This is a genomic window from Streptomyces speibonae, assembly GCF_984686075.1.
On record NZ_OZ480260.1, the window covers coordinates 7,486,047 to 7,543,717 of the forward strand.

A 57,671-nucleotide genomic window follows, 5' to 3' on the forward strand; every position below is an offset into this window, starting at 1 on the left:
TGCCGGTGTGCGTCACCTGAACCGTGCCCTGTGCCATGGCGTAGCTGTGCCCCCACCTCGTTGTACTGATGGCTCGTTCCCGCCCGTGTCGCGCCGATCGGTTCGGCCGGACCACCGTAGCGTGCGCGCGGGCACCCAGTTGACCGGAGCGGGAACGCCGTCAGCTGTCGGCCCCGGTCCTGCCCCAGTCCGGGCCCGCTCTCTCCCACGCCTTGTCCAGGCGGGCGTACCGGCGACGGACCATCCCCCGGACGATCAGCCGTCTGCACCCCTCGGCCATACCCGCGGCCACCAGGGCGGCGCTCACGCCGGCGAGCACGGCGTGCGTCGTCGCGGTCGCGGTGTCCAGGGGGCGTGCCACCATCTGTCCCCGGCGGTCGGTCCATATCCCGGTGCGGTCGCCCGGCCGCGGGTCCTCCAGGCGGGACGTCACCGTGCCCTCCCGCGCGGTGCCGTCCGGCGCGGTCCAGCGGGCCACGACACGGCGGTGCGGCTCCCCGCCCACGGCCGGCTCCGGGGCGGCGACCGGGGACGCGTCGAGCGGGCGCACCACCGTGGCCGTCACCAGGTGCCGCGCCCTGTGCTGCGCGCGGACGGACTCCTGCAGGGCGTCCTGCGCGGCGCCCCCGACGAGGCAGCCGATCACCGGGGCGGCGAGGACGGCGAACAGCAGGGCCGCGAGCGCCGTCCAGGCCTCGGCCAGGTCGGTGCGCCGGCACAGCGGATTGCGCCGCCAGCGCCAGAGTCCGCTGATCGCCCGCACCGCCGCACCCCCTCGCCGGATCTCTCATCGAGCTCCCTTCAAGGGCCAACGGACGAATGGGGCGACCGGTTCCCGCCCTCGCGCGGGAACCGCTATCCGGCCTCGACCCGGTCCCCGACCCTGATGGTGGTGCCGGGGGTCAGGGGCACCAGATTCTGTCCGAAGAGCAGTGCCCCGCGGGGCCGCTGACGGGCCGCCAGCGCGTGCAGCGGCTCCTTGCCGCGCCGGCTCGTCTCCTGGTCGGTGGTGGTCACCACGCAACGGGCGCAGGGCTTGGCGACACGGAAGACGGCCTCACCGATGGTGACACGCGTCCACGTCTCCTCCTCCCAGGCGGCGGTGCCCGCCACCACCACGTTCGGCCGGAACCGGTTCATCGGCAGCGGCCCCTCGTCCGCGTACCGTCCGCCGGCGATCAGGGAGTTCAGGGCGTCCAGGGAGGCGGTCGTGGTGAGCAGCAGCGGAAATCCGTCCGCGAAGGACACCGTCTCGCCGGGCAGCGCGAACCGGGGGTCCACCGGCCGCCGCGTGGCCGGGTCGTCCAGGTGCACCAGGCGTACCGCGGTGCCGAGCAGGGCGGTGCACCAGGCGTGCACGGCGTCGTCCTCGGCCGGGACCGCCGCCACCTTGGTGCCGAAGAGGTCCACCACGATCGTCCGGCCGGACGACGGAACACCGGCCGTCACCGGCTGCCGGCCGGGCGCGGACAGCCGTACGCCGCCGCCGGGCAGCAACTCGGCGGCGGTCGGGGCCAGGCGCGGATGACGCCGTTGGGTGACGACCACACCCCTGTCGTCGACCAGCATCCAGCGTCGGTCCCCGGCCGGACCCCAGGGCTCCACGACGACCTCCCGGAGCGGCAGGCTCCGGAAAGCCTTGACCGGATGGATGTGGATCGAGTGCAGACTGGCCTTCCCCATGGGGCCATCGTGCCACCCGGCACACGTCCCCGGGTGGGCTCAGTACCCGCGGTACTGCTGGTTGTTCTGGTACGGATCCTGGTACGGCGCGGGGGCCGGCCGCGGAGCCGCGGGCCGCATCGCCTCGTACCCGGCGGGCGGCACCGGACGCGGCGGCTGCGGCTGGGGGCCGGGGTAGCCGCGCGGCGCGGTGGCCTGCTGCGGGATGTACGCGGTGTGCGCCTGCTGCAGCGGGGCGGGCTGCTGCGCCTGCGGATAGCCGTAGGCGGGCTGGGACGGAGCCGCCGGGAGGGCGGGCAACGCCGAGGGAAGCGCGGGCAGGTGACTGGCCGGCGCCTCGTACGCGGCGGGGACCCGGATCGGGGCGATCTGCGGGGTGCCCCGCTCGGCCACGAGCGAGTCGTAGATCGGAGTGTCCGGGAAGGAGGCGGAGTAGTAGCCGCCGCCATAAGTGGAGCGGGGGGAGGTCATGGCACATAAGTTAAGCCCACGATGTGCTTTTGGGGAGACCGATAAGAGGGTTGTTTTCTGCGCCCCCCGTGACCGGGGATCCCCAATGCGAGCGAACATGGGGAAAACGGGCAATCCGCTGAGTGTGTTTCGTGTAAAGGCCGAGTTCCAGGGGCGTTACCGGCGGTTGGCCACCGGCGGCCGCCTCCGCCCCGTGGGCGTTCCCGCCGCGGGGGAATAGGTTGGGCGGACGAAAACCGACGGAAGCCGGGACCTGGCCGGCGCGGGCGACCCGTGATGGGGGCGGACATGTCAATGCCGAAAGGATCGAACACACCGGTGCCGACGACGGCACTGCGAGTGGACGTGGGCTGGCGCTCCGGCCCCGGCGTGCCCGACGCGGACGCCTCGGCCCTGCTGCTGGCCGGCGGGAAGGTCCGCTCCGACAGCGACTTCGTCTTCTACAACCAGCCCGCCCACTCCTCCGGCGCCGTCCGCCACGAGGGCAAGCGGGACGCCGGCGGCCGGGTCACCGACACCCTGCTCGTCGACCTCACCCGCGTGGAGCCCGGCATCGAAACGGTGATCCTCGCTGCCTCCTGCGACGGCGGTTCCTTCGGCCAGGTCCCGGACCTGTTCATCGAGGTCAAGGACTCCGCCGCCGGCACCGTGGCGGCGCGCTTCGACAGCACCGGCGCCACCACGGAGACGGCGTTCGTGCTGGGCGAGTTCTACCGGCGTCAGGGCGCCTGGAAGTTCCGTGCCGTCGGCCAGGGCTACAGCAGCGGACTCGAGGGCCTCGCCACCGACTACGGCATCACCGTGGACGAACCCCAGCACGCGCCCCCGGCGCCCGCCGCCGCGGCACCCCTCACCCCGGCACCCCCCGTCGCGGCCCCGGTGACCGCGCCGCCGCCCCCGCCGGCCGCCCCGCCGGCGCCGGCCGCGCCCCCCGCACCGGTCCGGCTCTCCAAGGTGACGCTCACCAAGTCGGCCCCGTCGGTCTCACTCACCAAACAGGGCGGCACCTCGGGCGCCCTGCACGTGAACCTCAACTGGCAGGTGCGCAAACAGTTCTCCGGATGGGCCGGAAAACTCGGCAGGCCGGTCGCCATGCACGCCGACCTCGACCTCGACCTGTGCGCCCTGTACGAACTCACCGACGGCAGGAAAGGCGTCGTCCAGGCGCTCGGCAATGCCTTCGGGGCCCTGCACCAGCCCCCGTTCATCCACCTCGACGGCGACGACCGCACCGGCGCCGTCTCCACCGGCGAGAACCTCACCGTCAACCTCGACCACAAGCATCACTTCCGTCGCATCCTGGTCTTCGTCACCATCTACGAGGGCGCCCGCTCCTTCGCCGACCTGCACGCCACGGTCACCCTCCAGCCGCAGCACGGCGCGGCCATCGACTTCTCCCTCGACGAGTGCACCGTCCCCTCCACGGTCTGCGCGCTCGCCCTGATCACCAACACCGGGGGCGGCGAACTCGTCGTCCAGCGCGAGGCCCGCTACCTGGTCCCCGAGCGCGGGGTGAGCCCGCAGCGCACCGTGGACTACGCCTACGGGTGGGGCATGAACTGGACCCCGGGCCGCAAGTGAGGGCCCGTCAGCCCTCGTCCGGCACGGCGTCCGGGCGGGCGTAGGTGCGGCCCTTCCAGGCCGCACCGCGCCCCCGGCGGTGCTGCACCGCCGAGTCCACCGTCATGAGGAGGTACAGCGACGCGGTGAACGGCAGCAGCGGAGCCGGCCACAGCGGCAGCCGGTAGTAGCGCAGCATGGGGACGAACGTCCCCGCCATCACGGCCCAGGCCGCCGCCCCCAGGACCGCGGCGAGCGCGTTCCCCGTCACGGCGCCCGCCAGTACCGCCAGGGGCGGCACCAGGTACACCAGCGTCAGGCCCGCGACCGTACCGGCCAGCAGCAGCGGGCTGTGCCGCAGTTGTGCGTAGGCGCTGCGCGACACCATGCGCCACAGGTCGTGCAGCCGCGGATACGGCCGCACACTGTCCACCCCCTCCGCCAGCCCCAGCCAGATCCGACCACCGGCGGACTTCACCGCGCGGGCGAGGGCCACGTCGTCGATGACGGCGTGCCGGACGGCGTCGGGGATCCGCGCCCGCGCGGCGGCATCGGCGCGCAGCAGCACACAGCCGCCTGCCGCAGCGGCCGTCCGGGACCGTGGCCTTGCGATCCTGCGGAACGGGTACAGCTGCGCGAAGAAATAGACGAAGGCCGGTACGACCAGCCGCTCCCACCCGCTCCGCACCCGCAGCCGGGCCATCTGCGACACCACGTCGAACCCGCCCGCACCGGCGGCCGCCACCAGCCGGCGCAAGCTGTCCGGGGCGTGCGCGATGTCGGCGTCCATCAGCAGCAGATACTCCGGGTCCCGCGCACGGGCCAGCTCCATCCCGTGCCGCACCGCCCACAGTTTCCCGGTCCAGCCGGCGGGCGGCTCCCCCGGGGAACCCACCGTGAGCGGCAGCCCGCCGTGCCGCCGCGCGAGTTCACGCGCGAGCTCCCCGGTGCCGTCCGTGCTGCCGTCGTCGACGAGGAAGACCTCGGCCCGGCCCGGATAGTCCTGGGCGAGCACCGACGGCAGACTCGCGGGCAGCACCTCCGCCTCGTCCCGCGCGGGGACGACGACGCACACGCTCGGCCACGCGTCCGGGTCCCGCTGCGGCGGGAGCCGCACGTCCGTACGCCAGAACCCGCCCTGGCACAGCAGCAGCCACAGCCACGCGGCGAGTGATCCGGCGGCACTCCACACAACGGCGCTCACGTGCGCAGTCTGCCCCACGCCCCGGCCCCGAACCGGCTCATCGACTATCGTGGCCGGGTGAAGATCGCGCTCATGGACTCCGGAATCGGACTGCTGGCGGCCACCGCCGCGGTACGGCGTCTGCGCCCCGACGCCGATCTGGTGCTCTCCCTCGACCCCGACGGCATGCCCTGGGGACCGAGGACGCCCGAGGACCTCACCGAGCGCGCCCTCGCCGTCGCCGAGGCGGCCGCCGCCCACCGCCCCGATGCGCTGATCGTCGGCTGCAACACGGCCACCGTGCACGCCCTCACCGCCCTGCGCGCCCGCCACGAGCCCGCGCTGCCGGTCATCGGCACCGTCCCGGCGATCAAACCGGCCGCGGCCGGCGGCGGACCCCTCGCGATCTGGGCCACGCCCGCCACGACCGGCAGCCCCTACCAGCGCGACCTCATCGAGAACTTCGCCGACGGCGTGAAGGTCACCGAGGTGCCGTGCTGGGGGCTCGCCGAGGCCGTGGAACGGGCGGACGAGAAGGCGATCGACACCGCGGTCGCGGCGGCCGCGGCACTCACCCCGGACGACGTGACGACCGTCGTGCTCGGCTGCACCCACTACGAACTGGTCGCCGAGCGCATCCGGGCCGCCGTGCAGGGTCCCGGCCGCCCACCGCTCGCCCTGCACGGATCCGCGGGCGCGGTGGCCGCCCAGGCCCTGCGCCGCCTCGGCGCACAGGCCGCGCCCGGGGCACCGGCGAGCGGCACGCTGACGGTGCTGCTGAGCGGGCGCGCCGGCGAGGTGCTTCCCGGGGCCGCCCTCACCTACGCCGAGGGCAGGCTGCTCCAGGCGCTCGCTCCCGCCCGGACGGCCCAGTGACGCTGCGCCACGCGGTACCCGCGGAGCGAAACCTGAGTAACCTCAAAGCCATGAAGGACCACCGCCAGGGCGGGCACCGCCCCCATACCGGGGTCTGGACCGGCCGGGCCACCAACCGCTTCCAGTGGCTGCTGGCGCTCATCGGCGCGGCCTGCATGGCGCTCGGCATCGTGCTGGCCGTCGACTCCGCGTGGACGACCGGTGTCGCGCCGCTGGCCATGGCCGTCGTCGGCTGCATCGCCGCCGGCCTGCTCGTCCTGTTCGGCACACTCGCCTTCGTCCATGTCGCGCTGCGCGTCGACGAGGACCACCTCGAGGTGCGCTGCGGCCACATGGGCCTGCCGCGCCGTCGTATCCCCCTGTCCCACGTCGCCGGAGCGGACTTCGTGGCGCACGTCACACCACGCCACTGGGGTGGCTGGGGGTACCGCTGGCGGCCCGAGAAGGGCACGGCGGTCGTCGTACGCCGCGGTGAGGGCGTGATCCTGCGCCTCTGGGACGGCCACACCTTCACGGTCACCGTGGACGACGCGGAAGCGGCGGTCAACGTCATCCGCGACCGCCTCCGCCCCCGCGAACCGGGCACGAACCACTGACGGCCCTTTCGCCGCTGTGGGGTCGTCCTCGACGTCGGCCCCGTCCGGCGGGCGCTGCGGCCGCAGTTACGCGAACCGGAGCACCGGGGCGCGGGCCGGGCGACCACGCCTCGGCGCCGGCCCACAACGTCTCCCCGCGGCGGAGCAATGTCCCGCCCGCGACCGTCCACCAGCGCGCGCCGGTCCCGGGCCGTATGCGGCGTCCGCTCCCCCCAGCGGACCGGCGGGCACGTGTGCGTGCGGGCCGATGCGCCGCTGTGTGGTGATGTCAGGGGGACGATGCTCCGCGCGGTCATCGACCGGGGGACGTATCGACCGGGGAGCGGGGTCGTTCTGCTCCGCGCGGCAGCTCGGTCGGCTGCCAGGGCCGGTCGGGCCGGCGGGCCCCGCCCTTGGCCGTGTGTACCCGCGGCGGCAGCCTCCGCACCGTCGCCGGACGCCCCGCGCTTCGTGTACCGAAGGCCGCGCGCACAACACCGCCGGTCCCGGGTGATCATCCGCGCGCGTGCGACGAGCCCGGCCGGGGGTGTGGGCCCACGCGCCCCGCGCGGTGGCGGGCACGGACGGCCGACGGCGCTCGTGGCGTTGCGGACGGCGTGGTCAGCGGGTGTCGTCCGGAGGTGTGCCCCCGGGGAACGGGCGGGACGTGGCCACGCCCGCCAGGAGGCCGCCGCCCACGGACACCGCGGTGAAGCTCAGGGCGTTGCCCACCGAGGCGATCGCGGCGAGCCCCGTCAGGGCCGTGCCCGCGGTGAGCACCACCGGCGTCGCACGCGGGCTGCGCCACAGGGCGTAGAGCAGCCAGGCGAAGGCCAGCGCCAGCAGCACCACTCCGACCACACCCTGCTCGGCCGCCAACTGGAGCGGCGCGGAGTGGGGCTTGCCGTCGGACGCCGGCGACTGCACCGACGTAGCGCTGAGCTCACCGAAGCGTCCCGGCCCCACGCCCAGGGCCGCGTGCTCGCGCATCATGTCGAGCGCGTCCCGCCACAGCCCCACGCGGTGCGCGGTCAGCCGGCCCTCGAGGGAGGCGGCGAACCCCTCCGGCACGGCATGCGAGGCCACCGCCCAGGCGAGCCCCGCGACCCCGGCGGCGACCGTGCCCAGCACGGCGAGTACGGGGGCCCGGCGCCGTACCCGGCCCACGGCGAGGGAACACAGCAGCACCACCGAGCCCGCGACACATCCGGCGGCAGAGCCCAGCACGGCCGCGGTCACCACGACGCCCGCGGCCAGCAGGCGCAGCGCGAGGCGTACCGCCGGCGCGGTGGCCGCCCAGGCCGCACAGCAGGCGGCGCCCGCCGACAGGGTCACCATCGCCGTCGTGGCACCCACGTGCCCCAGCGGCGCCGTGATCTGCGGGCCCGGTGTCAGATGCGGGACCGCGACCGTCAGGCCGATCCCGGCCAGGGCGGCCGCACAGGGCACGGCCACCGGCAGCAGCGCCCCGCCGATCCGGCCCGCCGCGTAACCGGCCGCCACGGCCAGGACCGCGAGCAGCATGCCTTCCGGGCGGCCCCCCTGGACCGCCGCCGTGATCAGCGGCCAGGCCGCACAGGCACCCAGCACCACGACGGCCGCCGCGTCCGGACCCGTCCGTCTCTCGCCGTCCGCACCCGGACCGGCGGACGCCATCCCTGTGGAACCCACCCCGCACCCCGCACCGCGTCGCCCCCGACCTGTGACGGACCCCGGGCGCCGGCACACGCCGCGCCGCACGACCGGGGGCACCGGCACACCGTAACGGCTGGTGGCCGGTTTGTGGATGTGCCAGGACAAGTCGCGCGGAAACGATACGCTCGCCGGCCGCCCGGAGCCGGGGCAGCGGGGCCCGCCGCCGCCCTCCCACCCGCCCGACCGTGCTGTCCGCCGCCAGGTCACGCGCCGTAGACTCCCGGAGTGACCGTCACCGCAACCTCCGTCGGCGCGTCGGACCCGATGCCGCCGCAGACCGCGCCCCCCGCGTGGCGCAGCCGGCTCGTGCGTCTCCTCCCGGCCGCCGCAGCCGCGCTCTCGGGCCTGCTCCTCTACATCAGCTTCCCGCCGCGCACCCTGTGGTGGCTGGCCCTGCCCGCCTTCGCCGTCCTCGGCTGGGTGCTGCGCGGCCGCAGCTGGAAGGCGGGACTCGGTCTCGGCTACCTCTTCGGCCTCGGCTTCCTGCTGCCGCTCCTGGTGTGGACCGGTGTGGAGGTCGGCCCGGGGCCGTGGATCGCCCTGGTCGTGATCGAGGCGGTGTTCGTGGCGCTGGTCGGCGCCGGCATCACCGCGGTGTCGAAGCTGCCCGGTTGGCCGGTGTGGGCGGCGGCCCTGTGGATCGCCGGCGAGGCGGCACGCGCGCGTGCCCCGTTCAGCGGCTTCCCCTGGGGCAAGATCGCGTTCGGCCAGGCGGACGGGGTCTTCCTGCCGCTCGCGGCGCTCGGCGGCACCCCGGTGCTCGGCTTCGCCGTCGTCCTGTGCGGCTTCGGCCTGTGCGAGGTCGTCCGGCTCACCGTGCGGGCACGCCGCGGCGGGGACCTGCGCAGGGCGGCGGCCGTCGTCGGCGTACTGAGCCTCGCCGTACCGGTCGTCGCGGCGCTCGCGGCCCGGACCCTGGTCAGGGACAAGGCGGAGAACGGCACCGTGACCGTCGCCGCCATCCAGGGCAACGTGCCCCGCATGGGTCTCGACTTCAACGCCCAGCGGCGCGCCGTCCTCGACTACCACGCGCGCGAGACGGAGCGACTGGCCGCCGCGGTGGCGGCCGGCAAGGCCGAACAGCCGGACATCGTGCTGTGGCCGGAGAACTCCTCCGACATCGACCCCTTCGTCAACCCCGACGCCCGCTCCGTCATCGACAAGGCGGCCAAGGCCATCGGCGCGCCGGTCTCGGTCGGCGGCGTGATCACCAGGGACGGCAAGCTGCTCAACGAGCAGATCCTTTGGGACCCGCAGAAGGGCCCCGTCGACACCTACGACAAACGGCAGATCCAGCCGTTCGGCGAGTACCTTCCGCTGCGCTCGCTGGTGGGCGCGATCAACGAGGACTGGACCTCGATGGTCCGCCAGGACTTCAGCCGGGGCAGCGAGCCCGGCGTGTTCCGCATGAACGGTGCCGGGGTCGGCCTGGTGACCTGCTACGAGGCCGCGTTCGACTGGGCGGTGCGCGACACGGTCACCGCGGGCGCCGAGCTGATCTCGGTGCCCAGCAACAACGCCACCTTCGGCCGCAGCGAGATGACCTACCAGCAGCTCGCCATGTCGCGGGTCCGCGCGGTGGAGCACAGCCGCGCCGTCACCGTGCCGGTGACCAGCGGGGTCAGCGCGATCATCATGCCCGACGGGGAGATCACGCGGAAGACGGGCATGTTCGTCGCCGACTCGCTGGTGCAGGAGGTGCCGCTGCGCTCCTCGCAGACGCCCGCCACCCGCCTCGGCGTGCTCCCGGAGATCGCGCTGGTCCTCGTCGCCGCGGGCGGCCTGGGCTGGGCCGTCGCCGCGGGGACGCGCGCACGACGTGCCGGTGACGCGTAGGCGTACGCCCTCAGGCGAGCCGGGGAGTGCCGCGCGGCGCCCGTTAAGGTCGGTCCATGGCTACTCCTGACTTCATCCGCACCCTGCGCGCCTCCGCAGGGCATCAGCTGCTGTGGCTCCCCGGGGTCACCGCGCTCGTCTTCGACGACGAGGGCCGGGTGCTGCTGAACCGGCGGACGGACACCCGCAAGTGGTCGGTGATCGGTGGCATCCCCGAGCCGGGGGAGCAGCCGGCGGCGTGCGCGATGCGGGAGGTCGAGGAGGAGACCGGCGTGCGCTGCGCCGTGGAACGGGTCGTGCTGGTGCAGGCGCTGGACCCCGTGACCTACGGCAACGGCGACAACTGCCAGTACATGGACATCACCTTCCGCTGCCGTGCCGTCGGGGGCGAGGCGCGGGTCAACGACGACGAGTCGCTGGACGTCGGCTGGTTCGACGTGGACGCGCTGCCGGAGCTCAACGAGTTCGGGCGCTTCCGGATCAAGCAGGCACTGTCGAATGCACCCACATGGTTCGACCCCACTGGAAACGGCTGAACTATAGGGTCTGACCACATGGGTCGCCCCGGGGGTCCTGCCTAGGGTCGAGCCATGACCGCGCCCCGTGCCCTCCCGGCCCCCCACGCCACCTCGCTCGACCTCGGCGGCCGCACCGCACTCGTCACCGGCGCCGCCGGCGGCATCGGCCACGCCTGTGCCCTGCGGCTCGCCGCCGCCGGGGCCAAGGTCAGAGCCGTCGACCGGGACGCCACGGGCCTGGAGGCGCTCGCCGAGGCGGCCCGGGGCCTCGGGGGCGCCATCGAGCCGCACGTCCTGGACCTGACCGACCTGGACGCCGCCGAACTCGCCGGCGCCGGCGCCGACGTCCTGGTCAACAACGCGGGAATGCAGCTGGTCCGCCCCATCGAGGACTTCCCGCCCGACGTCTTCCACACCGTGCTCACCGTGATGCTGGAGGCACCCTTCCGCCTCATCCGGGGCGCCCTGCCCCACATGTACGGGCAGGGCTGGGGCCGCATCGTCAATGTGTCCTCGGTCCACGGTCTGCGCGCCTCCGCCTACAAGTCCGCCTACGTGGCCGCCAAGCACGGGCTGGAGGGTCTGTCCAAGACCACCGCCCTCGAGGGCGCGCCCCACGGCGTGACCTCCAACTGTGTGAACCCCGCCTATGTGCGCACCCCGCTCGTCGAGCGGCAGATCGCCGACCAGGCCCGCGCCCACGGCATCCCCGAGGAACGCGTACTCTCCGAGGTGCTGCTGCAGGACAGCGCGGTCAAGCGGCTCATCGAGCCCGAGGACGTCGCCGAGGCCGTGGCCTACCTGTGCGGCCCGCGGGCGGCCTTCGTCACCGGCACCTCCCTGGTCCTGGACGGCGGCTGGACCGCGCACTGAGGCATCCGCCGCGAGCGGCCGACCGTCGGCCGGCAGAGTTTTCCACAGGCCTGACGAGGCGGCCGCGGGATGAGGAATCCTGTGAGCATGTCCCGCGATCACGTGCAGTCCGCCGAGCGTTCCGCCCCCGCCGCCCAGGCACCGGGCCGGGCCCACCCCGAGGCCCGTCCCGCCCCCGGCGGCGCCGAGGCGCCGTTCCTCGAACTGCTCGCCCGCGGCGCCCCCGCCGAGGCCTACGAGCAGCCCGTGCTGCTCGCCCGCGCCGAGGGCCGGCCGGCCGGGCACATCGCCGAGCTCGAACAGGCCAAGCTGCTCGCCCTGCGCGTACGGGCCGAACTGGAGGGGCGGCGCCGCCGCGAGGCCGAGCTGTCCGCCCTCTTCGAGACCGCCCACGATCTCGCCGGACTGCGCGACCTGGACGCCGTGCTCCAGGCCATCGTGCAGCGCGCCCGCTCCCTGCTCGGCACCGACGTCGCCTACCTCAGCCTGAACGACCCGGTCAGGGGCGACACCTATATGCGGGTCACCGAGGGATCGGTCGCCGCCCGCTTCCAGCAGCTGCGCCTCGGCATGGGCGAGGGCCTCGGCGGCCTGGTCGCCCAGACCGCCCGCCCCTATGTCACGGACGACTACTTCCGCGACGAGCGCTTCCAGCACACCGACACCATCGACACCGGCGTGCGGGACGAGGGCCTCGTCGCCATCCTCGGCGTGCCGCTGATGCTGGGGCACCACGTCATCGGTGTCCTGTTCGCCGCGGACCGCCGGGCCAGGGTCTTCGAGCGGGAGCAGATCGCCCTGCTCGGTTCTTTCGCCGCCCTCGCCGCGGCCGCCATCGACACCGCCAACCTGCTGGCGGAGACCCGCTCGGCACTGGCCGGCCTGGAGCGCGCCAACGAGATCATCCAGGACCGCAGCGCGGTCATCGAACGTGCCTCGGACGTCCACGACCGGCTGGCCGAGCTGGTCCTGCGCGGCGGCGGGGTGCACGACGTGGCCGCCGCGGTCTCCCAGGTCCTGGACGGCACGGTGGAGTTCACCGAGGCCAGCGCGGCCCCGCCGCACGCCCTGGAGTCCGCGCAGGCCGAAGGACACGCGGTCCGGCACCGGGACGACTGGATCGCCGCCGTGACCGCGGGCGACGAGCTCCTCGGCGCGCTCGTCCTGTGCGGCCAGCCCGAGCTCGACCCCGTGGACCAGCGCACTTTCGAGCGCGCGGCCATGGTCACCTCACTGCTGCTGCTCGCCCGCCGTTCCGCCGCCGAGGCCGAACAGCGCGTCCGCGGCGAGTTGCTCGACGACCTGCTCGACGCCAGGGACCGGGACCCGCGCCTGCTGCGCGAGCGCGCCGCACGGCTGCACGCCGACCTCGACCTCACCCACGTGGTGCTCGCCGCCCGGCTGGAGGGCTCCGCCGCCGACGCCGATCAGGAGGCGGACGCCCGCCGGCGGCTGTGGGCCGCGGCCTCACACCTCGCGGCGACCCGGCAGGGCCTCGCCGCCGCGCGCGACGGCGGAACCGTCCTGCTGCTGCCCGTCACCTCCGGCGACACCGCCACAGACCTGGCCCGCCGCACCGCCCGCCAGCTGGGCACGGCGGTCCACGAACCGGTCACCGTCGGCGCGTCCGCGCCGGTCGAGCAGCTCACGGCCCGCCCCCACACCGTGGCCGAGGCCTACGCGGAGGCCTGCCGTTGCCTCGACGCCCTGCGTCTCCTCGGCCGCGCCGGCGACGGCTCCGCCGCCGAGGACTTCGGCTTCCTGGGGCTGCTGCTGGCGGGGGAGCGCGACATCAGCGGCTTCGTCGACCGCACCGTCGGCCCGGTCGTCGCCTACGACGAACGACGCGGCACCGAACTGCTGCGCACCCTCGACGCCTACTTCGCCTGCGGAATGAGCCCGGCCCGCACCAAGGACGAGCTCCACGTCCACGTCAACACGGTCGCCCAGCGGCTGGAACGCGTCGGCCGCCTCCTGGGCGAGGACTGGCAGAGCCCGGCCCGGACCCTGGAGATCCAGCTCGCCCTGCGCCTGTACCGCCTGTCGGGGATCACCGGCCCCTCCGCACGGACCTGACCCCCGCATGCGGGAGCGTACGGGGGCCGGGGCGGTACGGGGGCGGGATCAGACCGTGCGGGCGCCCTGCTTGGCAGGTACCTCGGCCGGCCCTGCCGTCTTCTCGGACGGATCCACCTCCGACAGGTCCCGGTTGCGGGTCTCCTTGGCGGCGGCCAGGGCGACGACCGTCAGCAGACTCGCCGCGATCACATACAGCGCGATCGGGGTGGAGCTGCCGTAGTCCGCCAGCAGTGCCGTGGCGATCAGCGGCGCGGGCGCGCCCGCCGCGACCGAGGCGAACTGGGCGCCGATGGAGGCACCCGAGTAACGCATCCGGGTCGCGAACATCTCGGAGAAGAACGCGGCCTGCGGCGCGTACATGGCGCCGTGCAGCACCAGACCCACGGTCACCGCGATCAGCAGGTTGGTGAACCCGCCGGTGTCGATGAGGGCGAAGAAGGGGAACATCCACGCGCCCACTCCGGCTGCGCCGATCAGATACACCGGACGCCGCCCGAGCCGGTCGGACAGCGCGCCCCAGGCCGGGATGACGGCGAAGTGGATCGCCGAGGCGATGAGCACCGCGTTCAGCGCGGTCTGCTTCGACACCCCGGCCGAGGTGGTGGCGTAGACGAGGATGAACGCGGTGATCACGTAGTAGCTGATGTTCTCCGCCATGCGCGCGCCCATCGCGACCAGCACGTCGCGCCAGTGGTGCCGCAGCACCGCCACGACCGGCATCCGCTCGGCGCCGGCGTCCGCCTCACGGGCCTCGGCCCGCCGCAACGCCTGCTTGAACACCGGCGATTCATCGACAGAGAGACGAATCCACAAGCCGACGATCACCAGCACCCCGGACAGCAGGAACGGAATCCGCCAGCCCCAGGCCGTGAACGCCGCGTCCGACAGCACGGCGGTCAGCAGCGACAGCACACCGGTCGCCAGCAGCTGTCCCGCGGGCGCGCCGGTCTGCGGCCACGAGGCCCAGAACCCGCGGCTGCGCGCGTCGCCGTGCTCGGACACCAGCAGCACGGCCCCGCCCCACTCACCGCCCAGCGCGAAGCCCTGGACCAGCCGCAGCACGGTCAGCAGCACCGGCGCGGCACTGCCGATGGCGGCGTGCGTGGGCAGCAGCCCGATGGCGAACGTCGCCCCGCCCATCATCAGCAGACTCAGCACCAGCAGCTTCTTGCGCCCGAGCCGGTCCCCGTAGTGCCCGAACACCAGCGCACCCAGCGGCCGCGCCGCGAACCCGACGGCGTACGTCAGAAACGACAACAGCGTGCCGACCAGCGGATCGGAGTCCGGGAAGAACAGCTTGTTGAAAACCAGCGCGGCGGCCGAGCCGTACAGGAAGAAGTCGTACCACTCGATGGTGGTGCCGATGAGGGACGCGGCGACGATGCGCTTGAGGTTGTTCGGGGCTGGTGGAGCGGCTGCGGGCGACGACATCGGCACCACTTCCTGGGGTATGACGGGGACGTTTGTGTTGCCACACCGTAGGAATCCGCAGGTCAGGCGCACATATGGCAGGGCCACATAGTTCGAGGGTCGCCTATGCGCGCAGCCACCATGCCGGTGCTACTCAGCGGTCGTCACCGGCGTCCTCGATCAGGACGCGGGTGACGCCCTCGAAGTACGGCAGCACGTCCTCCAGGGTGGCCGAACTGAGCGCGGGGGAGCCCAGGGCCGTGCGCATGATGCCCATGCCCAGCAGACAGGCGACCAGCATCTCCGCCCGCAGCGGCGCGTCCTCGCCCTTGACCTGCTCGACGAGTTCCTCGATGTGCGCCGCGTGTGCCTCCTGCTGCAGGCGGGTGCGGGCGGGATCGTGCGAGGGCGAGCGCAACAGCATCACCAGGGGGTGTTCGCCGGCGAACTGCTCCCATTCCTGGAAGACGACGGACCTGAGCATGCCCGCAGGCAGCGTGTCCAACGGGCCCGACATGATCTCCCCGAGGACCTGGTGGTCCACGCACGCCTCCTCGAACAGGGCGCGCTTCGAGCCGAAGTAGCGAAAGACGAGCGCGGGATCGACGTGGGCGTCCTTGGCGACGTCGCGCATGGTCGTCCCGTCGTAGCCCAGCCGGGCGAAGCGCACGCGCGCCGCGTCGAGCAGGGCCGCGCGTGTCGCGGCGCGATCACGTTTGTGCGGCTGTGGGGTGGCTGCCATGGCGTACTCCCTAAGTCATCAAACGTTGACATGATAGCTCAAGGGTCTACGCTGACCTTGTCACCAGTGGATGACTTGTGGTTCGGATTTTCTAACACGGAGGGAAAGAAGTACATGCAGACGGTCGTCGTAACGGGCGGAACCGATGGCCTGGGGAAGGGAATCGCCCTCCACTATCTGAAGGCGGGCGCCAGGGTCCTGGCCATCGGCAGCACGCAGGCCAAAGGTGAGGCGTTAATCGAGGAGGCGCGCGAGATCTCGGCAGCCGGCCGGATCCATTTCCTCTCCGTCGACCTCACCTCCGTCGCGGGTTCCCGGCGACTGGTCGAGGAGATCGAGGACACCTATACGTCCGTGGACAAACTCGTCCTGTGCGCACAGCGCTACCGACTCTTCGGTAAGCGCTCGGTCACACCCGAAGGGTTCGAGTACAGCTTCGCGCTCGCCTATCTGAGCCGATTTGTCCTCAGTTACGGCCTGCTGGACGCGCTCCAGCGCACGAAGCAGCCCGTGATCATGAATGTGGGCACGCCGGGCGTCGGCCTTGGCTCGGTCCACTGGGACGACCTTCAGTTCGAGCGCGGTTACAACGGCAACAGGGCGACCCTTCAGTCCTTCCGCGCCAACGACCTGCTGGGCGTCGGCTTCGCGGCCGCCCACGGCACCGGCCCCGTGACGTACATCGGGTACAACCCCGGGGTGGTCTCCACCGGGATGCCGAATTCCCTGCCGCTCCCTCTCAGGCTGATGACCAGGGCCGCGTTCGCGCTCGCGGCGACCCCCGTGGAAAGAGCGATCAAGCCCATGGTCGAGCTCCTCGACAATCCGCCTTCCGAACCATTTGTGGCGCGCTGGAAGAAAAAGCCGGTGGACCTCGGAAAGAAGGCCTTCGACGCCGAGGACGCGCTGCGCCTGAAATACATCACGGAGCAGCTGGTAGGAGTGCGGTGAACCCTCTCGTACGGGTTGTGTCTCGACGATGCCGTCGAGCGGTTCTTTAGTCGTCGCCGCGTCCGCCCCTTCGGGTACAACTTCCCTCAGGCGCAAGCCTATCGTGACCGTACAGTGGCTGCCCAGAGCCCGCGTCGACGAGGGTGGCGCACGACGAGGGGCGGTGCCGGAGGAATCCGGCACCGCCCCTGGGCAGTTCCTGTGGACCGGGTGTCCGCGATCAGCCGTCCACCCAGCCGTGGCTCTTGCCGAGTTCCACCAATCGCTGGCGGAGCCGTGTGATCTGTTCCCCCGTCAGCGAGGGGACGGCGCTCAGCATGAGCTCCGTGACCTCCGTGGTGTACTCCGGGACGCTCAGCACGTCGCACGTGGGTTCCTCACCGCTCTGGAACCCGGACGCGGGTGCCTGCAACGGCGGAACCATGACCGACCGGCCCGCGGGCGGCGGCGCCATGGCCGTCGCAGGTCCCTCGGCGAGTTCGACGTGCGACGCCTTCGGCCCGCGGTCGCCCTGCTCGACCTCGAACTTGACCCATGTACCGGACCGGAGGGAAGACTCCGGGACCAACAGGTCGTTGGCGTGCAGGAAGACGTCTTCCCCGCCATGCTCGGGAGCGATGAACCCATACCCCCGCACCCCGTCAAAACGAATAACCCTGCCTACCGCCATCTCAACCCCACCAACATCCTCGAGCGCTTTCCCGAACAACCGCACAGAAACCGCGTCCCACCATGAGACGCTCCCGGCGCGGACGGGCGGTCGCGACTGTTCAACTGACGTCGCGCTGCAGTTGAACACCCCACTCGCCCCGGCCGAGTCGCCGGAAGAACCCCGGCGGAGCGTCAGCATACCAGCACGCCGTGCGAACAATACCAATGCCTCATCATCTCGCATTGAAGAGCGGTGAATTCAGCGCAATCAGGAATTCGTGCCCTTATTTCCGCCGCCCGCGCCGACGGTGAATTGTTCAATGAATTCCCTTGCACCGCGGGTCGGCCGCGCTCGAAGATGAGCCGACTGCGTCCGTGCCCAGGGACGTGCCCAGGGAGGGGTTCATGCGGCTTTCGCTCGGCGACTACGCGCGACTGGCACGGGAACGACTGGACCGGCCCGTCTGGGACTTCTTCGAAGGCGGCGCCGGTGACGAGCGCACCCTGCTGGCGAACACCGCCGCCTTCGACCGGGTACGCCTGCGCCCCTCCGTACTGACCGGCGTCACCGCGCCGGAACCGCGCACCGAAGTCCTCGGCCGTACCTGGGGAGCCCCGTTCGCCGTCGCACCCATGGGGTACCAGACCCTGGCCCACCCGCAGGGCGAGTTGGCCACGGTGCGGGCGGCGGGGCCGCGCGGTGTCCCGGTCGTCGTCAGCATGTTCTCCGGACACAGCTGTGAGGATCTCGCCGCGGCCGCCGCGGCGCCCCTCTGGCTGCAGATCTACTGCCTGCGCGACCGTGCGGCGATCCGGCGGCTCGTGGAGCGCGCCGAACGCGCCCGCTTCGAGGCGGTCGTCCTCACGGTCGACACTCCCCGCCTGGGCAGAAGGCTGCGCGACCTGCGCAACGGCTTCCGGTTGCCACCGGATGTCCGGCCTGCCAACCTGCACGGGGACGGCTTCGACAACCCGGCCCGCCATGCCCTGAGCCAGTTCGACCCGGCGATGAACTGGGACGTGGTGGACTGGCTGCGGTCGATCACCCGGCTCCCCGTCGTGCTCAAGGGGATCCTCACCGCGGCGGACGCCGTGCGGGCGGTCTCGGCGGGGGTGGACGCGATCATCGTCTCCAACCACGGAGGACGCCAACTCGACGGCGCACCCGCGTCCTTGGAAGCGCTGCCGGACGTCGTCGCCGCGGTGGGAGGCGCCTGCACGATTCTGCTCGACAGCGGCGTGCGCCGGGGAGCCGACGTCCTGGCGGCCCGGGCCATGGGCGCGGACGCCGTCCTGCTCGGCCGCCCCGTGCTGTACGGACTCGCGGTGGACGGTGAGGACGGTGTCGCGGGGGTGATCGATCTGCTGACCGACGAGCTCACCGACGCGATGGCCCTCACCGGCACCGCTTCCGCGGCTGCGGTACCGCTCGAACTCGTACGTCCCGCACGGCCTCGGGAATCCTCGCCCGAGGCCGTCGAGTACCACACCTGATGACTCACCACCGAGGCGGAAAGGGGAGACGCGTGATGCCCCAGTGGAGCGTCAAACGCATCATCCGCAGTAAGCAGCGCATGTGGGGGTGGACCTTCCGATGACCATCGACAGCGTGCGGCCAGGGGTGCTGCGGGCACCGGTCCGGCCGGAGCCCGCCACGACCGTGCGGGCGCGCATCGTCGGCGTGGGTACGGCGGTTCCGCCGCTCTCGTACTCGCAGCAGGAGGTGCTGGACGTCTTCGGCATCACCGATCCCAAGGCCAGGGGCGTCTTCCTCAACAGCGCCATCGAGCGGCGGCACCTGGTGCTGCCCCCCATCGGCGCCGACGGCCGCCCCGTCCCCGAAGCGCAGGGAGACCTCCTCGACAAGCACAGGACCCACGCCGTGGAGACGGGCATCCGCGCACTGGAGGCCTGCCTCAAGCGCGCCGACGCGAGTCTGTCCGACCTCCGGCACCTGTGCTGTGTCACCTCGACGGGATTTCTCACCCCCGGCCTGAGCGCGCTGATCATCCGCGAGCTGGGCATCGACCGGCACTGCAGCCGGTCGGACATCGTCGGGATGGGCTGCAACGCGGGTCTCAACGCCCTGAACCTGGTCGCCGGCTGGTCGGTGGCCAACCCCGGTGACCTGGGCGTCGTACTGTGCTCCGAAGCCTGCTCGGCCGCCTACGCCGTGGACACCACGATGCGTACCGCCGTGGTGAACAGCCTCTTCGGCGACGGCGCCGCCGCGGTGGCCGTGGCCGCCGACGCCAACACCCCCGGCACCCACGCCGGCGACGGCCCGCGCATCCTGCGGTTCGCCAGCTGCACCATCCCGGAGGCCGTGGACGCCATGCGCTACGACTGGGACCGGGACCTCGACAGGTTCAGCTTCTACCTAGACCCGCAGATCCCCTACGTCGTCGGCGCGCACGCCGAGACCGTCGTCGACCGGCTGCTGGCCGGGACCGGTCTGCTCCGCGGTGACATCGGCCACTGGCTGGTCCACTCGGGCGGCAAGAAGGTCATCGACGCGATCGTCGTCAACCTCGGACTGAGCCGCCATGACGTACGGCACACCACCGGCGTCCTGCGCGACTACGGCAACGTCTCCAGCGGATCGTTCCTGTTCTCCTACGAACGACTGCTGAACGAGCAGGTGACCGACCCCGGCGACTACGGAGTGCTCATGACCATGGGGCCCGGCTCCACTCTGGAGACGGCGCTGGTCCAATGGTGAGCGGCACGAGCTTCGGCCTGGAGATCGACGGCTCTGGGCATCCGACACCTTCCCTGGTCCGCACGGTCGAAGCGGCCTGCGCCGAGGCCGAGCGCGGTGGCTTCCTCGCCGTGTCGGTCACCGCCGTGCCCGACGGCGCGCCCGCCCACGCCGATGTCGCCCTGGTCAGCAAGTGGGAACGGGCGCTGCGACGGCTCGAGCGGCTGCCCGCGACAACGGTCTCGGTCGCCTCCGGGCCGGTCGGCGGTATCGCGCTCGACGCGCTCCTCGCCACCGACTACCGCATCGCGACCCCCGGCACCCGCCTCGAGACCGCCCCCGGCGGTGCGCCCGTATGGCCCGGCATGGCCCTGTACCGGCTCGTCCAGCAGGCCGGCGTCGCACCGGTCCGGCGGACCATCCTGTTCGGGCAGCCGCTGACCGCGGCGACGGCGCTGGCGCTGGGCCTTCTCGACGAGATCACCGACGACCCCCTCGACGCCCTGGCCACCGCTGCGGCCTCGGCCGCGGACCGCTCCGGCCGCGAACTGGCGATCCGACGCCGGCTCATGCACGACGCCGCGACGATCAGCTTCGAGGAGGCGCTCGGCGCCCACCTGGCGGCATGCGACCGGACGCTCCGCCAGAACTCCTCGGGAGCGGCCCGGTGACGCGGGAGGCGCCCGAGGCGCCGACCACGGACCTGCGCCGCGACCTGGCCCGCATCACCGACGCGGCGGCCCGCACCGGGGAGCCCGCGACGACGGACCAGGTCAGGCGCCTGCGGGCCGCGTTCATGGACCGGCACGCCGAAGAGATCTACGACCGGCTCACCGACGGGCGGTCGGCGCGCCCGGGGATCGCGGAACTGGTGGCCGCCGCGGCCGACGCCTTCCCCGCTCTGGTGCCGCCCGCCCGCCCCGCGGAGTCACCGGCCGACCGGGCCGGCCGGGACATCGACCAGGGCATCTTCCTGCGCGGGGTGCTGCGCTCCGCGGCCGCCGGCGGGCACCTGCTGACGTCGATGCTCCAGCCGACCGCACGCGCGCTGCGGCTGCTGCCGGAGTTCCGCAGGACCGGAGTCCTGCGGACCACCTCGGTACTGCTGGAACGCCGTGACGGCGTGGCCCACCTGACCATGTGCCGGGACGACTGCCTCAACGCCGAGGACGGCCGCCAGGTCGACGACATGGAGACGGCCGTCGATCTCGCCCTCCTCGACCCCGCTGTGCACGTCGGCGTGGTGCGCGGCGGGACGATGACCCACCCCCGCTACCGCGGCCGACGGGTCTTCAGCGCCGGCATCAACCTCAAGGCCCTGCACGCCGGGGAGATATCCCTCGTCGGCTTTCTCCTGCGACGCGAGGTCGGATACATCAGCAAACTCGTCCGGGGGCTGCTCGTCGAGCGGGACGACGCATGGCGGTCGGCCACGGTCGAGAAGCCGTGGGTCGCCGCCGTCGACACCTTCGCCATCGGCGGCGGCTGCCAGCTGCTGCTGGTGTTCGACCATGTGATCGCCGGCGCGGACGCCTACGTCAGCCTGCCCGCCGCCAAGGAGGGCATCATCCCGGGCGTGTCCAACCTCAGACTCGGCCGTGTCGCAGGAGCGCGCCTGGCCCGCCAGGTCGTCCTCGGCGGGCGGAAGATCCGGGCGACGGAACCGGATGCGCGCCTCCTGATCGACGAGGTCGTGGAGCCCGACGGGATCGACGCGGCCGTCGACCGGGCCGCCGACGCACTGAGGGCACCGGCGGTGGTGCCGAACCGCCGCATGCTCAATCTCGCGGAGGAACCACTCGACGCGTTCCGCGCCTACATCGCGGAGTTCGCCCTGCAACAGGCCCTGCGCCTGAACGCGGAGGACGTGAGCGACAAAGCCGCCCGGTTCAGCCGGCCGACGCCCGTGACCCCGCCCTGAACCCCGGCCCACAAGGCCACCGCACAACCCCGGACACCATCCGACAACGCGCCAGACAACGGAGGTACGTGGTGAGGAGCCGTCAGCCCGACACGGCAGGAGCCGACGCGGGACCCGCCCCGCACGACCCTGTCCTCGCCGCCGCCCGCAGGCGGCTCGACGAACTGGGCACGGTCCGGACCCCGGTCGGGGAGTTCCGGACCTCGGTCAAGGACCTGGTGGTCATCGCGTCCCCGTTCAGAGGCGGGACGACGCTGCTGACCGAGCTCCTGCGGGGCGCTCCCGACCTCCTGCACTTCCAGGCCGAGATGCAGCCCGTCCTGCGCCTCGCGGGGTGGACCCACCCGGACAACGGGACGGACTGCGAGCGGACCACCGGCCTCACCGGGGACGTCGCGTTCCTCGAGCGGGAGCTGGGCAGCGACATCGGCAACCCCGTCAACGACTGGAACCGCATCGACTGGTCCCGCTACGCCCAGGACGTCCTGTGGCGCTGGATCGTGCAGTGGCCCATGCTGCCGCTGACCCTCGCCGAGGTCGAGGACATGGTGGAAAAGGCCCTCGCCGACCGGGCGGCCGACGGACCGGAACGCGGCGGCGACCCGGCGCGGGCCGTCAGCCTGACCCTGCTCAAGATGCTGGCGACCCGCTACCAGGAGGTGAACCCCCACTACGTCGACGTGTCGCCGGACGAGATCGACAGCATCCTCCCGGACCTGCCGCGGCCGCACGGCCCGCACGGGGACAGCGTCATCGAGTTCGCCCCCCTCGCCGTCCCCCGGCCGTGGCAGCGGGCGAGCCGGCAGGACGTGGAGAGCAGGACGGTCGTCACCAAGACACCGGTCAACGTCTACAAGATGGACTCCCTGCGCGCGTTCTTCCCCGACGCCCGCATCCGGGTCATCCACCTCACACGCAACCCCGGCGCCGCGATCAGCAGCTACCGCGAGGCGTGGCTGTCGCCCTGGTTCTTCAACGCCCGCGTGGACACCCCCCTGGACATCGCCGGATACACCGGTCCGGGACGCCCGTGGAGCCGCGACTGGTGGAAACTCGATTTCCCGCCCGGGTGGCAGGAACTCACGCGGTCCCCGCTCGAGGAGGTCTGCGCCGCCCAGTGGTGCGCCTCGCACACGGCCACCTTCGCATTCCTCGCGGAGCACCAGGACATCGACGTGCTCCGGCTCACCTACGAAGACCTGATCGGCACCCGCGCGGAGCGGACACGGGCCATCGACGACCTCGCGAACTGGCTCGGCACGGACCGCTCGCACTTCATGGAACCCGCGGTCCGCGGGATGGCGCCCATGAACGCCATCACGCCGCCCAAGCGCGCGAAGTGGTACCGCAACTACGAGGTGCTGCGCCGCGTGCTGCACCGCGAGGACGTCAGGGCGCTGGCCTCGCGGATGGGCTACTCGGACGACCTGACGACCTGGCCGTGACCCCCGCTCACCGGCGGTGCAGCCACTCCAGCAGGCCGGGGGGTGCCAGGGCGGCCGCCCTGGCGTGATACCTCTCGAGGTCACCGCCGGTCAGCAGGGCCGTCCCCGACCCGGACCTGCCCCGCCGGAAGAAGGCCGTGTTGTTCCGGGCCGGGCCCAGGGGCTGGATCCGCTCGGCGGCCGCGCGCATCCGGTCGAACGAGGCGCCGGCCACCAGGTCCGCCCAGCCGGGGCCGCCGGTGGGCAGACCGAGGTGCCGCCCCAGGCGTGTCATCTCTCCCGACAGGTCCGCCGACAGATCCTCGTAGTGGAAGAGCAGGACCCTGGGATCGTCACGGCGGGACCACGCGTCCGCCATGTGCCACATCATGCCCCGCAGTGAGGACGGCTGCCCCTCGCGGGGGGAGTCGTCCTCGATCCACCGGGCGAGCCACGCCCGCGGCGACATCCGCTCCTGAGCGGGACGCGCCTCTTCCGGCCCCGTACCGCCGCCGGACGGCTCGACGTTGAGGCTCTGGTGGTACAGCGACAGCGCCGTGTCCAGCGGGTGCCTGCCGACCACGATGCGGGTGACCTCCGGCGGCAGGTCGATGTCGCCCAGCGGCGTATGCGTCTTGATCACCCGCCGGTGCTGCTGTCCGGCCAGCGCGGCGAACACCTCCTCGCCGGAGCAGGCCATGTCGTCCAGCCACGGCGACAGTTGAGGCATCGGTGCCGGGAGGTCCGTGGTCCGCAGGATCAGCAGGACGCACATCATCTGCATCCACGTGGTGCCGCTCTTGGCTGGTGTGCTGATGACGATGTCGTCCGGCCGGAAAGGGAACCGGCGCCACCGCGCGGTCCGCAGGAAGTCCCACAGCGAGAGGGCGACGCCGCGGCCACGGTCGGTCAGTTCGATCCCGATCCGGCGGCGGTCGGCCGGGGCGACCCGCAGGTCCAGGTAGCCGTGCCGCACCAACGCGTCCACGATCTCCCCGGCCTGACGGTCGGTGATCCCCAGTACGCGTTTGAGATCCGTGGGAGTCCCGCCCCGGAAGGCCATGGCCCCCAGGACGAAGGGCCCGTGCGGGGGAAGGCCGTCGTACGCCGCCGCCGAGAGGTGGGCGTCGAGTTCCGCCCGAAGCCCGCTCGCTTCACGGAAGAGGAAGAGGAGTTGCTCATCGCTGGTGGCAACAGGAATCACAGCCGTAGGTTATTGACGGGTTCTTTTTCCGTCAATGCCGGGCCACTTGGACAGGACGCAGCGGGATACGGGATATCAACGGCGAAAGAATATATTGCTGTTTCGCGCACCGTTCTCCGTTCCCACCGGCTGTGATCGTGAGGTAGCGTGCGACGCATCCCTGCCCCGAATGCCGACCGCTGGCGGATGCGATTCTGATACCGGGGGAATCCCATGAACATTGGCGTCATCGATCATCTTGAGTGCTATGTGGCCGATGCAGAGAGCTCGGCCGATTATCTCTGCGAGGCGTTCGGCTTCCGGCGCCGGGGCAGCGGCGGACCGGAGATGGGACTGTCCGGGTGCCGCTCGGTGCTGCTCGGCCAGCGAGGCATCAGCCTGCTCCTGACGTCGCCGCTCGAGGAGGACCATCCGGTCGCCGACTACGTCCGGCGTCACGGTGACGGCGTCGCCGTCATCGCCGTCGTGACCGACGACGCCCGCACGGCGTTCACCGAGGCCGTCGCGCGCGGTGCCGATCCCGTGGAACCCCCCGGCGAAATGGGGCAGGAGGGGGCCCGGGTCACCTTCGCCTCGGTGCGCGCCTTCGGCGACGTCGCCCACCGCTTCGTCGAACGGGAGGGCGCCGGCGGTGCGTTCGCCCCCGGCATCATCACCGAGGAACAAGCGCAGGACACCACCCCGGGGCTGCTGAAGGACATCGACCACATCGCGGTCTGCGTCCCCTCGGGCGAGCTCGACCGCACCGTGGACCACTACCGCTCGATATTCGGTTTCACCCAGATATTCGAGGAACGCATCATCGTCGGTGACCAGGCCATGGACTCCAAAGTCGTGCAGAACGACTCCGGAGGACTGACCCTGACGATCCTCGAGCCGGATATCACGAAGAAGCCGGGACAGATCGACGAGTTCGTGCGCGCCCACGACGGCGCCGGAGTGCAGCACGTGGCGTTCCTCACCGAGGACATCACCGCCGCCGTGCGCGAATTCTCCGAGCTCGGTGTCAGCTTCCTCACGACCCCGCCCAGCTACTACGACGTGCTGCCCGAGCGGCTCGGCCCGCTCGCGGTGCCGGTGGACGAACTGCGCGAGCTCAACATCCTCGCCGACCGCGACCACTGGGGCCTGATGCTGCAGATCTTCACCGAATCACGGCACCCCCGGAAGACGCTCTTCTACGAGCTCATCGACCGCCGCGGCGCACGCACCTTCGGCAGCAACAACATCAAGGCCCTCTACGAAGCGGTGGACCGGCAGCACGCCGCCGGCCAGGAACTGGGCTACTGAAGCACCGGGGCACAGGTGCCCGCGACCCCGTACCGGGCACCTGTGCCCCGGCTGTCGCGCACTGCCACGGAGCGGGAGGAGCAGCATGGACCAGGCGCAGACCGAAGAGGCCGACGTCGTCGTGGTGGGGGGCGGCCCGGCCGGCTCCACCCTCGCCGCCCTCGTCGCCCTCCAGGGACACCGGGTGGTGCTCCTGGAGAAGGAGAGATTCCCGCGGTACCAGATCGGCGAGTCGCTGCTGCCGGCCACCGTGCACGGCGTCTGCCGCCTCACCGGTGTCGCCGACGAACTGGCGGCCGCCGGCTTCACCAGGAAGCTCGGCGGCACGTTCCGCTGGGGAGCCAACCCCGACCCGTGGACCTTCTCCTTCTCGGTGTCACCGAGAATGGCCGGCCCGTCCTCCTACGCCTACCAGGTGGAGCGCTCCAAATTCGACCAGATCCTGCTGGACCACGCCCGCCGCCTCGGCGTGGACGTCCGCGAGGGCACCGCGGTGAGCGAGGTACTGGACGACGGCGAGCGCGTGCGCGGCGTCGCCTACACGGGCGAGGACGGCACCCGGCACGAGATCCTCAGCCGGTACGTGGCCGACGCCTCCGGCAACAGGAGCCAGATCCACGGCAGCGCCGGAGGCACCAGGAAGTACTCGGACTTCTTCAGGAACCTCGCCCTCTTCGGCTACTTCACCGGCGGCAAGCGACTGCCGCAGCCCTACTCCGGGAACATCCTCTCGGCCGCCTTCAGCAGCGGCTGGTTCTGGTACATCCCGCTCAGTCCCGAACTGACCAGCGTAGGGGCCGTCGTACGGCGCGACATGGCCCAGAAGGTCCAGGGAGACCCCGAGAAGGCGCTGCTCGCGCTCATCGACGAATGCCCCCTGGTCAAGGAGTACCTGGCCGACGCGGAACGCGTCACCACCGGCCAGTACGGGCAGTTGCGGGTGCGCAAGGACTACTCCTACCAGGCCACGGCCTACTGGCGTCCCGGCATGGTCCTCATCGGCGACGCCGCCTGCTTCGTGGACCCCGTGTTCTCCTCCGGGGTCCACCTCGCCACGTACAGCGCGCTCCTGGCCGCACGCTCCGTCAACAGCGTCCTCGCGGGCACGGTCGACGAGGAGACCGCCTTCAAGGAGTTCGAAGCCCGGTACCGCCGCGAGTACAGCGTCTTCTATGAATTCCTCGTCTCCTTCTACGACATGAACGCCGACGAGAACTCGTACTTCTGGAAGGCGAAGAAGGTCACCGGCGGCTCCGGGGAGGAGTTCGAGTCCTTCATCGAACTCGTCGGCGGCGTCGCCTCCGGGGAGACGGCCCTCGCCGGCGAGCGGACCACGGCCACCGGCCTGAGGGCGCGGTCGGCCGAGTTCTCGGAAGCGGTGGACCGGATCAGCACCGGCCAGGACGCCACCATGGTCCCCCTCTTCCGCTCCGAGGTGGTGCGCAACGCGATGCGGGAGGGCGGCCAGGTCCAGAACCAGGCGATGCTCGGCGAGGACTCCGAGGCGGAGGCACCGCTCTTCCCCGGCGGGCTGGTCAGTTCACCGGACGGCATGTTCTGGCAGCATCCAGGGAGCGAGGCGACGGCCCGGTAGCGGAGGCCGCCGCTCACGGCTCCGTCGCCGCCTTCTGCGGGGCGAACTGGGTCCGGTACACCTCCGCGTAGAGACCACCGGCCGCGAGCAGCTCCTCGTGCGTTCCCCGCTCGGCGATCCTGCCCTCGTCGATGACCAGGATCTGGCCGGCGTCGCGGACCGTGGAGAGACGGTGCGCGATCACCAGTGACGTCCTGCCCTCCAGCGCCGTCGTCAGCGCCCGCTGGACGGCCGCCTCCGACTCCGAGTCCAGGTGCGCGGTCGCCTCGTCCAGCACGACCACCGGCGGCGACTTCAGCAGCAGCCGCGCCATGGCGATCCGCTGCTTCTCGCCGCCGGAGAGACGGTAGCCGCGTTCACCCACGACGGTGTCGAGCCCGTCGGGCAGCGCGGAGATCACGTCCCAGACCTGCGCGGCACGGCACGCCTCGACGATCTCCCGCTCGTCCGCGTCCGGCCGGGCGTAGGCCAGGTTGGCCCGGATCGTGTCATGGAACAGATGCGCCTCCTGGCTGACCACACCGATCGTCTCCCGCAGCGACTCCAGGGTCACCTCCCGGATGTCGTGGCCGCCGATGCGCACGGTCCCCGAGTCGGGGTCGTACAGCCGCGGCACCAGCCGGGTGATCGTCGTCTTGCCCGACCCGGAACGGCCGACCAGTGCCGTCAGCCGGCCGGCCGGCGCGCGGAAGCTCACCTCGTCCAGGACGTTGGCGCAGTCCGTGCGCTCGGGGACGACGGCCGCGATCGACTCCAGGGACGCCAGGGACACCCCGTCCCCGGACGGATAGCGGAACGACACCTTGTCGAACTCGATCTCCGGCGCGCCGGTGTCCTCGGCGGTCATGACCGGGCGGGCGTCGGGACGCTCCGTGATCAGCGGCTTCAGATCCAGCACCTCGAAGACCCGGTCGAAGCTCACCAGGGCGGTGAGCACGTTCACCTGCATGCTCGACAACTGGTTGATCGGGCCGAACAGCCGGGTCAGCAGGGTGATGAGCGCGACCAGGCTGCCGAGCTGGAACGTCCCGTCGATGACGAGGCTGCCGCCGAACCCGTACATCAGCGCCGTGATCAAAGAGGTGAGCAGCCCCATGAGAAGGAACAGGGAGCGTGCGTACACCGCGGTGACCGTCGAGATGTCGCGGACCCGGCCCGCCCGGCTCTCGAAGAGCCTGGACTCCTCCTCCGGCCGCCCGTAGAGCTTGACCAGCAGCGCACCGGCGACGTTGAACCGCTCGTTCATCATGGAGGCGATGTCGGCGTCCAGCTGCATCTGCTCCCGGGTGAGCCGCTGCAGCCGCTTGCCGATGACCTTGCTCGGCAGCAGGAACAGCGGGATCACCAGCAGCGTCACCACCGTCATCTGCCAGGACAGATAGAACATGGCGGCGAACACGAGCAGCAGGGTGAGGAAGGCGGACACCGCCGTCGACAGCAAGGACGTCACCGCTGTCTGCGCGCCGACGACATCGGTGTTGAGCCTGCTGACCAGGGAGCCGGTCTGCGCGCGGGTGAAGAACGCCAGCGGCTGGCGCTGCACATGCCGGAAGACCTGGGTGCGCAGGTCGTAGATGAGGGACTGGCTGATCTGGGCCGAGCATCTGATCTGGACGTGCAGGATCAGCGCGTCGAGCAGGGCCAGCACGCCGATCGTCACGGACAGCGCGACGACGACCGCGAGCCGGCGCGGTATGACACCGTCGTCGATGATCGACTTGAGGATCAGCGGAATCGTCGCGGTGATGACCGCGTCGGACGCCGTCACGAGCATCAGCAGGCCGAGGCGCCACCGGTACGGCCTCGCGTAGGGAATGATCCTCTTGAGTGTCCCGGGCCTGACCTGCTGACGGGTGACCGAGTCGTCGAGGCGCAGCCGAGCCGGCCCGGTGCCTCCAAGCATGGGGGCGCGGACCTCCTTCGTCGTCGTGCTCGCGTCCGGCGGAAGCCCGGGAACGGGCACACCGGGAAGGCGAAATGTATCCGCCCCTTCGGGAATTGTCAGCCGAGTATCCCCTTTCCGACTACGACTGACAACACGCCCGTGTCTCCGCCCAATTGTGCAGTTGCGGTCCCTGGTGGGCCCGGTGACGCTCTGTTAGCATCCCGGCTGCGGTACATGTCCCGGAATTGTCGTTGGTGCAGGAGGACGATCGTTGCCGACACACAAACTCCCCGGAACGGTGGCCCGTCCGCCCTCTCAGGAAACGGAGACGGACGGAGCCGTCCTGCACAGGGCCGATCTCCATGGCAGCGTGTCCGATCCCACCCTGGACACCATGAATTTCCTCAACGAGATTACCCTGCGATATCCGCAGGCCATCTCATTCGCCCCGGGCCGCCCCTACGACGGCTTCTTCGAAACCGGCCAGATTTTCCAGCACATTCAACGCTACCTGGACCACCTCGCGGACACCGGGAATTCTCCCGAAGAGATCCGTGACGCGATGTTCCAATACGGTCCCACCGCGGGACGCATCCGCGAACTCATCGCCGCATCCCTGCGCCAGGACGAGGACATCGACGTCGCCCCGGAATCCATCGTGGTCACCGTCGGCTGCCAGGAGGCGATGCTCCTGGCCGTGCGGGCACTCATCTCCGGCCGGGACGACGTACTCCTCGTCGCCAGCCCCTGCTACGTCGGGATCACCGGCGCCGCCCGCCTGCTGGACGTCGGACTCGTCCCGGTCGAAGAACGCGAGGACGGATTCCGCTGCGCCGATCTCGAACGGGCCATCAAGGACCAGACCGCGCAAGGCCACCGGCCACGCGCGTTCTACGTGGTCCCCGACCACTCGAACCCGTCCGGCGCCACCATGCCGCTGTCCACCCGGCACGAACTGCTGGACCTGGCGGACCGCCACGACATCCTCATCCTGGAGGACAGCCCCTACCGGCTGGTCAGCGGCGGAACACGACTTCCGACGCTCAAGGCCCTCGACCGGCGCCGCCGCGTGGTACACCTCGGCTCCTTCTCCAAGTCCCTGTTCCCCGGCGCCCGCCTGGGCTTCGCCGTCGCCGACCAGCCGGTGACCGACACGGCGGGCCGGACCGGCCTGCTCGCCGACGAACTCGCCAAGATCAAAAGCATGGTGACCGTCAACACCTCACCGCTGAGCCAGGCCGCGGTGGCCGGCATGCTGCTCGCCGGCGGCGGACAGGCAGCCGGACTCAACGACCGGACGTCCGCCTTCTACCAGGAAGCCATGCAGTCCACGCTCCGCCACCTCGAGCTGCGCTTCCCGCCCGCCGCCCGCGACGCCCTGCGCGTCCGGTGGAACGCGCCGAGCGGCGGCTTCTTCCTCACCGTCCGGGTCCCCTTCCGGGCGGACAACGACGCCCTCGCCCGGTCCGCACAGGACTTCGGCGTCATCTGGACCCCCATGTCCTACTTCCACCCCCGGGGCGGCGGAGACTTCAGCATCCGCCTGTCGACGAGCTACCTCACCCCGGACGACATCAGCGAGGGCATCGAGCGGCTCGGCGACTTCATCGAGCACGAGGCCCAGCGGGCGGTCGAGAGCGACCGGACGACGGCCGGATGACCCGCCCCGCCCACCCCACGGGCGGGCGGGGCACCTACCCCTGCCCGGCCCGCAGCTGCTCGAACCGCTCCTCCCAGGCCTCCTGGTTCCGCCGGGCGTTCTTGATGAAGGGAGACTGGGAGATCACCCGGATGACCAGCCGGTTGAGGATGCCGTAGGGGAAGCGCACCGGCCGCACGACGTCCAGGAAGAGCACCACCCGGTCCTCCTCGGTCTCGTTCCACGCCGCGTGCGGGTAGGTGTCGTCGAAGAACATCCCCTCGCCCTCCCGCCAGTGGCGCGTCTCGCCGCCGACCTCGATGCCGCAGGACTCTGCAGGCTCGGGAATCTTCAGCGCCAGGTGATACCGCAGAACACCGTTGTACGGGCCGCGGTGAACCGGCAGCCGCTTCCCGGGGCCGAACACCGAGAAGAACGCGGTCGTCAGACCCGGGATACCGGCGAGGGCCTCGGCCGTCTTCGGGCACCGCTTGAGATTGTCCGCGGATTTGAAACCGTACCCGTAGAAGACGAACGTCTTCCACTGGTCGTCCTGCGTCAGCACGCGCTGCGCCTGCGAGATGTCCTGGAAGTTCGGCAGGTGATCCCGGTAGGACAACACCGCGTCCAGTTCCGCCCGTATGTCCTCCCAGCGCGCCTCGACATGACCGGCCCAGGGGAACTTCTCGTCGGTGATGAAAGGCGTCGTGGGCACGAGGGAGTGCTGACGGTTCTTCTTCTCCGTCCAGTGGACGAGCTTTCTGACGTACTTGCGCAGCATCCGTCTCTCCTCCGCCGGAATATTCGCGTCAGTCTCACGGATTCATCGCCGGCACGCACACACTCCCCACACCATAGGGACTCGGGACACCGACGTCAGTTGTCCGGCCCGGGCGGACGCGAAGCCGCCGGCCCCGCCCCGTTCAACTGAATCCACGCCGCAGTTGAACACCCTCTCCGCATCACCCGCGCGATCCCGGGGCTCCTGTGTCTTTCCGGGACAGCTGAGGCGAGGGGGCACAGGGGCACCGTATTGCGTCCACATGGCCGACAGGACAGTATGCGTCGGGCGGGCTCCGGCTCGTGCCGTATCGCCATGCCCTCAGCAGCAACGAGAAGACGGACACCGAGCACACCGGAACACGGAGAACCGAGGGCCGCGAATCAGCGCCACAGGGGGAGGAATACCGGCTTGGGCCACGTCATGATGATCAGTCACCGCGAAAACCGCCGCCGGTCGGACCGGATCACCGAGTTCCCGGAAGGCTTCTCCGGAAAAGGCTCCACATCCCGCGAGGGGCAGCCGAAATGGCGCTGACCGGTGACGGCGCACGCCGGCTCCTGACCAATGGCGTCCGACTCGCCTACGAACGGCACGGATCGGGTGAGCCGGTCCTCCTCATCATGGGCACCGGCGCCGCCGGCCGGGTGTGGACCATGCACCAGACGCCGGCGCTCGTCCGCGCCGGCTACGAGGCCATCACCTTCGACAACCGCGGCATACCGCCGTCCGACTGCCCCCCGGGCAGATACACACTCGCGGACATGGTCAGCGACACCCGAGGACTGATCGAGGGCCTCGGGCTCGGATCCTGCCGGATCGTCGGCGTCTCCCTGGGCGCCATCATCGTGCAGGAACTCCTCACCACAGCGCCCCACCTCGTCCGCCGCGCCGTGCTGATGGCGACCAAGGCACGCTCCGACACGGCCCGCAGCGCCCTCGGCGCTGCCGATCGCGTGCTCGCCGAATCCGGCGTCCGGCTCCCGCCGCAGTACTCCGCGACCGTGTCCGTCTTCCGGATGCTCTCACCCGCGACACTCAACAACGAGGAAGCGGTCTCCCTCTGGCTCGACGTCTTCGAGCAGGCCGACAGCGGCACCACCGTGGCCGAGGGGCAGAACTGGGCCGGCCTGCCCGGCGGTGCCGACCAGCGCCCCGCACTGCGCGACGCCACGGCCCCCTGCCGGGTCATCGCCTTCTCCGACGATCTCCTCACGCCGCCCGTGCTGGGCGCCGAAGTCGCCGAAGCGATTCCGGACTGCGACTTCGTCGAAATCCCGGACTGCGGCCACCTCGGCTATCTCGAACGACCCGACGAGGTCAACGCGGCCATCATCGAATTTCTGCAGAAGAACGGCGACTGACCGGGCAGAAGCCCCGCACGACCGCCCGCAACGCCAGAACCGGAAAGGAAACGACCATGACGAATCCGTTCGAGGACCCGGATGCCCAATACCTCGTGCTCGTGAACGGTGAGGGCCAGCATTCGTTGTGGCCCACCTTCGTCGACGTGCCCGCGGGATGGCAGGTCGTCTTCGGCGAAAAAAGCCGCCAGGAATGCCTGGACTACATCGAGTCGAACTGGCGCGACCTGAGGCCCAAGAGCCTGATCGAGGCCATGGAGAAAAACCAGTCCTGACACGTCGACGGCCGCAACCCGGCCGGAGGCGGAGTCGGCGACTGTGTCGCACCAAAGGGCGGTCGACAGTCGAGGAGTACAGGTATGTCTCATGCTGCGGGTGACGGTCGGGAGCTGACGGCGGCACAACGTGCCCTCTGGAATGCACAGCAACTCGGGCCGGCCGAACCGATCCACACCATCGGCGAGTACCTGGACATCCAGGGAGATCTGAACGTCGATCTCTTCGCGGCCGCGCTTCGCCGGATGCTGAGCGAGGCCGACACCTTCCAGGCCTGTTTCCGCGATGCCGGAACCGAGGTACGGCAATATCCCGTACCGCCGGACACACTTCCCGTCCTCATCCTGGACCTCAGCTCGTCCGACAACCCGGCGCAGGCCGCCCTCGACTGGATGCGGACCGACATGAAACGGCCGCTCGACCTCGAGCACGGCCCGCTCGTCACCAACGCGGTCATCCGGATAACCGAGCGACGTCACTTCTGGTACCAGAGCTGCCATCACCTCGTGGGCGACGGGTTCACCGGCGCGGTGCTCGTCGCCAGACTGCAACAGATCTACACCGCCCTGCTCGCGGGAGAAGCCCCGCCCAAACCCCCGCTTCCGTCGTCCGCACTCCTCCTCGAAGCCGACCGCGCCTACCGGCAGTCGCCGGACTTCCGGACGGACCAGGAATTCTGGCGCGGCTCCCTCGCCGACATGCCGGAGACGGTAACGCTGAGCGGCTCCCCCGTCCGCCGCGCGGAGTCCCTGCCTCACCGGCACCTGGTGGACATCGACGCGGACCGGGTCGCCCACTTCCGAGCGGCAGCCCGGAACCGCGGAACGAGTCTGGCCGGACTCACGCTCACGGCGGGCGCCGCCCTCCTCCACCGGTTCACCGGAGCCGACGACATCACCCTCGGCGTCCCCGTGCTGGGCCGCACCGGCAGCCGGATGCGCGCGATCCCCGGCATGAGCAGCAACGCCGTCCCCGTACGGTCCCGGCTGGACCCGCACGCGACCGTGGCGGACCTGGTGCGGGCGACCTCCCGGAACGTCCGCACCGCCCTCAGACACCAGCGCTACCAGCAGACCGACATGCTCCGGGACCTCCACCGCGTGGGGTCGGGCCCCCTCTTCGGCACGACGGTCAACGTCATGTCGTTCGACTACGGGGTGAGGTTCGGCAACTGCACGGCGACGGCCCACAACCTCGGGAACGGCCCCGTCGACGACGTCGAGATCTCCCTGTACCAGCGATCACCCGACGCGGGGCTGCAACTCGCCGTCGACGTGAACCCCGACACCTACAGCCCCGACGACGCCGAGGACATCGCCCGGCGCTTCGTGCACGTCCTCTCCCGGATGTCCCGGACCGCTCCCACCGAGCGGGCCGGGCGCCTGCACGTGCTCTCGGACGCCGAGCTGCGTCAGGTGGTGGAGGACTGGAACGACACGGAAGCGGACGCCGCCGACGTGCCGTGGCCGGCTCTGTTCGCGGAGCGGGTGGCGACGACGCCGCACGCGGTGGCAGTGGTCGCCGGCGACGAGGAGGTGACGTACGAGGAACTGGACCAGCGGGCCTCACGCCTGGCCGCTGTGCTGGCCGCGCGCGGAGTCGGGCCCGAGTCGATCGCCGCGGTGATGATGGAGCGGTCGGCCGGTCTGGTGGTGGCGCTGCTGGCGGTGTGGAAGGCGGGCGGCGCGTACCTGCCGCTCGACCCCACCTACCCCGCCGACCGGATCGGGTTCATGCTCGCGGACGCCGCCCCCGTGTGTGTGGTGACGACCGGTGAGATGGCGCGGACGGTGCCGTCGGGTGGCACGGTCCCGGTGCTGTGCGTGGACGACCCGGCCGTGGTGACAGAGCTGACGGCCGCGGATGTGGCGACGGTCGCGCCGCGGACGGTGGGCCCGGACGCGGCGGCATACGTGATGTACACCTCGGGGTCGACGGGACGGCCCAAGGGCGTGGTCGTGACCCAGCGGGACCTGACCGAACTGGCGTCGGACCGGAGCTGGAGCCGGCCCGCGCGGATGCTGGGCCACGCGCCGTTCGCGTTCGACGCCTCCGTACTGGAACTGTGGGTGACGCTGGCCGGCGGCGGCACGGTGGTGCTGGCCCCGGCAGGCGAACTGGACGGCGAGCGGATCCGTTCGCTGATCGGTACGCGGGCGCTCAGCCACATCTTCGTGACCGCCGGATTGCTGCGGGTGCTGGCGGAGGAGGACCCGGGGTGCTTCGCCGGCCTGTCCGAGGTGCTGACGGGCGGCGACGTGGTGCCGTCGTCCGCGGTGACGGCGGTCCTGGCGGCATGCCCGGGCGTGGTGGTGCGCAACCTGTACGGGCCGACGGAGATCACGTTGAGCGCCACGCAGTACGCGGCTGCGGACGGAGGGACGGTGCCGGACGTCGTGCCGATCGGCCGGCCGATGGACAACACACGGATCTACCTCCTCGACCGCTACCTGCACCCGGTTCCACCCGGAGTCGCGGGTGAGGTGTATGTGGCGGGGGCAGGTCTGGCGCGGGGATATCTGGGCCGTGCCGGACTGACGGCGGAGCGGTTCGTGGCCTGTCCGTTCGGTGCGCCCGGGGAGCGGATGTACCGGACCGGCGACCTGGCCCGGTGGACCACCGGGGGCGAACTGGTATTCGCCGGTCGCGTGGACGACCAGGTGAAGATCCGGGGATTCCGGGTCGAGCCGGGCGAGGTCGAGACGGTGCTGGCCGCCCACCCACAGGTGGGCCAGGCGGTCGTGACCGTCCGGCAAGACGCCTACGGCGACCCACGCCTCATCGCCTACGTCGTCCCGGCCGACGACGACACCGGCACCCGGCCGGACGAGAGCCTGGCCGAGAACCTGCGCGACTACGCCGTCGGACGCCTGCCCGGCTACATGGTCCCCGCGGTGTTCATGCCCCTGCCCGCGCTGCCGCTCACCGCCAACGGCAAACTCGACCGCCACACCCTGCCCGTCCCGGACATCGCGGCAACGCGCGACGGACGTGAGCCCGCCAACCACGAGGAGCGCCTGCTGTGCCAGGCGTTCGCCGACGTACTCGGCCTGGAGAGGACCGGACCGGACGACGACTTCTTCGCTCTGGGCGGCCACTCCCTGCTGGCCACCCGCCTGGTCTCCCGCGCCCGGACACTGCTCGGTGTCGAGTTGGGCATGCGGGACGTGTTCGAGGCACCGACCCCGGCCCGTCTGGCGGCGCGGATCGGCAGCGCGAGCCCCTCGCGCGCCGGACTGGTACGCCGGGAGAAGCGGCCCGAACGGGTGCCGCTGTCGTTCGCCCAGCGGCGGTTGTGGTTCCTGGCCCAGTTGGAGGGCCCGAACCCCACGTACAACCTCCCGACCGCTTTGCGACTCGAGGGTGAGGTCGACGCCGATGCGCTGAGGGCGGCGCTGTCGGATGTGGTGGAGCGTCATGAAGCGCTGCGCACGGTGTTTCCGGTGCGGGACGGTGAGCCGTTCCAGCGGGTGCTGGAGCCCGCTGAGGCGGGGGAGGTACTGCGGGTCACGCGGGCCGCCGAGGGACAGGTGGCGGATCTGGTCGCGGCCGAGGCCGCACGCGGCTTCGATCTGTCGGCGCAGGTGCCGGTGCGGGCGCTGCTGATCGAGACCGGTCCTGACGTGCATGTGCTGGTGCTGGTGCTGCACCACATCGCCGGGGACGGCTGGTCCTTGGCACCGTTGGCTCGCGATCTGTCGCGTGCGTATGCGGCGCGGTGCGAGGGGCGTGCGCCGGAGTGGGATCCGTTGCCGGTCCAGTACGCGGACTACACGCTCTGGCAGCGGGAGCTGCTGGGTGAGGAGGGGGACCCCGAGGGCGTTCTGGCGAGCCAGGTCGGCTACTGGCGTGCAGCGTTGGCGGGCGCTCCGGCGGAGCTGGCGCTGCCGGCGGACCGGGTACGGCCGGTGGTCGCGTCGCACCGGGGGCACACGGTCGCCCTCGATGTCCCTGCCGAGGTGCATGCGGAACTGGTGGCGCTGGCGCGTGAGCAGGGTGTCACGCTGTTCATGGTGGTCGAGGCGGCGTTGGCGGTGCTGCTGTCGCGGTTGGGCGCGGGGGAGGACATACCCATCGGGACGGCGGTGGCCGGGCGGACCGATCAGGCCCTGGACGAGCTGGTCGGGTTCTTCGTCAACACGCTGGTCCTGCGGACGGACCTGTCCGGGGACCCCTCGTTCACCGAAGTCCTCGGGCGGGTGAAGGAGTCCGGCGTGGCCGCCCTGGAACACCAGGACGTGCCGTTCGAGCGACTCGTGGAACTGCTCGCACCCGACCGCTCGATGGGCAGACACCCCCTCTTCCAGACCATGCTCACCGTTCAGAACGAGGACGACGTCCACCTGGAGCTGCCCGGCCTGCGCGTGACGCCGCTGCCGGACAGGCCGATGCCGGCCAGGTTCGACCTGGACGTCGCGGTGCGGGAAACGACCGACGGCGACGGTCGCACGGCCGTCCTGCGCGGGTCGGTCACCGGCTCGGCGGATCTCTTCGATCGGGAAACCGTCCAGTCGATCACGGACCGGCTGGTCCGGCTGCTGGCGGCAGTGGCCGCTGAACCGCAGGCACGGGTGAGCCGGGTCCAGGTGCTGTCGGACGGCGAACAGCGGGATGTGGTGGAGGGGTGGAACGGCACCGGGCGGGCGGTGCCCGGGGTGACGTTGCCGGAGTTGTTCGCGGCGCAGGTGGCGCGGACTCCGGGTGCGGTGGCGGTGGTTTCGGGCGATGTGGAGGTGACGTACGGGGAGTTGGACGCACGCGCGTCGCGGTTGGCTGGTGTGCTGGCGGAGCGTGGTGTGGGGGCCGAGTCCGTCGTGGCGGTGGTACTGGAGCGGTCGGTTGATCTGGTGGTGGCGCTGCTGGCGGTGCTGAAGACGGGTGCGGCGTACCTGCCGGTGGATCCGGAGTATCCGGCGGAGCGGGTCCGGTTCATGCTCGGGGATGCGAGCCCGGTGTGTGTGGTGACGGTGAGCGGTCTGACTGAGGGTTTGCCCGAGGACCTCGGTGTGCCGGTGGTGCGTCTGGACGACTCGTCGGTGGCCGAGGGTGGTGCGGGGTGGTCCGGGTCCGGTTCGGGCGGTCCGGGGAGCGCGGCGTATGTGATGTACACGTCGGGGTCGACGGGTGTGCCGAAGGGTGTGGTGGTGCCGCACGCGGGGATCGTGAACCGGTTGTTGTGGATGCAGGACCGGTTCGGTCTGGGTGCGGATGATGCGGTGCTGCAGAAGACGTCGGTGAGTTTCGACGTGTCGGTGTGGGAGTTGTTCTGGCCGTTGGTGTCGGGTGTGCGGCTGGTGCTGGCCCGGCCGGGCGGCCAGGGCGACCCGGCGTACCTGTCGGACGTGATCCGTACGGAGGGTGTTACGACGGTGCATTTCGTGCCGTCGATGCTGGAGGCGTTTCTGGAGGGCGGTGACCCGGGGGCGTGGGGGTCGTTGCGGCGGGTGGTGTGCTCGGGTGAGGCGTTGCCGGGGGTGCTGGCGGAGCGGTTCACTCAGGTGTGCGGTGCGGAGCTGCACAACTTGTACGGGCCGACGGAGACGTCGGTGGACTCCACGGCGTGGCGGTATGCGGGCGGGTCGGGTCCGGTGCTGATCGGTGCTCCGATCTGGAACACGCAGGTGTACGTCCTGGACGGATTCCTGCGGCCGGTGGCGCCGGGTGTGGTGGGCGAGTTGTTCATCGCGGGCGTGGGTCTGGCCCGTGGCTATCACGGCCGCCCGGGCCTGACCGCGGAGCGGTTCGTGGCGTGTCCGTTCGGTGCGTCGGGTGAGCGGATGTACCGCACGGGGGACCTGGTCCGCTGGACCGGCGACGGACAGCTCGACTTCGTGGGCCGTGCGGACGACCAGGTGAAGATCCGCGGCTTCCGGATCGAACTGGGCGAGACGCAAGCGGTGCTGGAGGCCTGCCCAGGAGTGGCCCGCGCGGTGGCGACGGTGCGGGAGGACATACCGGGCGACCGCCGGCTGGTGGCCCATGTCGTTGCCGCTACGGGGTTTGCCGGTACGGATGCGGATCTGTCGGCCGAGGTACGCGGGTTCGCGGGCCGGCGGCTGCCGGAGTACATGGTGCCGTCGGCGGTGGTGGTGCTGGACGGGCTGCCGTTGTCGGTGAACGGGAAGGTGGACCGGGCGGCCTTGCCCGCGCCGGAGTACGGCTCGGCCGACGGCGGTCGGGGCCCTGCGACGGCGGCCGAGGAGCTCGTGTGCCGGGCTTTCGCCGAGGTGCTGGACCTGGAACGGGTCGGTGCCGACGACAACTTCTTCGCACTGGGCGGGCACTCGCTGCTGGCCGTGTCGCTGGTGCAGCGACTGCGTGACCGTGGGCTCGAGGTGTCGGTGCGGACGCTGTTCGAGGCACCCACGCCGGCGGGACTGGCCGCGGCCGACGCGGGCGCCGGGATCGTGGAGGTTCCCCCGAACGGCATTCCTGAGGGGGCGGAGGTGATCACGCCGGAGATGCTGCCGCTGGTCGATCTGTCTCCGGAGCAGATCGCGTCGGTGTGCGCGACGGTCGACGGCGGGGCGGCGAACGTGGCGGACGTCTATCCGCCGGCGCCGTTGCAGGAGGGCATCTTCTTCCACCACCTCCTCGCCCGGCCGGGTGAGGCGGATGCCTATCTGATGTCGATGCTCCTGGGCTTCGACGGCCGGGAACGGCTGGACAGGTTCCTGTCGGCGTTGCAGCAGGTGGTGGACCGGCACGACATCTACCGCACCGCGCTGGTGTGGGAGGGGTTGCCGGAGCCGGTGCAGGTGGTGTGGCGCCGCGCCGCGGTACCGGTGACCGAGGTGGTCCTGCCCGCGGAAGGGGAACCGGCGGCTGAGCTGTTGGCCGCGGCCGGTGAGTGGATGGACGTACGGCAGACGCCGTTGCTGCGCGTGCACGTGGCGACCGAGCCCGCGACGGGGCGGTGGCTCGCGCTGGTCCAGGTCCATCACCTGTTGCAGGACCACACCGGACTGGACGTGGTGTTGGGCGAGGTCACGGCCTTCATGACGGGGCGTGGTGCTGAGCTTCCCGCCCCGCTGCCGTTCCGTGACTTCGTGGCCCGGGCCCGACTGGGCGCGTCCCGCTCGGCGGAGCACGAGGAGTACTTCGCCCGGCTCCTGGCCGATGTCACAGAGCCGACCTTGCCCTTCGGCCTCTCCGATGCCCGTGGTGACGGCACGGGGGTGCGGACGGCGCGGCTGAGAATGGACGACGGCCTGGCCCAACGGGCGCGGGAGGAGGCACGTCGGCTGGGAATGAGCCCGGCGACGCTGTTCCACGTGGCCTGGGCGCGGGTCCTGGCGAGTGTGGCCGGGCGGCTCGATGTGGTCTTCGGGACGGTACTGCTGGGCCGGATGAACGTGGGGATGGGAGCGGAGCGCATTCCGGGCCCGTTCATCAACACCCTTCCGGTGCGCTTGGACGTCGCGGGCACGGATGTGGTCGGCGCGGTGCGGGCGGTGCAGGCGCAGTTGACCGGACTGCTGGTGCACGAGCACGCCCCGCTGGCCCTCGCACAGAAGGCGAGCGGGGTTCCGGCCGCCACGCCACTGTTCAGCTCGTTGTTCAACTTCCGCCACGGTGACGGGTCCTCGAGCAGCGGAGGCGGTGAGGTCGGCGAGGGCGTCGAGGTGCTGTTCGCGCAGGAGCGGACCAACTACCCGCTGGCCGTCGCGGTTGACGACCTGGGGACCGATTTCCTACTGGGTGTCGATGCCGTGGCTCCCACGGACGCAGGACTGGTCTGCGAGCTGCTGCACACCGCCGTCGAAGAGCTGATCACGGCAGCGGCCACCGCTCCGGGCACCGCGCTGGACGGTCTCGAGGTGTTGCCCCGGCGCGTTCGCGACCGGGTTCTGCGGGGCTGGAACGACACGGGCGCAGAGGTCCCGGCGGCGACGTTCCCGGAGTTGTTCGATGCGCAGGTGGCCCGCACTCCGGACGCGGTCGCCGTGGTGTGCGGGGACGAGTCCCTGACCTACGCGGAACTGGACGACCGGGTCGAGCGGCTGGCGCGTGCGCTGGCCGGCCGGGGGGTGGGACCCGAGTCGGTCGTGGGGGTGATGCTGGAGCGGTCGGTGGACGCGGTGGTGGCGCTGCTGGCCGTGTGGCAGGCGGGCGGCGCGTATGTGTTCGTCGATCCGTCGTATCCGGCGGAGCGCGTGGCGCTGATGCTCGCGGACGCGGAGCCGGTGTGTGTGGTCACCGCCACCGGCAGCCTGGCCCGCGGACTGCCTGCGCTCGGCGCGGTGCCCGTTCTGACGGTGGACGACCCGGCCGTGGCGACCGGTGGATGGAGCCGGCCCGCGCCCATGGGCTCGCGGGCGGCCTACGTGATGTACACGTCGGGGTCGACCGGGGTGCCGAAGGGCGTCGTGGTCTCCCAAGGCGCGCTGGTGAATCTGGTGACGGGATTGACCCCCGTGCTGGGGGCCGGCCCCGGGGTCGGCGTGCTGCAGTTCGCGTCGTTCGGCTTCGACGGTTCCGTACTGGATGTGGCCGTGGCCCTGGCCTCGGGCGCGCGGCTGGTCGTGGCCACGGCGGACGAGCGAGCGGACGCCGGGCTGCTGGCCGAACTGATGGTCCGGACGGGCGTGGACGTGGCCAGCGTGGTTCCGTCGCTGCTCGCTGTGGTCGATCCGGCGTCGGTGCCGGGGCTGTCGCGGGTCCTGGTGGGCGGGGAACTGCTGACCGCCGGCCTGGCACGAGCGTGGGCCGACGGCCGGACGCTGGTCAACACGTATGGGCCGACCGAAGCGACGGTCATGGTCACCACGGACCCGGTGGATGCCGGCACCACTGTCGCGCCGCCGGTGGGCAGGCCGGTGGCGAACACCGGTCTGTATGTGCTGGACCAGCGGTTGCGGCCGGTGCCGCCGGGGGCGGCGGGGGACCTCTATGTGGCCGGGGCCCAGCTGGCCCGCGGCTACCACGGTCGGTCCGCGCTGACGGCGGAGCGGTTCGTGGCGTGTCCGTTCGGCGCGCCGGGTGAGCGGATGTACCGCACCGGTGACCTTGCCCGCTGGACTGCGGACGGACAGTTGGTGTTCGTCGGCCGGGCGGACGATCAGATGAAGATCCGTGGCTTCCGGATCGAGCCGGGTGAGGTCGAGGCCGTTTTGGTGGCGCATGCGGGCGTGGCGCAGGCGGTGGTGGTCGCCCGGGAGGACATACCGGGTGACAAGCGTCTGGTGGCCTACGTCGTGCCGGACGGCGACGGCGGGGAGGCTGGTGACCTGAGGGCCTTTGCCGCTGAGCGGCTGCCGGAGTACATGGTCCCGTCGGCGGTGGTGGTGCTGGGTGAACTGCCGTTGTCGGTCAACGGCAAGGTGGACCGGGCGGCCTTGCCCGCCCCGGAGTATGCGACGTCCGGCGGCGGACGGGGCCCCGCCACGGTGGCCGAGGAGCTCGTGTGTCAGGCGTTCGCCGAGGTGCTGGGCCTGGAGCGGGTGGGGGTCGAGGACAACTTCTTCGAGCTGGGCGGCCATTCGCTGCTGGCCGTGTCCTTGGTGGAGCGGTTGCGTGCGGGTGGGCTGGGGGTGTCGGTGCGGGCGCTGTTCGAGTCGCCCACGCCGGCGGCGCTGGCTGTTGCCGCAGTCGTCGCGGACGTGGAGGTGCCGCCGAACCGTATCCCTGTGGGTGCGGAGGTGATCACGCCGGAGATGCTTCCGCTGGTGGATCTGTCCGCGGCGCAGGTGGAGTCGGTGTGCGCGGTGGTGGACGGCGGGGCGGGGAACGTGGCGGACGTGTATCCGCTGGCGCCGTTGCAGGAGGGCATCTTCTTCCATCACCTCCTTGCCGAGCCGGGCGAGGCGGATGTGTATCTCGTGCCGACGGTGATGGCCTTTGACACGCGTGAGCGGCTGGACGCGTTTGCGGCGGCGTTGCAACGGGTGGTGGACCGGCATGACATCTACCGCACCGGGGTGGTGTGGGAAGGGCTGCCGGAGCCGGTGCAGGTGGTGTGGCGTCGGGCGATGGTTCCTGTCACTGAGGTGACGCTGCCTGTGAATGCGGCTGATCCGGCGGCGGAGCTGCTGGCGGCGGCGGGCGAGTGGATGGATCTGCGGCGGCCGCCGTTGCTGCGGGTGCATGTGGCGGCGGAACCGGGAAGCGACCGGTGGCTGGCGTTGGTGCAGGCACACCATCTGCTCCAGGACCACACGGGGCTCGAAGTGGTGTTGGACGAGGTTGCGGCGGTCATGGCGGGGCGTGGTGACGAGTTGCCCGTGCCGCTGCCGTTCCGGGACTTCGTGGCTCAGGCCCGCCTTGGTGTCTCGCGTGAGGAGCACAAGGAGTACTTCGCCGGGTTGTTGGGCGACGTGACGGAGCCGACCCTGCCGTTCGGTCTGTCCGACGCCCGTGGCGATGGCTCCGGTGTACAGCGGACGCGTTCGATGGTGGACGACAGTCTGGCGGAGCGTGTGCGGGAACAGGCCCGTGGGCTGGGAGTGAGTCCGGCGACGCTGTTCCACGTCGCCTGGGCGCAGGCGCTGGCGACCGTGTCGGGGCGCACGGATGTGGTGTTCGGGACGGTGCTGCTGGGTCGAATGAACGCCGGACCGAACGCGTTGCGCATCCCGGGCCCGTTCATGAACACCCTTCCGGTGCGGTTGGACGTCGCGGGTGTGGATGTCGCCGGCGCGGTGCGGGCCGTGCAGTCGCAGTTGACCGGTCTGCTGGTGCACGAGCACGCCCCGCTGGTCCTCGCACAGCAGGCCAGCGGAGTTCCGGCCTCGGCGCCCTTGTTCACCTCGCTTCTGAACTACCGCCACAGCCGACAGCTGGACGGAGGGCGCGACGACGGCGACGAACTCGCGTGGGACGGCGTGACAACGACGTACGCGAGGGGCGGTACCAACTATCCGCTGAACGTCGCGGTGGACGACATGGGGGTGGGGTTCCGGCTGACGGTTGACGCTGTCCAGCCTGCCGACACCGATTTGGTGTCAGGGCTGCTGCACACGGCGGTCGAAAAGCTCGTCGGGACGCTGGAGGAGAGCCCGACCACCCTGCTCCAGGCCCTCGATGTGCTGTCTGAGGGTGAGCGGCAGCGGGTGTTGGAGGGGTGGAACGACACGGGTGTGGTGGATGCGCGGGCTGTTGTGCCGGAGTTGTTTGCGGCGCAGGTGGTGCGGACTCCGGGTGCGGTGGCGGTGGTGGATGCGCGGGAGGAGGTGTCGTATGCGGAGTTGGATGAGCGGGCGTCGCGGTTGGCGGGGGTGTTGGTGGCGCGTGGGGTGGGGCCTGAGTGTGTGGTGGGGGTGATGTTGGAGCCTTCGGTGGATGTGGTGGTGGCGTTGTTGGCGGTGTGGAAGGCGGGTGGGGCTTATCTGCCGGTGGATCCGTCGTATCCGGGTGAGCGGATCGCGTTCATGTTTGAGGATGCGAGTCCGGTGTGTGTGGTGGTCAGTGGTGGGTTGGTGGAACGGGTGCCGGATGGGCTTGCGGTGGTGGTGGATGGTGCGGGGGTGGCGGACGGGTCTGCGGGGGTGGTGGCGAACGTGGTGCCTGGGCCGGAGCAGTCGGCGTATGTGATGTATACGTCGGGGTCGACGGGGGTGCCGAAGGGTGTGGTGGTGTCGCATGGGGCGTTGGGGGGTTATGTGGGGTGGTGTGTGGGGGCGTATGGGGGTGTGGGGGAGAGCAGTGTGTTGCATGCGCCGGTGTCGTTCGATCTGGGTGTGACGGGGTTGTATCCGGTTCTGGTCAGTGGTGGGTGTGTGTTTGTGGGGGCGTTGGATGAGGGGTTGGCGGGTGTGTTGCGGGGGCGGAGGCCAGCGTTTGTGAAGGTGACGCCGAGTCATCTGCCGTTGTTGGAGGAGCTGGGTGAGGAGTGTGTGCCGTCGCGGTTGTTGATGGTGGGTGGGGAGGCTTTGGGGTGGGAGTTGGTGGGGCGGTGGCGGGAGCGGTATCCGGATGTGGCGGTGGTGAATCACTATGGGCCGACGGAGGGGACGGTTGGGAGTGCGCATTATCGGGTGGGTGCGGTGGAGCGGGGTGGGGGTGTGGTTCCGATCGGTCGGTCGTTCGCGACGACGCGGACGTATGTGGTGGACCGGTGGTTGCGGCCGGTGCCGCCGGGTGTGGTGGGGGAGTTGTATGTGGCGGGGGTGCAGTTGGCTCGTGGTTACCACGGTCGGCCGGGGTTGACGGCGGAGCGGTTTGTGGCGTGTCCGTTCGGTGTGGCGGGTGAGCGGATGTACCGGACGGGGGATCTGGCCCGCTGGACGGCCGGCGGGCAGTTGGTGTTCGTGGGCCGGGCGGATGATCAGGTGAAGGTGCGGGGTTTCCGGATCGAGCTGGGTGAGGTCGAGGCGGTGTTGGCGGCGCATCCTGGTGTGGTTCGTGCGGTGGTGGTCGTGCGTGAGGACGCGCCCGGTGACCGGCGGCTGGTGGCCTACGTCGTTGCCGATGGTGGGGTGGCGGAGGACTTGCGGGCGTTCGCGGGTGAGCGGTTGCCGGAGTACATGGTGCCGTCGGCGGTGGTGGTGCTGGGTGAGCTGCCGTTGTCGGTGAACGGGAAGGTGGACCGGGCGGCGTTGCCCGCGCCGGAGTACGGCTCGGCCGGCGGTGGTCGGGGTCCGGTCACGGTGTCGGAGGAGATCGTGTGTCAGGCCTTTGCCGATGTGCTGGGCCTGGAGGACGTTGGGGTGGAGGACAACTTCTTCGAGTTGGGTGGGCATTCGCTGCTGGCCGTGTCGTTGGTTCAGCGGTTGCGGGAACGTGGGCTTGCGGTGTCGGTGCGGGCGTTGTTCGAATCACCGACACCGGAGTCTTTGGCGGCTGCCGGCGGGGGTGGCGGTGCTGTGGAGGTGCCGCCGAACGGCATTCCCGATGGTGCGGATGTGATCACACCGGAGATGCTGCCGCTGGTCGATCTGTCTCTGGAGCAGATCGCGTCGGTGTGCGCGACGGTCGACGGCGGGGCGGCGAACGTGGCCGATGTCTATCCGCTGGCCCCGTTGCAGGAGGGCATCTTCTTCCACCACCTGCTCACCGAATCGGGCGACGTCGATCCGTATCTGCTGTCTCTGACCATGGCCTTCGACGACCGTGAGCGGTTGGACGAATTCCTGACGGCGTTGCAGTGGATGGTGGACCGGCACGACGTCTACCGCACCGCGGTGGTGTCCGAAGGCCTGCCCGAGCCGGTGCAGGTGGTCTGGCGCCGTGTCGTACTGCCGGTGACCGAGGTGACTCTGCCTGCGACCGAAGACGCTGCCGCTGAGCTGCTGACGATCGCCGGGCGGTGGTTGGACGTGCGGCGGGCGCCGTTGCTGCGGGTGCATGTGGCGGCGGAACCGGGAAGCGACCGCTGGCTTGCCCTGCTGCAGATACACCACCTGTTGCGGGACCACACGGGGTCGGACGTAGTACTGGGTGAGGTCGCGGCGTTCATGGCCGGACGTGGTGACGAGCTGCCTGGCCCGCTGCCGTTCCGGGACTTCGTGGCACAGGCCCGACTGGGAGTGTCCCGCCAGGAGCACGAGGAGTACTTCGCGTCGCTCCTGAGCGGTGTCACAGAGCCGACGCTGCCCTTCGGTCTGTCCGACGCCTACGGTGACGGAACCGGTGTGCGGCGCGCACGGCAGGCGATCGACGGCGGACTGGCACAGCGTGTCCGGGAGCAGGCACGTCGGCTTGGAGTGAGCCCGGCGACGCTGTTCCACGTGGCCTGGGCGCGGGTGCTGACCAGTCTGTCCGGCCGCGGTGACGTGGTGTTCGGCACGGTACTGCTCGGGCGGATGAACGCCGGGGCCGGTGCCGAGCGGACCCCCGGCCCGTTCATGAACACCTTGCCCGTGCGGGTCGATGTGGCCGGCCTGGACGCACTGAGCGCGGTGCGGGCCATGCAGTCGCAGCTGGCCGGTCTGCTGGTGCACGAGCACACCCCGCTGGCACTCGCGCAGAAGGCGAGCGGTGTCCCGGGCTCGGTCCCCTTGTTCACCTCGCTGTTCAACTACCGTCATGTCAGCACCGAGCACGGTGACGGGACGCGGCAGGGCGAAGCGGCGGGCATGAGCGTGCTGTCCGCCGAGGACCGTACGAACTATCCGCTGGCGGTCTCGGTCGACGATTCCGGGTCCGGGTTCGGGTTGACTGCCGGTGTGGTGGCTCCGGGGGATGCGGAGCTGGTGTGCGGGCTGATGCAGACGGCCGTCGAGGGGCTGCTCCTGGCGTTGGAGGAGTCGCCGCAGCTGCCGTTGAGCGCGGTTGAGGTGATGGCATCGCAGGCACGTGAACAGGTGCTCGCCGGGTGGAACGACACGACGCGGTCGGTGCCCGGGGTGACGGTGCCGGACTTGTTCGCGGCGCAGGTGGCGCGTACGCCGGACGCGGTGGCGGTGATCTGCGGAGACGAGGAGGTCAGTTACGCCCGACTCGACGAGCGGGCGTCCCGGTTGGCCGGGGTGCTGACGAGTCGGGGTGTCGGGCCGGAGTCGGTGGTGGCGGTGGCGATGGACCGCTCGGTCGACCTGGTCGTGGCGCTACTGGCGGTGCTGAAGGCCGGAGGTGCCTACCTGCCGGTCGATCTGGCGTATCCGGCGCAGCGTGTCGCCTTCATGCTGGACGACGCACGGCCGGTGTGCGTGCTCACCGACAGTCCTGTGCCGGAGGCGCTGTCGGGCGAACTCGGCGTACCGCTGCTCACGGTCGACGGGCAGAGCGTCACCGACGCGCCCCGACCTGCCGAAGCAGGTTCGGTCGACAGGTGTGGTCCGCTGCTGCCCGCCCACCCCATGTACGTGATGTACACCTCGGGGTCGACCGGGACCCCGAAGGGAGTGGTGGTCACCCACCAGTCGGTGGTCAACCATCTGCTGGCCCGCGTCGCGGAGTTCGGCTGGGAGGCGTCGGACCGGTTCATGCTCACCGCGCCGATGGGCTTCGACCCCTCGGTGTGGCAGATGTTCTGCCCCCTGGTGACCGGCGGCAGCTTCGTGATCGCGCCGGCCGGCAGTGCGGCCGATCCCGGGTACCTCGTCGAGCTGGCGCGGCGGCACGGTGTGACCGTGCTGCACCTGATCGCCTCCGCCCTGGCCGGGGTCCTCCAGGAGCCGGCGGTGACCGACCTCTCCGGCCACCTGCGGCAACTGGCCAGTGGCGGTGAGGGAGTTCCCGGCCCCCTGAGGGACCGTGCCGCCGCGCTGTTCCCGCACGCCGACCTGGTCCAGGGGTACGGACCGGCGGAGACCTGCATCGCGGTGACCTGGCATCGTTGCGCCCGGGACGAGGACGCGGTTCCGCCGATCGGCGGCCCGATCGCCAACTCCCGTCTGTACGTCCTCGACGACCGTCTGCGGCCGGTGCCGCCGGGAGTCGCCGGCGAACTGTACATCGCGGGACTGCCCCTCGCGCGCGGCTATGCCGGCCGCACGGGACTGACCGCGGAGCGGTTCGTGGCGTGTCCGTTCGGCGGTCCGGGCGAGCGGATGTACCGCACCGGTGACCTGGTGCGGTGGCGGGCCGACGGGGTGCTGGTGTTCCTGGGGCGGGCGGACGAGCAGGTGAAGGTCCGCGGGTTCCGGATCGAGCCCGGTGAGGTCGAGGCCGCCTTGGCACTCCACCCCGGTGTGGCCCGGGCCGCGGTCGTCGCCCGCGAGGACACGTCCGGGCACAAACGCCTCGTCGCCTACGTGGTGCCGGCCGGCGAGCAGGAGAACGGCGCCGGCGGGACGTCGAACCGTACCGGCGGCAAGGCGAACGGAGCGGACGCGGAGAACCTGCCGCTCGACCTGCGGACGCTGACCGCCCAGCGGCTGCCGGATTACATGGTGCCGTCCGCGGTGGTGGTCCTGGACCGGCTGCCGCTGTCGGTCAACGGGAAGCTGGACCGGTCCGCCCTGCCGGCCCCGGACTACGCGTCGGCCGGCACCGGGCGCGGTCCGGCGTCGGTGGCCGAAGAGCTCATGTGCGGTGTGTTCGCCGAGGTGCTGGAGCTGGAGCGGGTCGGGGTCGAGCAGAGCTTCTTCGACCTGGGCGGGCATTCGCTGCTGGCGATGCGGCTGCTGTCCCGGGTGCGGTCGGTGTTCGGGGTCGAGATGGGCGTACGGGCGCTGTTCGAGACGCCCACCCCGGCCGGTCTGGCGGCGAGGATCGCGGGCGCGGGCCCGGCCCGGGTGAGCCTGGTGCGGCAGGAACGCCCCGGCCGGGTGCCGCTGTCGTTCGCTCAGCGGCGGCTGTGGTTCCTGGCCCAGATGGAGGGCCCGAGCCCCACCTACAACATGCCGGCCGCGCTCAGCCTGTCCGGGCCGGTCGACGTGACCGCCCTCAACGCCGCACTGCGCGATGTGCTGGAGCGGCACGAGGTGCTGCGCACGGTGTTCCCCGCCCACGACGGAGAGCCGTATCAGCGCGTGCTGGACAGGAAGGAGGTCGGGGAGGTTCTGCGGTTCGTCCGCGCCGAGGACGAGGAGCGGATCGCGGAACTGGTCGCGACGGAGAGCGGCCACGGGTTCGACCTGTCGCAGGAGATACCGGTACGGGTGCTGCTGATCTCCACCGGCCCGGACACCTCGGTACTGGTGGTGGTGTTCCACCACATCGCGGGGGACGGCTGGTCCATGGGACGGCTCGCCCAGGACATCTCCCGCGCCTACACGGCCCGGCGCGAGGGCCGCCGGCCACAGTGGGAGCCGCTGCCCGTGCAGTACGCCGACTACACACTCTGGCAACGGCAGCTGCTGGGCGACGAAGACGGTCCGGACAGCCTGTCGGCGGCCCAGGTCGGCTACTGGCGGCGGGCACTGGCAGGCGCACCGCAGGAGCTGGCCCTGCCGGCCGACCGGATCCGGCCGGCGCAAGCCTCCTACCGGGGCCACACGGCGCACCTCGACATCCCCGCGGACGTACACGCCGAACTCGCCGCGCTGGCCCGCGGCCAGGGCGTCACCCTGTTCATGGTGGTCCAGTCGGCGCTGGCGGTGCTGCTGTCCCGGCTCGGCGCCGGCGAGGACATCCCGATCGGCACCGCGGTGGCCGGCCGCACCGACCAGGCCCTCGACGAACTCGTCGGCTTCTTCGTCAACACCCTGGTGCTGCGCACCGATCTGCACGGCGACCCCACCTTCACCGGGATTCTCCGCCGGGTACGCGAACGCGACCTGCAGGCACTCGAGAACCAGGACGTGCCCTTCGAACGGCTGGTGGAACTCATGGCGCCGCCACGCTCCATGGCACGCCACCCGCTGTTCCAGGTCATGCTCACCGTGCAGAACAACGACCCCGCGATCCTCGACCTGCCCGGCGTGCGAACCGAAGCGCACCCCGGCGTGTCCCTGCCGTCCAAGTTCGACCTCGACGTCAGCGTGACCGAGGACCTTCTCGACGGCCGGCCGGCGGGACTGCGCGGCTCGGTCGTCGGAGCGGCCGACCTGTTCGACGCGGACACCGTCACGACCCTCACCCAGCGGCTGACCTGCGTACTGGTGGCCGTGGCCGCCGACCCGGACGTGCGGCTCGGCGACATCGACGTGCTGTCCGAGGACGAACACGACCGTTTCCTCGCCGTGCCGCAACCGTCCGCCGACGGCCCCGACGCGTCCGACGCGACGCTGCCGGAGCTGTTCGAACGGCAAGCGGCGCGGACGCCGCAAGCAGTGGCGGTCGTCTCCGGCCACCAGCACCTGACGTACGAGGAGCTGAACGCTCGCGCGAACCGGCTGGCCAGGCTCCTCGTACGGCGCGGAGTGGGGCCGGAGTCGGTGGTGGCGGTGCTGATGGACCGCTCCACGGACCTGGTGGTGGCGCTGCTCGCGGTGCTGAAGGCCGGCGGTGCCTACGTCCCCGTGGACCCCGCCTATCCGCAGGACCGGATCGCCTTCGTACTGCGGGACGCCCGGCCGGTGTGCGTGCTGACCACCGACGCACTCGCGGACGCACTGCCCACCGAGCCGGCCGTTGCGGTACTGGTGTGGGACGGCCCGCAGGCCAGGTCGGAATGCGCGGCGGCGTCGCCCGCCGACCTGCGCACGGACGACCGGCCCGCGACGGCGACGGGCGCACACCCGGCGTATGTGATCTACACGTCCGGGTCCACGGGCACCCCGAAGGGCGTGCTGGTGACGCACCACAACGTGGTGACACTGTTCGGCACACTGCGCGAGCAGCTCGGCTTCGGCACCGACGACGCCTGGTCCTGGTTCCACTCCTTCGCCTTCGACTTCTCGGTGTGGGAGATGTGGGGGGCGCTGCTGCACGGGGGCCGGCTCGTCGTGGTGCCCTTCCACGTGTCACGCTCACCCGACGCGTTCCTCAGGCTGCTGGCAGAGGAACGGGTGACCGTCCTGTGCCAGACTCCGTCCGCCTTCTACGAACTGATCCGCTCCGAGGGCCTCGGCCGCTTGGCAGGACCGCAGTCCGCACTGCGATGGGTCTTCTTCGGCGGTGAGGCCCTGGACAGGGAGCGGCTGGACGAGTGGTGGGCACACCGCCGCGCCGACGGGCCGGTCCTGGTGAACATGTACGGCATCACCGAGACCACGGTTCATGTCACGTTCGACGAGGTGACCCCGCCCGCCGGCGGCGGACAACCACGAGGAAGCCTGGTCGGGCGGGCACTGCCCGGCCTGCGCGTCCACGTCCTGGACCGCCGGCTGCGGCCCGTGCCGCCCGGCGTCACGGGCGAGTTGTACGTGGCGGGCGGCCAGCTGGCCCGGGGCTACGCCGGCCGCGCCGGGCTGACCGCGGAGCGGTTCGTGGCATGCCCCTACGGCGGCCCCGGAGAGCGGATGTACCGTACCGGCGACCTGGGCCGATGGACCGCCGACGGACGGCTCCTGCACATGGGACGGGCCGACGACCAGGTGAAGATCCGGGGTTTCCGGATCGAGCCCGGCGAGGTCGAGGCCGCACTGGCCGCCCACCCGCAGGTCGCCCAGGTGGCGGTGGTCGCCCGCGAGGACACCACCGGCGACAAACGCCTCGTCGCCTACGTCGTCCCCGCGGACGGCTCCCCCGGAGCGATCCGGGACCTGCCGGCCGCGCTGCGCGGCCACGCCGCCCGCCGGCTGCCCGACCACATGGTCCCGTCGGCCGTGCTGCCCCTGCCGGACGGCCTGCCGCTGACGGTGAACGGAAAGGTGGACGGCTCCGCCCTCCCCGCACCGGAATACGCATCGGGCACCGGTGGGCGGGCACCGGCCGGCGCGCTGGAAGAAATCGTGTGCGGTGTGTTCGCGGACGTCCTGGGCGTCGACCACATCGGCGCCGACGAAGGGTTCTTCGAACGCGGTGGCCACTCGCTGCTGGCGATGCGGCTGCTGTCACGACTGCGGTCGGTGTTCGGAGTCGAGATGGGGGTACGGACTTTGTTCGAGACGCCGACTCCGGCGGGCCTGGCAGCGCGGATCCGGGGCGCGGACCCCTCACGCACCGGCCTGGTACGGCGCGAGCAGCGCCCCGACCGGGTGCCGCTGTCGTTCGCGCAACGACGGCTGTGGTTCCTGGCCCAGCTGGAAGGACCGAGCCCGACCTACAACCTGCCCGTCGCCCTGCGCCTGACCGGACGGATCGACGTCCCGGCCCTGGGCACGGCGCTCCACGACCTCGTCACCCGGCACGAAGTGCTGCGCACCGTACTCCCCGTCGCCGACGGCGAGCCCTTCCAGCAGGCACTCGCACCGGACGAGCTCGGACAGGTGCTGCGGGTCGCGACCTCCTCCTCCGACACGCAGACCACCGACCTGGTGACCGCCGAACTCCGGCACGGATTCGACCTCTCCACCGAGATACCCCTGCGGGCACTCCTGATCGAAACCGGCCCGGACACCGCCGTGCTCGTCGTGGTGATCCACCACGTCGCCGGGGACGGCTGGTCGATGGAACTGCTCACCGAAGACCTGTCCCAGGCATACACGGCACGCTGCGAGGGCCGTGAGCCGAACTGGGAGCCCCTGCCGGTGCAGTACGCCGACTACACCCTGTGGCAGCGCGAACTCCTCGGCGCCGACGACACCCCGGGAACCCTCCAGGCCGCCCAGATCGACCACTGGAGGCAGGCACTGGCCGGTGCCCCGCAGGAACTGACCCTGCCGACGGACCGGCCACGGCCCGCCGTACCCACCCACCGGGGCCACACCGTCACCTTCGACATCCCCCGCACCGCCCACGAACAACTGCTCGCGCTGACCCGCGAACACGGCGTCACCTCGTTCATGGTGGTCCAGTCGGCACTGGCGGTCCTGCTGTCCCGGCTCGGCGCCGGCGAGGACATCCCGATCGGCACCGCCGTGGCCGGACGCTCCGACCAGGCGCTGGACCGCCTCGTCGGCTTCTTCGTCAACACCCTCGTCCTGCGCACCGACCTCACCGGCAACCCCGCCTTCACCGACGTACTGGCCCGCGTACGGGAATACGGCCTGGCGGCCCTCGACCACCAGGACGTGCCCTTCGAGCGGCTGGTCGAGGTACTCGCCCCCACCCGGGTGCGAGCCCGCCATCCCCTCTTCCAGGTCATGCTCGCCGTGGAGAAGGACACCGCCACGCCGCCCGAACTGCCCGGCCTGGAAATGGAAACCCTGCCGCCCGACGCGAAGCCGGCCAAGTTCGACATCAGCGTCACCGTGACCGAGACCTTCGAGGACGGACGCCCCGCCGGCCTGCGAGGCTCACTGACGGCCGCGGCCGACATGTTCGACCGGGCCACCGCGGACATGATCGGTCAGCGGTTCGCCCGGGTGCTGACCGGTGTGGCCGCCAAGCCCCGGGCACGCCTCCGGCAGATCGACATCCTCACCGATGCCGAACGCCGGCAGCTTCTCGGCGGATGGCACACCGTCGAGCCCCCCACCACCGTCCCCGCGCTGTTCGCACAGCAGGCGGGACGCACGCCGGACGCGGTGGCCGTGGTGTGCCGGGACCAGAGCGTCACCTACGCCGAGCTGGACGCGCGGGCGAACCGGCTGGCGCGAGCCCTCACCCGACGAGGAGTCGGCCCCGAAACCGCCGTAGCGGTCGCCATGGACCGCTCCATCGAACTCGTGGTCGCCGTTCTCGCCGTATGGAAGGCCGGCGGGGCCCTGCTGCCGGTGGACCCCGGCTGGCCCGCGGCCCGGATGACAGCCGTCCTCGACGACTGCGGCGCCCGCGTCGCCGTCGCGGACACGGCGGCAGCCGACGGCACCTTCGGACAGGCGGCGACCGCCACCGCAACACAGATCCTCCCCCCGGAGGCCGGTGACGGCGAGGACGCGACGGACCTGCCCGCCGGATGGCCGTCCGAAGTGACGGCATACGTGATGTACACATCGGGATCGACGGGCACCCCGAAGGGCGTGGTGGTCTCCCAGCGAGACCTGGTCGAGCTGGTGTCCGACCGGTGCTGGGGGAAGCCGACCCGCGTACTGGCCCACGCGCCCTACGCGTTCGACGCCTCGGTGTACGAGCTCTGGGTGCCCCTGACCGGCGGCGGCACCGTGATCCAGGCACCGGCGGGCGACCTGGACGGCCGCGCACTGCGGTCACTCACGGAAGAGCACGGACTCAGCCATGTGCACGTGACGGCCGGACTGATGCGGGTCCTGGCCGAAGAGGACCCGGGATGCTTCACCGGGCTGCGAGAAGTACTGACCGGCGGCGACGTCGTACCGGCCGCGGCCGTCGCAGCGGTACTCGAGGCCTGCCCCGGCGTGGTGGTACGACACCTCTACGGCCCGACCGAGACCACACTCTGCGTCACACAGCACGTCATCGCGGGCGCCGGAGCCGTACCGGACGTCCTGCCGCTCGGCCGCCCGATGGACGACACCCGGGTCTACCTCCTCGACGACGGCCTCTCTCCCGTCCCGCCCGGAGTCACGGGCGAGGTGTACCTGGCCGGAGCCGGGCTTGCCCGCGGCTACCGGGGCCGGCCGGCACAGACGGCGGAGCGGTTCGTGGCGTGTCCGTTCGGGGGCGCGGGCGAGCGGATGTACCGCACCGGCGACCTGGCGCGGTGGACTGCCGACGGCCGGCTGGTGTTCGTGGGACGGGCGGACGACCAGGTGAAGATCCGTGGCTTCCGGATCGAGCCCGGCGAAGTCGAAACCGTCCTGGCGGCCCATCCCGCGGTCGCCCAGGCCGTCGTGATCGCCCGCGAGGACACACCCGGGGACAAACGCCTCATCGCCTACGTCGTTCCCGACGGCGAGCGGGGCGAGCGGGGCGAGCGGGGCGAGCGGGGTCAGCAGGGCGGGCGCGGTGCGGACGGCGGACAGGCCAAGCGCGGTGACCAGAGCAAGGGCACCGACCTCGCACGCGAACTGCGCGCCCACACAGGGGAGCACCTCCCCGACCACATGGTGCCCGCCGCCGTGGTCGAACTGACCGAGCTCCCCCTGACCGCCAACGGGAAGGTGGACCGGGCAGCCCTGCCCGCACCCGAGTACCGGGCGGGCGCCGAGGCCCGCGAGCCCGCCACCGAGCAGGAACGCGTCCTGTGCGAGATCTTCGCCTCCGTCCTGGGCGTGGAACACGTGGGCCCCGACGACGACTTCTTCGAACTGGGCGGACACTCCCTGCTGGTCACCCGGCTCGTGAACCGGATCCGGTCCACGCTGGGCGTCGAAGCGGGCATCTGGCTGCTGTTCGAGGTCCCCACCCCCGCCCGGCTGGCAGCACGCATCACGGACGCCACCACCCCGGCCCGGGCCGCCCTGACCCGCCGTGAGCGCCCCGAACGGCTGCCGCTGTCGTTCGCGCAGCACCGGTTGTGGTTCCTCGGGCAACTGGAGGGACCGAGCCCGACGTACAACATGCCGGTCGTCCTGCGCCTGCACGGCACACTGGACGCCGACGCCCTGCGGGAGGCACTCGGAGACGTGGTCATCCGGCACGAGGTGCTGCGCACGGTGTTCCCCGCCGACGAGGAGGGCCCGTTCCAGCAGGTCCTGCCGCCCGCCGAGACGGGCGGGGCCGAGGTCCTGCGGATCACTCACGCGGCCGAGGAGCAGGTCGCGGCACTGGTGGAGGCAGAGGTCCGGTACGTCTTCGACCTGTCGACGGAGATCCCACTGCGCGGACTGCTGATCGAGACCGGTCCGGATACGCAGGTGCTGGTGATGGTGGTTCATCACATCGCGGGGGACGGCTGGTCGATGGGCCCGTTGGCCCGCGATCTGTCCACGGCGTATGCCGCGCGGTGTGAGGGAAGGGCACCCGGGTGGGAGCCGCTGCAGGTGCAGTACGCGGACTACACGCTGTGGCAGCGGGACCTGCTGGGAAGCGAGGACGACGCGGACAGTGTGCTGTCCGAGCAGGTGAGGTATTGGCGAGAGGCACTGGCGGGAGCCCCGCGGGACCTCGAGCTGCCGGTGGACCGGCCACGCCCGGCGATTGCCTCGCACCGGGGACACGTGGTGCCACTCGAAGTGCCCGCCGAAGTGCATGCACGACTGGCCGCGTTGGCGCGTGAGCAGGACGCCACGCTGTTCATGGTGGTTCAGGCGGCGTTGACGGTGCTGCTGTCCCGGTTGGGTGCGGGTGAGGACATCCCGATGGGTACGGCGGTGGCGGGGCGGACGGACCAGGCGCTGGACGAGTTGGTCGGGTTCTTCGTCAACACGCTGGTGCTCCGCGCCGACCTGTCGGGGAACCCGACCTTCGCCGGTCTGCTGGAGCGGGTGCGGGAGACCAGCTTGACGGCGCTCGACCACCAGGATGTGCCGTTCGAGCGCCTGGTCGAGATTCTGGCCCCGGACCGCTCCCTGGCGCAGCACCCGCTGTTCCAGGTGATGTGCACCCTCCAGAACGCCGGCCTGGCGGAGCTTGAGGTGCCAGGTCTGAGCGTGCAGCCCATGCAGAGCGGCCTGGCTGCGGCGAAGTTCGACCTTGAGGTGACGTTGGGTGAGGTTTCTGGTGGTGTTGGTGGTGGGGTGGGGTTGCGGGGGGCGGTGATTGGGTCTGCGGATCTGTTCGATGTGGGGACTGTTGAGTTGGTTGCTGAGCGGTTGGTGCGGGTGTTGTCGGTGGTGGCGGCGGATCCGTTGGTGCGGGTGAGTGAGGTTGAGGTGTTGTCGGAGGGTGAGTTGCGTCGGGTGGTGGAGGGGTGGAATGAGACGGGGGTGGCGGTTGCGGATGTGTCGTGGCCGGTGTTGTTCGGGGAGCAGGTGGCGCGGAGGCCGGATGCGGTGGCGGTGGTTTGGGGTGATGTGGAGGTGACGTATGCGGAGTTGGATGAGCGTGCGTCGCGGTTGGCGGGGGTGTTGGTGGGGTGTGGGGTGGGTGCGGAGTCGGTGGTGGCGGTGGTGTTGGAGCGGTCGGTTGATCTGGTGGTGGCGTTGTTGGCGGTGTGGAAGGCGGGGGGTGCGTATGTGCCGGTGGATCCGTCGTATCCGGGTGAGCGGATTGCGTTCATGTTCGGGGATGCGAGCCCGGTGTGTGTGGTGACGTCTGGTGGGCTGGTGGGGGTGCTTCCGGGGGGTTTGGATGTGCCGGTGGTGTGTGTGGATGATCCGGGTGTGTTTGAGGGTGCGGGTGGTGTGGTGTTGGGGGTGCCGGGGGCTGGGGATGCGG

Annotated in this window: 31 protein-coding genes (2 of these 31 cut by a window edge); 19 read left to right on the top strand and 12 right to left on the bottom strand. The window is 71.2% G+C overall.

The genetic code is table 11. The features are described 5' to 3' along the window. From AC5L3C_RS33655 to AC5L3C_RS33670, 4 genes are all read right to left on the bottom strand, one after another. Positions 1-37, bottom strand: partial view of a right-handed parallel beta-helix repeat-containing protein gene (locus AC5L3C_RS33655; protein WP_493652889.1) — the start only. 2,408 nt of this gene lie to the left of the window's left edge; only the first 37 of its 2,445 coding nucleotides appear in the window; its start codon is at positions 35-37; the stop codon falls past the left edge of the window. Positions 38-160: 123 nt separating this feature from the next. Then, positions 161-763 carry an Rv1733c family protein gene (locus AC5L3C_RS33660; protein ID WP_493652890.1) on the bottom strand — a complete coding sequence of 201 codons (603 nt, stop codon included), beginning with the start codon at positions 761-763 and terminating at the stop codon, positions 161-163. 92 nt (positions 764-855) lie between these two features. Next, on the bottom strand, positions 856-1,683 hold the full coding sequence (locus tag AC5L3C_RS33665; protein ID WP_493652891.1) for an MOSC domain-containing protein: 828 nt from the start codon (positions 1,681-1,683) through the stop codon (positions 856-858). A 39-nt stretch (positions 1,684-1,722) separates the two neighbouring features. Continuing rightward, a complete protein-coding gene (locus AC5L3C_RS33670) occupies positions 1,723-2,154 on the bottom strand; it encodes a DUF6643 family protein (protein ID WP_125508945.1) in 432 nt (143 codons plus the stop codon). Between the two features lie 294 nt (positions 2,155-2,448). Between AC5L3C_RS33670 and AC5L3C_RS33675 the strand changes: the two genes are divergently transcribed. Beyond that, on the top strand, positions 2,449-3,735 hold the full coding sequence (locus tag AC5L3C_RS33675; protein WP_493654136.1) for a TerD family protein: 1,287 nt from the start codon (positions 2,449-2,451) through the stop codon (positions 3,733-3,735). Positions 3,736-3,742: 7 nt separating this feature from the next. Here AC5L3C_RS33675 and AC5L3C_RS33680 read toward each other — a convergent pair whose 3' ends face one another. Further along, positions 3,743-4,936: a glycosyltransferase gene (locus AC5L3C_RS33680; protein ID WP_493652892.1), complete on the bottom strand. Its 1,194-nt coding sequence runs from the start codon at positions 4,934-4,936 to the stop codon at positions 3,743-3,745. Positions 4,937-4,975: 39 nt separating this feature from the next. Here AC5L3C_RS33680 and AC5L3C_RS33685 point away from each other — a divergent pair, with 39 nt between their 5' ends. Continuing rightward, positions 4,976-5,773: a glutamate racemase gene (locus tag AC5L3C_RS33685; protein ID WP_493652893.1), complete on the top strand. Its 798-nt coding sequence runs from the start codon at positions 4,976-4,978 to the stop codon at positions 5,771-5,773. A 50-nt stretch (positions 5,774-5,823) separates the two neighbouring features. Then, complete coding sequence (locus tag AC5L3C_RS33690; RefSeq protein WP_493652894.1) at positions 5,824-6,369, top strand: hypothetical protein; 546 nt, start codon at positions 5,824-5,826, stop codon at positions 6,367-6,369. A gap of 600 nt (positions 6,370-6,969) precedes the next feature. On the opposite strand, the gene AC5L3C_RS33695 is transcribed toward AC5L3C_RS33690, so the two are convergent. Beyond that, complete coding sequence (locus tag AC5L3C_RS33695; RefSeq protein ID WP_493652895.1) at positions 6,970-8,004, bottom strand: O-antigen ligase family protein; 1,035 nt, start codon at positions 8,002-8,004, stop codon at positions 6,970-6,972. Between the two features lie 264 nt (positions 8,005-8,268). On the opposite strand from AC5L3C_RS33695, the gene lnt reads away from it, so the two are divergent. The 4 genes from lnt (at position 8,269) to AC5L3C_RS33715 (ending at position 13,346) form a co-directional block, all read left to right on the top strand. Beyond that, positions 8,269-9,879: an apolipoprotein N-acyltransferase gene (lnt, locus tag AC5L3C_RS33700; protein WP_493652896.1), complete on the top strand. Its 1,611-nt coding sequence runs from the start codon at positions 8,269-8,271 to the stop codon at positions 9,877-9,879. 56 nt (positions 9,880-9,935) lie between these two features. Next, on the top strand, positions 9,936-10,415 hold the full coding sequence (locus AC5L3C_RS33705; protein WP_493652897.1) for an NUDIX hydrolase: 480 nt from the start codon (positions 9,936-9,938) through the stop codon (positions 10,413-10,415). A gap of 54 nt (positions 10,416-10,469) precedes the next feature. Next, entirely contained in the window at positions 10,470-11,270 is an 801-nt protein-coding gene (locus AC5L3C_RS33710) for a 3-hydroxybutyrate dehydrogenase (protein WP_493652898.1), read from the top strand. A gap of 87 nt (positions 11,271-11,357) precedes the next feature. After that, a complete protein-coding gene (locus AC5L3C_RS33715; protein WP_493652899.1) occupies positions 11,358-13,346 on the top strand; it encodes a helix-turn-helix domain-containing protein in 1,989 nt (662 codons plus the stop codon). A 48-nt stretch (positions 13,347-13,394) separates the two neighbouring features. On the opposite strand, the gene AC5L3C_RS33720 is transcribed toward AC5L3C_RS33715, so the two are convergent. Beyond that, the gene (locus tag AC5L3C_RS33720) at positions 13,395-14,780 is read right to left on the bottom strand and encodes an MFS transporter (RefSeq protein WP_493652900.1); all 1,386 of its coding nucleotides are present in this window, start codon (positions 14,778-14,780) and stop codon (positions 13,395-13,397) included. Positions 14,781-14,913: 133 nt separating this feature from the next. Beyond that, the gene (locus tag AC5L3C_RS33725; RefSeq protein ID WP_125508964.1) at positions 14,914-15,501 is read right to left on the bottom strand and encodes a TetR/AcrR family transcriptional regulator; all 588 of its coding nucleotides are present in this window, start codon (positions 15,499-15,501) and stop codon (positions 14,914-14,916) included. 114 nt (positions 15,502-15,615) lie between these two features. On the opposite strand from AC5L3C_RS33725, the gene AC5L3C_RS33730 reads away from it, so the two are divergent. Beyond that, the gene (locus tag AC5L3C_RS33730; RefSeq protein ID WP_164555769.1) at positions 15,616-16,452 is read left to right on the top strand and encodes an SDR family NAD(P)-dependent oxidoreductase; all 837 of its coding nucleotides are present in this window, start codon (positions 15,616-15,618) and stop codon (positions 16,450-16,452) included. 220 nt (positions 16,453-16,672) lie between these two features. Here the strand turns inward: AC5L3C_RS33730 and AC5L3C_RS33735 are convergent, their stop codons facing one another. Beyond that, entirely contained in the window at positions 16,673-17,122 is a 450-nt protein-coding gene (locus tag AC5L3C_RS33735) for a cold-shock protein (RefSeq protein ID WP_493654138.1), read from the bottom strand. Positions 17,123-17,508: 386 nt separating this feature from the next. Between AC5L3C_RS33735 and AC5L3C_RS33740 the strand changes: the two genes are divergently transcribed. The 5 genes from AC5L3C_RS33740 to AC5L3C_RS33760 all read left to right on the top strand — a co-directional run bounded on the left by AC5L3C_RS33740 (position 17,509) and on the right by AC5L3C_RS33760 (position 23,170). Then, positions 17,509-18,597 carry an alpha-hydroxy acid oxidase gene (locus AC5L3C_RS33740; protein WP_493652901.1) on the top strand — a complete coding sequence of 363 codons (1,089 nt, stop codon included), beginning with the start codon at positions 17,509-17,511 and terminating at the stop codon, positions 18,595-18,597. A gap of 100 nt (positions 18,598-18,697) precedes the next feature. Then, on the top strand, positions 18,698-19,825 hold the full coding sequence (gene dpgA, locus AC5L3C_RS33745) for a 3,5-dihydroxyphenylacetyl-CoA synthase DpgA (RefSeq protein ID WP_493652902.1): 1,128 nt from the start codon (positions 18,698-18,700) through the stop codon (positions 19,823-19,825). Beyond that, positions 19,819-20,475 carry an enoyl-CoA-hydratase DpgB gene (dpgB, locus tag AC5L3C_RS33750; RefSeq protein WP_493652903.1) on the top strand — a complete coding sequence of 219 codons (657 nt, stop codon included), beginning with the start codon at positions 19,819-19,821 and terminating at the stop codon, positions 20,473-20,475. The genes dpgA and dpgB overlap by 7 nt, the downstream gene beginning before the upstream one ends. Continuing rightward, positions 20,472-21,725, top strand: a complete 1,254-nt coding sequence (dpgC, locus tag AC5L3C_RS33755; RefSeq protein ID WP_493652904.1) for a (3,5-dihydroxyphenyl)acetyl-CoA 1,2-dioxygenase DpgC — start codon at positions 20,472-20,474, stop codon at positions 21,723-21,725. Before dpgB ends, dpgC begins: the two co-directional genes overlap by 4 nt. Before the next feature lie 71 nt (positions 21,726-21,796). Next, a complete protein-coding gene (locus AC5L3C_RS33760) occupies positions 21,797-23,170 on the top strand; it encodes a sulfotransferase (RefSeq protein WP_493652905.1) in 1,374 nt (457 codons plus the stop codon). A gap of 7 nt (positions 23,171-23,177) precedes the next feature. On the opposite strand, the gene AC5L3C_RS33765 is transcribed toward AC5L3C_RS33760, so the two are convergent. Then, a complete protein-coding gene (locus tag AC5L3C_RS33765; RefSeq protein WP_493652906.1) occupies positions 23,178-24,353 on the bottom strand; it encodes a sulfotransferase domain-containing protein in 1,176 nt (391 codons plus the stop codon). Positions 24,354-24,566: 213 nt separating this feature from the next. Between AC5L3C_RS33765 and hppD the strand changes: the two genes are divergently transcribed. Together hppD and AC5L3C_RS33775 are read left to right on the top strand one after the other, a co-directional pair. Further along, positions 24,567-25,643, top strand: coding sequence for a 4-hydroxyphenylpyruvate dioxygenase (gene hppD, locus AC5L3C_RS33770; RefSeq protein WP_493652907.1), 1,077 nt, complete (start codon positions 24,567-24,569; stop codon positions 25,641-25,643). 85 nt (positions 25,644-25,728) lie between these two features. After that, positions 25,729-27,237, top strand: a complete 1,509-nt coding sequence (locus AC5L3C_RS33775; protein WP_493652908.1) for a tryptophan 7-halogenase — start codon at positions 25,729-25,731, stop codon at positions 27,235-27,237. A 13-nt stretch (positions 27,238-27,250) separates the two neighbouring features. On the opposite strand, the gene AC5L3C_RS33780 is transcribed toward AC5L3C_RS33775, so the two are convergent. Further along, a complete protein-coding gene (locus AC5L3C_RS33780; RefSeq protein WP_493652909.1) occupies positions 27,251-29,140 on the bottom strand; it encodes an ABC transporter ATP-binding protein in 1,890 nt (629 codons plus the stop codon). A gap of 352 nt (positions 29,141-29,492) precedes the next feature. Between AC5L3C_RS33780 and AC5L3C_RS33785 the strand changes: the two genes are divergently transcribed. Beyond that, a complete protein-coding gene (locus AC5L3C_RS33785) occupies positions 29,493-30,782 on the top strand; it encodes an aminotransferase-like domain-containing protein (protein WP_493652910.1) in 1,290 nt (429 codons plus the stop codon). A gap of 34 nt (positions 30,783-30,816) precedes the next feature. Here the strand turns inward: AC5L3C_RS33785 and AC5L3C_RS33790 are convergent, their stop codons facing one another. Beyond that, positions 30,817-31,542: an aspartyl/asparaginyl beta-hydroxylase domain-containing protein gene (locus AC5L3C_RS33790; protein WP_125508990.1), complete on the bottom strand. Its 726-nt coding sequence runs from the start codon at positions 31,540-31,542 to the stop codon at positions 30,817-30,819. Between the two features lie 527 nt (positions 31,543-32,069). Between AC5L3C_RS33790 and AC5L3C_RS33795 the strand changes: the two genes are divergently transcribed. The 3 genes from AC5L3C_RS33795 to AC5L3C_RS33805 form a co-directional block, all read left to right on the top strand. Then, positions 32,070-32,906 (top strand): alpha/beta fold hydrolase, encoded by an 837-nt coding sequence (locus AC5L3C_RS33795; RefSeq protein ID WP_493652911.1) that lies wholly within the window; start codon positions 32,070-32,072, stop codon positions 32,904-32,906. Between the two features lie 56 nt (positions 32,907-32,962). Next, positions 32,963-33,181, top strand: coding sequence for an MbtH family protein (locus AC5L3C_RS33800; RefSeq protein ID WP_493652912.1), 219 nt, complete (start codon positions 32,963-32,965; stop codon positions 33,179-33,181). Between the two features lie 84 nt (positions 33,182-33,265). Beyond that, positions 33,266-57,671, top strand: the 5' portion of a protein-coding gene (locus tag AC5L3C_RS33805) for a non-ribosomal peptide synthase/polyketide synthase (protein ID WP_493652913.1). Its footprint extends 10,922 nt past the window's final position; 24,406 of the gene's 35,328 nt are visible here — the first part of the coding sequence; its start codon is at positions 33,266-33,268; its stop codon lies beyond the right edge, outside the window.

What these genes read in the sequence shown, in the direction of transcription:
- AC5L3C_RS33670 (WP_125508945.1), bottom strand. Translation starts at nt 2,154, where the DNA reads ATGACCTCCCCCCGCTCCACTTATGGCGGCGGCTACTACTCCGCCTCC.
- AC5L3C_RS33725 (WP_125508964.1), bottom strand. Translation starts at nt 15,501, where the DNA reads ATGGCAGCCACCCCACAGCCGCACAAACGTGATCGCGCCGCGACACGC.
- AC5L3C_RS33795 (WP_493652911.1), top strand. Translation starts at nt 32,070, where the DNA reads ATGGCGCTGACCGGTGACGGCGCACGCCGGCTCCTGACCAATGGCGTC.
- AC5L3C_RS33665 (WP_493652891.1), bottom strand. Translation starts at nt 1,683, where the DNA reads ATGGGGAAGGCCAGTCTGCACTCGATCCACATCCATCCGGTCAAGGCT.
- hppD (WP_493652907.1), top strand. Translation starts at nt 24,567, where the DNA reads ATGAACATTGGCGTCATCGATCATCTTGAGTGCTATGTGGCCGATGCA.
- AC5L3C_RS33710 (WP_493652898.1), top strand. Translation starts at nt 10,470, where the DNA reads ATGACCGCGCCCCGTGCCCTCCCGGCCCCCCACGCCACCTCGCTCGAC.
- AC5L3C_RS33715 (WP_493652899.1), top strand. Translation starts at nt 11,358, where the DNA reads ATGTCCCGCGATCACGTGCAGTCCGCCGAGCGTTCCGCCCCCGCCGCC.
- AC5L3C_RS33780 (WP_493652909.1), bottom strand. Translation starts at nt 29,140, where the DNA reads ATGCTTGGAGGCACCGGGCCGGCTCGGCTGCGCCTCGACGACTCGGTC.
- dpgB (WP_493652903.1), top strand. Translation starts at nt 19,819, where the DNA reads ATGGTGAGCGGCACGAGCTTCGGCCTGGAGATCGACGGCTCTGGGCAT.
- AC5L3C_RS33735 (WP_493654138.1), bottom strand. Translation starts at nt 17,122, where the DNA reads ATGGCGGTAGGCAGGGTTATTCGTTTTGACGGGGTGCGGGGGTATGGG.
- AC5L3C_RS33790 (WP_125508990.1), bottom strand. Translation starts at nt 31,542, where the DNA reads ATGCTGCGCAAGTACGTCAGAAAGCTCGTCCACTGGACGGAGAAGAAG.
- dpgA (WP_493652902.1), top strand. Translation starts at nt 18,698, where the DNA reads ATGACCATCGACAGCGTGCGGCCAGGGGTGCTGCGGGCACCGGTCCGG.
- AC5L3C_RS33720 (WP_493652900.1), bottom strand. Translation starts at nt 14,780, where the DNA reads ATGTCGTCGCCCGCAGCCGCTCCACCAGCCCCGAACAACCTCAAGCGC.
- AC5L3C_RS33740 (WP_493652901.1), top strand. Translation starts at nt 17,509, where the DNA reads ATGCGGCTTTCGCTCGGCGACTACGCGCGACTGGCACGGGAACGACTG.
- AC5L3C_RS33675 (WP_493654136.1), top strand. Translation starts at nt 2,449, where the DNA reads ATGCCGAAAGGATCGAACACACCGGTGCCGACGACGGCACTGCGAGTG.
- AC5L3C_RS33775 (WP_493652908.1), top strand. Translation starts at nt 25,729, where the DNA reads ATGGACCAGGCGCAGACCGAAGAGGCCGACGTCGTCGTGGTGGGGGGC.
- AC5L3C_RS33695 (WP_493652895.1), bottom strand. Translation starts at nt 8,004, where the DNA reads ATGGCGTCCGCCGGTCCGGGTGCGGACGGCGAGAGACGGACGGGTCCG.
- AC5L3C_RS33800 (WP_493652912.1), top strand. Translation starts at nt 32,963, where the DNA reads ATGACGAATCCGTTCGAGGACCCGGATGCCCAATACCTCGTGCTCGTG.
- AC5L3C_RS33705 (WP_493652897.1), top strand. Translation starts at nt 9,936, where the DNA reads ATGGCTACTCCTGACTTCATCCGCACCCTGCGCGCCTCCGCAGGGCAT.
- AC5L3C_RS33730 (WP_164555769.1), top strand. Translation starts at nt 15,616, where the DNA reads ATGCAGACGGTCGTCGTAACGGGCGGAACCGATGGCCTGGGGAAGGGA.
- AC5L3C_RS33690 (WP_493652894.1), top strand. Translation starts at nt 5,824, where the DNA reads ATGAAGGACCACCGCCAGGGCGGGCACCGCCCCCATACCGGGGTCTGG.